At 39.6% G+C, this 57,671-nt stretch carries 58 protein-coding genes and 2 tRNA genes (1 of these 60 cut by a window edge); 34 read left to right on the forward strand and 26 right to left on the reverse strand.

The features are described 5' to 3' along the window. Positions 1-138: 138 nt before the first annotated feature. A complete protein-coding gene (locus ABN099_RS11500; RefSeq protein WP_349463917.1) occupies positions 139-489 on the forward strand; it encodes a DNA-binding protein in 351 nt (116 codons plus the stop codon). Positions 490-566: 77 nt separating this feature from the next. Then, on the forward strand, positions 567-983 hold the full coding sequence (locus ABN099_RS11505) for a DNA-binding protein (RefSeq protein WP_349463918.1): 417 nt from the start codon (positions 567-569) through the stop codon (positions 981-983). A 46-nt stretch (positions 984-1,029) separates the two neighbouring features. On the opposite strand, the gene ispB is transcribed toward ABN099_RS11505, so the two are convergent. Then, a complete protein-coding gene (gene ispB, locus ABN099_RS11510; RefSeq protein WP_349463919.1) occupies positions 1,030-2,001 on the reverse strand; it encodes an octaprenyl diphosphate synthase in 972 nt (323 codons plus the stop codon). Between the two features lie 262 nt (positions 2,002-2,263). On the opposite strand from ispB, the gene rplU reads away from it, so the two are divergent. From rplU to cgtA, 3 genes are all read left to right on the forward strand, one after another. Then, entirely contained in the window at positions 2,264-2,572 is a 309-nt protein-coding gene (gene rplU, locus ABN099_RS11515; protein ID WP_064718622.1) for a 50S ribosomal protein L21, read from the forward strand. 19 nt (positions 2,573-2,591) lie between these two features. Beyond that, on the forward strand, positions 2,592-2,849 hold the full coding sequence (rpmA, locus tag ABN099_RS11520) for a 50S ribosomal protein L27 (RefSeq protein ID WP_064718623.1): 258 nt from the start codon (positions 2,592-2,594) through the stop codon (positions 2,847-2,849). 131 nt (positions 2,850-2,980) lie between these two features. Then, positions 2,981-4,153, forward strand: a complete 1,173-nt coding sequence (cgtA, locus tag ABN099_RS11525; RefSeq protein WP_349463922.1) for an Obg family GTPase CgtA — start codon at positions 2,981-2,983, stop codon at positions 4,151-4,153. A gap of 114 nt (positions 4,154-4,267) precedes the next feature. Here the strand turns inward: cgtA and dacB are convergent, their stop codons facing one another. Beyond that, on the reverse strand, positions 4,268-5,710 hold the full coding sequence (gene dacB / locus ABN099_RS11530) for a serine-type D-Ala-D-Ala carboxypeptidase (protein WP_349464079.1): 1,443 nt from the start codon (positions 5,708-5,710) through the stop codon (positions 4,268-4,270). A 406-nt stretch (positions 5,711-6,116) separates the two neighbouring features. On the opposite strand from dacB, the gene greA reads away from it, so the two are divergent. Next, positions 6,117-6,593, forward strand: a complete 477-nt coding sequence (gene greA, locus ABN099_RS11535; protein WP_064718626.1) for a transcription elongation factor GreA — start codon at positions 6,117-6,119, stop codon at positions 6,591-6,593. Between the two features lie 121 nt (positions 6,594-6,714). Here greA and yhbY read toward each other — a convergent pair whose 3' ends face one another. Continuing rightward, positions 6,715-7,008 carry a ribosome assembly RNA-binding protein YhbY gene (yhbY, locus tag ABN099_RS11540; RefSeq protein WP_064718751.1) on the reverse strand — a complete coding sequence of 98 codons (294 nt, stop codon included), beginning with the start codon at positions 7,006-7,008 and terminating at the stop codon, positions 6,715-6,717. A 144-nt stretch (positions 7,009-7,152) separates the two neighbouring features. On the opposite strand from yhbY, the gene rlmE reads away from it, so the two are divergent. From rlmE to ABN099_RS11620, 16 genes are all read left to right on the forward strand, one after another. Next, positions 7,153-7,782 (forward strand): 23S rRNA (uridine(2552)-2'-O)-methyltransferase RlmE, encoded by a 630-nt coding sequence (rlmE, locus tag ABN099_RS11545; RefSeq protein ID WP_064718627.1) that lies wholly within the window; start codon positions 7,153-7,155, stop codon positions 7,780-7,782. 47 nt (positions 7,783-7,829) lie between these two features. Then, complete coding sequence (ftsH, locus tag ABN099_RS11550) at positions 7,830-9,776, forward strand: ATP-dependent zinc metalloprotease FtsH (RefSeq protein WP_349463924.1); 1,947 nt, start codon at positions 7,830-7,832, stop codon at positions 9,774-9,776. 80 nt (positions 9,777-9,856) lie between these two features. After that, a complete protein-coding gene (gene folP, locus ABN099_RS11555; RefSeq protein WP_349463926.1) occupies positions 9,857-10,699 on the forward strand; it encodes a dihydropteroate synthase in 843 nt (280 codons plus the stop codon). Beyond that, complete coding sequence (gene glmM, locus ABN099_RS11560; RefSeq protein WP_349463927.1) at positions 10,696-12,033, forward strand: phosphoglucosamine mutase; 1,338 nt, start codon at positions 10,696-10,698, stop codon at positions 12,031-12,033. The genes folP and glmM overlap by 4 nt, the downstream gene beginning before the upstream one ends. Before the next feature lie 166 nt (positions 12,034-12,199). Beyond that, positions 12,200-12,544, forward strand: a complete 345-nt coding sequence (secG, locus tag ABN099_RS11565; protein ID WP_349463929.1) for a preprotein translocase subunit SecG — start codon at positions 12,200-12,202, stop codon at positions 12,542-12,544. A gap of 62 nt (positions 12,545-12,606) precedes the next feature. Beyond that, positions 12,607-12,696, forward strand: a tRNA-Leu gene (locus ABN099_RS11570). A 60-nt stretch (positions 12,697-12,756) separates the two neighbouring features. Beyond that, positions 12,757-12,833 (forward strand) — tRNA-Met (locus ABN099_RS11575). Between the two features lie 201 nt (positions 12,834-13,034). Beyond that, the gene (gene rimP, locus ABN099_RS11580) at positions 13,035-13,487 is read left to right on the forward strand and encodes a ribosome maturation factor RimP (RefSeq protein WP_349463930.1); all 453 of its coding nucleotides are present in this window, start codon (positions 13,035-13,037) and stop codon (positions 13,485-13,487) included. 20 nt (positions 13,488-13,507) lie between these two features. Next, positions 13,508-15,016 (forward strand): transcription termination factor NusA, encoded by a 1,509-nt coding sequence (nusA, locus tag ABN099_RS11585; protein WP_349463932.1) that lies wholly within the window; start codon positions 13,508-13,510, stop codon positions 15,014-15,016. Between the two features lie 22 nt (positions 15,017-15,038). Continuing rightward, positions 15,039-17,792 carry a translation initiation factor IF-2 gene (gene infB / locus ABN099_RS11590; RefSeq protein WP_349463933.1) on the forward strand — a complete coding sequence of 918 codons (2,754 nt, stop codon included), beginning with the start codon at positions 15,039-15,041 and terminating at the stop codon, positions 17,790-17,792. A 312-nt stretch (positions 17,793-18,104) separates the two neighbouring features. Then, a complete protein-coding gene (gene rbfA, locus ABN099_RS11595; RefSeq protein WP_349463935.1) occupies positions 18,105-18,506 on the forward strand; it encodes a 30S ribosome-binding factor RbfA in 402 nt (133 codons plus the stop codon). Next, entirely contained in the window at positions 18,506-19,459 is a 954-nt protein-coding gene (gene truB, locus ABN099_RS11600) for a tRNA pseudouridine(55) synthase TruB (protein WP_349463936.1), read from the forward strand. The genes rbfA and truB overlap by 1 nt, the downstream gene beginning before the upstream one ends. Positions 19,460-19,584: 125 nt before the next feature. Then, positions 19,585-19,857, forward strand: coding sequence for a 30S ribosomal protein S15 (gene rpsO, locus ABN099_RS11605; RefSeq protein ID WP_349463937.1), 273 nt, complete (start codon positions 19,585-19,587; stop codon positions 19,855-19,857). A gap of 252 nt (positions 19,858-20,109) precedes the next feature. After that, positions 20,110-22,239 carry a polyribonucleotide nucleotidyltransferase gene (gene pnp, locus ABN099_RS11610; protein WP_349463939.1) on the forward strand — a complete coding sequence of 710 codons (2,130 nt, stop codon included), beginning with the start codon at positions 20,110-20,112 and terminating at the stop codon, positions 22,237-22,239. A 114-nt stretch (positions 22,240-22,353) separates the two neighbouring features. Beyond that, positions 22,354-23,241, forward strand: a complete 888-nt coding sequence (gene nlpI, locus ABN099_RS11615; RefSeq protein WP_349463941.1) for a lipoprotein NlpI — start codon at positions 22,354-22,356, stop codon at positions 23,239-23,241. Positions 23,242-23,412: 171 nt separating this feature from the next. After that, the gene (locus ABN099_RS11620) at positions 23,413-25,356 is read left to right on the forward strand and encodes a DEAD/DEAH family ATP-dependent RNA helicase (protein WP_349463942.1); all 1,944 of its coding nucleotides are present in this window, start codon (positions 23,413-23,415) and stop codon (positions 25,354-25,356) included. Positions 25,357-25,497: 141 nt separating this feature from the next. On the opposite strand, the gene ABN099_RS11625 is transcribed toward ABN099_RS11620, so the two are convergent. The 6 genes from ABN099_RS11625 to ABN099_RS11650 all read right to left on the reverse strand — a co-directional run bounded on the left by ABN099_RS11625 (position 25,498) and on the right by ABN099_RS11650 (position 30,517). After that, positions 25,498-26,061 carry a tetratricopeptide repeat protein gene (locus tag ABN099_RS11625; protein WP_349464081.1) on the reverse strand — a complete coding sequence of 188 codons (564 nt, stop codon included), beginning with the start codon at positions 26,059-26,061 and terminating at the stop codon, positions 25,498-25,500. After that, the gene (locus tag ABN099_RS11630) at positions 26,010-26,195 is read right to left on the reverse strand and encodes a hypothetical protein (protein ID WP_349463943.1); all 186 of its coding nucleotides are present in this window, start codon (positions 26,193-26,195) and stop codon (positions 26,010-26,012) included. Before ABN099_RS11630 ends, ABN099_RS11625 begins: the two co-directional genes overlap by 52 nt. A 3-nt stretch (positions 26,196-26,198) precedes the next feature. Further along, a complete protein-coding gene (locus ABN099_RS11635) occupies positions 26,199-27,440 on the reverse strand; it encodes a hypothetical protein (RefSeq protein WP_349463944.1) in 1,242 nt (413 codons plus the stop codon). A gap of 429 nt (positions 27,441-27,869) precedes the next feature. After that, positions 27,870-28,058 (reverse strand): hypothetical protein, encoded by a 189-nt coding sequence (locus ABN099_RS11640; RefSeq protein ID WP_349463945.1) that lies wholly within the window; start codon positions 28,056-28,058, stop codon positions 27,870-27,872. A gap of 36 nt (positions 28,059-28,094) precedes the next feature. Next, positions 28,095-28,811: a two-component system response regulator BtsR gene (gene btsR, locus ABN099_RS11645; protein WP_349463946.1), complete on the reverse strand. Its 717-nt coding sequence runs from the start codon at positions 28,809-28,811 to the stop codon at positions 28,095-28,097. 2 nt (positions 28,812-28,813) lie between these two features. Then, positions 28,814-30,517, reverse strand: a complete 1,704-nt coding sequence (locus tag ABN099_RS11650; protein WP_349463947.1) for a sensor histidine kinase — start codon at positions 30,515-30,517, stop codon at positions 28,814-28,816. Between the two features lie 214 nt (positions 30,518-30,731). On the opposite strand from ABN099_RS11650, the gene ABN099_RS11655 reads away from it, so the two are divergent. From ABN099_RS11655 to ABN099_RS11675, 5 genes are all read left to right on the forward strand, one after another. Further along, positions 30,732-31,703, forward strand: a complete 972-nt coding sequence (locus tag ABN099_RS11655) for an HlyD family secretion protein (protein ID WP_349463949.1) — start codon at positions 30,732-30,734, stop codon at positions 31,701-31,703. 9 nt (positions 31,704-31,712) lie between these two features. Beyond that, on the forward strand, positions 31,713-32,858 hold the full coding sequence (locus ABN099_RS11660) for an ABC transporter permease (protein ID WP_349463950.1): 1,146 nt from the start codon (positions 31,713-31,715) through the stop codon (positions 32,856-32,858). Next, positions 32,858-34,021, forward strand: coding sequence for an ABC transporter permease (locus tag ABN099_RS11665; RefSeq protein ID WP_349464082.1), 1,164 nt, complete (start codon positions 32,858-32,860; stop codon positions 34,019-34,021). The genes ABN099_RS11660 and ABN099_RS11665 overlap by 1 nt, the downstream gene beginning before the upstream one ends. An 87-nt stretch (positions 34,022-34,108) precedes the next feature. Continuing rightward, positions 34,109-34,390: a DUF1778 domain-containing protein gene (locus tag ABN099_RS11670; protein ID WP_349463951.1), complete on the forward strand. Its 282-nt coding sequence runs from the start codon at positions 34,109-34,111 to the stop codon at positions 34,388-34,390. A 2-nt stretch (positions 34,391-34,392) separates the two neighbouring features. Beyond that, a complete protein-coding gene (locus tag ABN099_RS11675; RefSeq protein ID WP_349463952.1) occupies positions 34,393-34,902 on the forward strand; it encodes a GNAT family N-acetyltransferase in 510 nt (169 codons plus the stop codon). Between the two features lie 70 nt (positions 34,903-34,972). Here the strand turns inward: ABN099_RS11675 and ABN099_RS11680 are convergent, their stop codons facing one another. Both ABN099_RS11680 and ubiU read right to left on the reverse strand, forming a co-directional pair. Next, the gene (locus tag ABN099_RS11680) at positions 34,973-35,851 is read right to left on the reverse strand and encodes a U32 family peptidase (protein ID WP_349463953.1); all 879 of its coding nucleotides are present in this window, start codon (positions 35,849-35,851) and stop codon (positions 34,973-34,975) included. 13 nt (positions 35,852-35,864) lie between these two features. Beyond that, complete coding sequence (ubiU, locus tag ABN099_RS11685) at positions 35,865-36,860, reverse strand: ubiquinone anaerobic biosynthesis protein UbiU (RefSeq protein ID WP_349463954.1); 996 nt, start codon at positions 36,858-36,860, stop codon at positions 35,865-35,867. 215 nt (positions 36,861-37,075) lie between these two features. Here ubiU and ubiT point away from each other — a divergent pair, with 215 nt between their 5' ends. Both ubiT and ABN099_RS11695 read left to right on the forward strand, forming a co-directional pair. Continuing rightward, positions 37,076-37,609 carry a ubiquinone anaerobic biosynthesis accessory factor UbiT gene (gene ubiT / locus ABN099_RS11690; protein WP_349463955.1) on the forward strand — a complete coding sequence of 178 codons (534 nt, stop codon included), beginning with the start codon at positions 37,076-37,078 and terminating at the stop codon, positions 37,607-37,609. Further along, positions 37,603-38,109, forward strand: a complete 507-nt coding sequence (locus tag ABN099_RS11695) for a GNAT family N-acetyltransferase (RefSeq protein ID WP_349463956.1) — start codon at positions 37,603-37,605, stop codon at positions 38,107-38,109. Before ubiT ends, ABN099_RS11695 begins: the two co-directional genes overlap by 7 nt. Before the next feature lie 16 nt (positions 38,110-38,125). Here the strand turns inward: ABN099_RS11695 and ABN099_RS11700 are convergent, their stop codons facing one another. Beyond that, positions 38,126-38,413: a GIY-YIG nuclease family protein gene (locus tag ABN099_RS11700; protein ID WP_349463958.1), complete on the reverse strand. Its 288-nt coding sequence runs from the start codon at positions 38,411-38,413 to the stop codon at positions 38,126-38,128. Between the two features lie 289 nt (positions 38,414-38,702). On the opposite strand from ABN099_RS11700, the gene ABN099_RS11705 reads away from it, so the two are divergent. Both ABN099_RS11705 and ABN099_RS11710 read left to right on the forward strand, forming a co-directional pair. Further along, complete coding sequence (locus tag ABN099_RS11705) at positions 38,703-38,954, forward strand: YdgH/BhsA/McbA-like domain containing protein (RefSeq protein ID WP_349463959.1); 252 nt, start codon at positions 38,703-38,705, stop codon at positions 38,952-38,954. 113 nt (positions 38,955-39,067) lie between these two features. Next, positions 39,068-39,508 carry a YhbP family protein gene (locus ABN099_RS11710; protein WP_349463960.1) on the forward strand — a complete coding sequence of 147 codons (441 nt, stop codon included), beginning with the start codon at positions 39,068-39,070 and terminating at the stop codon, positions 39,506-39,508. 9 nt (positions 39,509-39,517) lie between these two features. On the opposite strand, the gene ABN099_RS11715 is transcribed toward ABN099_RS11710, so the two are convergent. The 8 genes from ABN099_RS11715 to argF all read right to left on the reverse strand — a co-directional run bounded on the left by ABN099_RS11715 (position 39,518) and on the right by argF (position 46,709). Next, positions 39,518-39,880: a hypothetical protein gene (locus ABN099_RS11715; protein WP_432807507.1), complete on the reverse strand. Its 363-nt coding sequence runs from the start codon at positions 39,878-39,880 to the stop codon at positions 39,518-39,520. A gap of 161 nt (positions 39,881-40,041) precedes the next feature. Further along, positions 40,042-40,251, reverse strand: coding sequence for a hypothetical protein (locus tag ABN099_RS11720; RefSeq protein WP_349463964.1), 210 nt, complete (start codon positions 40,249-40,251; stop codon positions 40,042-40,044). Between the two features lie 26 nt (positions 40,252-40,277). After that, positions 40,278-40,742: an anaerobic ribonucleoside-triphosphate reductase-activating protein gene (gene nrdG, locus ABN099_RS11725; RefSeq protein WP_349463965.1), complete on the reverse strand. Its 465-nt coding sequence runs from the start codon at positions 40,740-40,742 to the stop codon at positions 40,278-40,280. Between the two features lie 4 nt (positions 40,743-40,746). Further along, entirely contained in the window at positions 40,747-42,885 is a 2,139-nt protein-coding gene (gene nrdD, locus ABN099_RS11730) for an anaerobic ribonucleoside-triphosphate reductase (protein ID WP_349463966.1), read from the reverse strand. A 344-nt stretch (positions 42,886-43,229) separates the two neighbouring features. Further along, on the reverse strand, positions 43,230-43,616 hold the full coding sequence (locus ABN099_RS11735) for a RidA family protein (RefSeq protein WP_004246200.1): 387 nt from the start codon (positions 43,614-43,616) through the stop codon (positions 43,230-43,232). A 324-nt stretch (positions 43,617-43,940) separates the two neighbouring features. Beyond that, the gene (gene pyrI / locus ABN099_RS11740) at positions 43,941-44,399 is read right to left on the reverse strand and encodes an aspartate carbamoyltransferase regulatory subunit (protein WP_349463967.1); all 459 of its coding nucleotides are present in this window, start codon (positions 44,397-44,399) and stop codon (positions 43,941-43,943) included. Positions 44,400-44,412: 13 nt separating this feature from the next. Further along, on the reverse strand, positions 44,413-45,348 hold the full coding sequence (gene pyrB / locus ABN099_RS11745) for an aspartate carbamoyltransferase (protein WP_349463968.1): 936 nt from the start codon (positions 45,346-45,348) through the stop codon (positions 44,413-44,415). A gap of 356 nt (positions 45,349-45,704) precedes the next feature. Further along, on the reverse strand, positions 45,705-46,709 hold the full coding sequence (gene argF, locus ABN099_RS11750) for an ornithine carbamoyltransferase (protein WP_349463969.1): 1,005 nt from the start codon (positions 46,707-46,709) through the stop codon (positions 45,705-45,707). Between the two features lie 185 nt (positions 46,710-46,894). Between argF and rraB the strand changes: the two genes are divergently transcribed. Continuing rightward, positions 46,895-47,332, forward strand: a complete 438-nt coding sequence (gene rraB / locus ABN099_RS11755; protein ID WP_349463970.1) for a ribonuclease E inhibitor RraB — start codon at positions 46,895-46,897, stop codon at positions 47,330-47,332. 131 nt (positions 47,333-47,463) lie between these two features. Here the strand turns inward: rraB and ABN099_RS11760 are convergent, their stop codons facing one another. The 6 genes from ABN099_RS11760 to pepA all read right to left on the reverse strand — a co-directional run bounded on the left by ABN099_RS11760 (position 47,464) and on the right by pepA (position 55,213). Then, on the reverse strand, positions 47,464-48,327 hold the full coding sequence (locus ABN099_RS11760; protein ID WP_349464085.1) for a pirin family protein: 864 nt from the start codon (positions 48,325-48,327) through the stop codon (positions 47,464-47,466). Between the two features lie 372 nt (positions 48,328-48,699). Further along, positions 48,700-48,867 carry a YhfL family protein gene (locus ABN099_RS11765; RefSeq protein WP_064718668.1) on the reverse strand — a complete coding sequence of 56 codons (168 nt, stop codon included), beginning with the start codon at positions 48,865-48,867 and terminating at the stop codon, positions 48,700-48,702. A 422-nt stretch (positions 48,868-49,289) separates the two neighbouring features. Then, positions 49,290-49,811, reverse strand: coding sequence for a GNAT family N-acetyltransferase (locus ABN099_RS11770; RefSeq protein ID WP_432807511.1), 522 nt, complete (start codon positions 49,809-49,811; stop codon positions 49,290-49,292). Between the two features lie 398 nt (positions 49,812-50,209). After that, the gene (locus tag ABN099_RS11775) at positions 50,210-53,098 is read right to left on the reverse strand and encodes a valine--tRNA ligase (protein ID WP_349463972.1); all 2,889 of its coding nucleotides are present in this window, start codon (positions 53,096-53,098) and stop codon (positions 50,210-50,212) included. A 13-nt stretch (positions 53,099-53,111) separates the two neighbouring features. Then, positions 53,112-53,561, reverse strand: a complete 450-nt coding sequence (locus tag ABN099_RS11780; RefSeq protein ID WP_349463973.1) for a DNA polymerase III subunit chi — start codon at positions 53,559-53,561, stop codon at positions 53,112-53,114. A 143-nt stretch (positions 53,562-53,704) separates the two neighbouring features. After that, complete coding sequence (gene pepA, locus ABN099_RS11785) at positions 53,705-55,213, reverse strand: leucyl aminopeptidase (RefSeq protein ID WP_349463974.1); 1,509 nt, start codon at positions 55,211-55,213, stop codon at positions 53,705-53,707. A 286-nt stretch (positions 55,214-55,499) separates the two neighbouring features. Between pepA and lptF the strand changes: the two genes are divergently transcribed. Next, entirely contained in the window at positions 55,500-56,597 is a 1,098-nt protein-coding gene (lptF, locus tag ABN099_RS11790; RefSeq protein WP_349463976.1) for an LPS export ABC transporter permease LptF, read from the forward strand. Next, positions 56,597-57,671, forward strand: the 5' portion of a protein-coding gene (gene lptG / locus ABN099_RS11795; protein ID WP_349463978.1) for an LPS export ABC transporter permease LptG. 5 nt of this gene lie beyond the right edge of the window; only the first 1,075 of its 1,080 coding nucleotides appear in the window; the start codon lies at positions 56,597-56,599; its stop codon lies beyond the right edge, outside the window. Before lptF ends, lptG begins: the two co-directional genes overlap by 1 nt.

Consider the following 57,671-nt stretch of genomic DNA (forward strand, 5'->3'; position numbering starts at 1 on the left):
AACAGTTTATTAGAAATGCCTAAAAGCATTTAAACTGATTATTTAGAAAATAAAATAACATTATTTTTCTAAAAAGATTTCTGATTTTTTTCTTAATAATTTCTTTTTTGAAGTTGCTAACAATTTTAGAGAAACATAATGAAAAAAGAGTGGTATACGGCAATGGAATTGACGGGTATAGGTGGATTACCTAAATCACCACAGGGTGTTAATGCGAAAGCAAAACGTGAGTCTTGGTTGAAACAAAAGAAAGTGAATAATAAACAAGGTAATGGAGTCGAATATCATTATTCTTGTTTACCAGAAGAAACTTTAATTGCTCTGGAACTTTATGAACCATTAGCACATTACAAACTAAATAAAGAGGAGCCACTCGTTATCTGGGTGAAAGCATTCCAACAACTAAATGATGGTGAACAAAAAACATTAACAGAGCTGATATTGCGAGATGGTATTAGGAGTTTTTTAGAAAAGATCGTAAATGATTGAGCGATTTTAAAGAATGATTATTGCGTTGTCCGCAACAGATATCTGACTAACCTCTTAGTTGAATGTGAGATGAGATCATGAAAAAAGAATGGTATACAGCGAAAGAACTAGTGGGGCTTGCGGGATTACCCAATTCACCGCAAGGGGTTAACTTGATGGCACGCCGGGAAGGATGGGAAAACCGTCGTAAGCGTGGTGTGCAAGGGAAAGCTGTCGAGTATTCAGTTAAAAGTCTACCTGATGAAGTTATTGGTGTCTTAGCGGCTCATGAGCCTCCTGCAGAATATTTATCTAAACGACAGGACGCTTTTCTTATTTGGGTTGAGGCTTATTACCAATTAACCAAATCAGAGCGTGAGAAAATTGTAAAGTTTGTTTTACGCGAAGGGCTTTCAAAATTGATTAGTTATATTGATGCTGATAATCAAGATGCGATAGAGCGTGAAAATGAAGAAGTACTGCGGAAATTAAAAAGTCCTCCAGAATCGACATAGTCGCTCTGGAGGGCTTCTAAGTAACGCTTAATACTCTTTTATACGATTAAGATTGGCGTTGTACCGCAACGTGTGCAAGCCCAATAAGCGCATCTTTATAAGGTGAGTCAGGAACGATAGATAAAGCATCAATGGCTTTGTCAGCTTCTTCCTCTGCTTTTTGGCGGGTATATTCCAAAGAGCCACACTGTTTCATGGTAGTTAAAACAGTATCTAGCAGATGACGACCATTACCTTGTTCAATTGCTTGGCGAATGAGTAGCGCTTCTTCCTCATTACCGTTATGCATTGCATGTAACAGTGGTAATGTAGGTTTTCCTTCATCAAGATCATCACCAGTATTTTTACCTAACTGGTTATTATCTGCATCATAATCAAGCAGATCGTCAATGAGCTGAAAAGCGGTACCAAGATAACGACCGTAATCTTGGAATGCTTTTTCTTGCTCAGGCGTTGCACCTGAAAGTATGGCTGATGCATGAGACGCCGCTTCAAATAAACGTGCTGTTTTACTGTAGATAACCTGCATATAGTCTTCTTCAGTAATATCAGGATCGTTACAATTCATTAATTGTAGAACTTCACCTTCAGCAATCACGTTTGTTGCGCTAGACATCAATCTTAATACACGCATTGAATCAAGATCCGTCATCATTTGAAAAGATCGTGTATAGATAAAATCGCCGACTAATACACTTGCAGCATTACCAAACACCGCATTTGCTGTTTGTTTACCTCGACGCATATCTGATTCATCAACAACATCATCATGTAATAATGTTGCAGTGTGAATAAACTCGATAAGTGCAGCAACCGAGATGTGTTTGTCCCCTTGATAACCTAAAGCTCTGCCAGTAAGTACTGCGATCATTGGGCGGATCCTTTTTCCTCCACCGCTAATGATGTAATAGCCGAGTTGGTTGATCAGAGAAACATCTGAATTAAGTTGGTAAAGAATTGCCTCATTTACCGCCGTCATATCAGTGGATGTCAGTTTTACAATAGATTCTAAATTCATGTTTTTTCGACTTTGGCTCGCCAATGAGCGCGTTATTATTAATAAAAAATTATCATGCCACAGATTTTACTCTCTTATAATTTAGATTGTACTTTAAAAATTGCTGAAATAAATATCGCGTAAAAAACTCTTTTTTTTAACGGTAGTTTGCGATCTGTACTTGTCATCGGCACTAAAGTTGCGTAGAATTCGCGCCCTATGTGAATATTTTAATTGTGCGCTCAGATTATCATATTGAGAGTGCACGGAAAGCGGAGTTTATATGTACGCGGTTTTCCAAAGTGGTGGTAAACAACACCGAGTCAGCGAAGGTCAAACTATTCGTTTAGAGAAGCTCGAAGTAGCAACTGGCGAAACTATCGAGTTTGACACCGTTATGATGGTCGCTGATGGCGACAACATTCAAATTGGCGCTCCAATTATTGCGGGCGTTAAAGTTAAAGCGGAAGTGGTTGCTCACGGTCGCGGCGAGAAAGTTAAGATTGTTAAGTTCCGTCGTCGTAAACACAGCCGTAAACAACAGGGCCACCGTCAGTGGTTCACTGATGTTAAAATCACTGGTATCGCTTAAGGTTTAGGAGAGTAGTTCAATGGCACATAAAAAGGCTGGCGGCTCGACTCGAAACGGTCGTGATTCCGAAGCAAAACGTCTAGGTGTGAAACGTTTCGGTGGTGAAGCTGTATTAGCAGGTAGCATCATCGTTCGTCAACGTGGTACTAAGTTCCATGCAGGTACTAACGTTGGTTGTGGTCGTGACCACACCCTGTTTGCATTAGCTGACGGAAAAGTTAAATTCGAAATTAAAGGTCCAAACAACCGTAAATTTATCAGCATCGACGCTGAATAATTACCGGTCCTTTAAATACCGAGTTAAAAGCCCTGCACAGTCTGTTGCGGGGCTTTTTATATTTAAAAAAGGCCATCTCTGGGTAATTTCGGCCATCCAGCACGTTAATGGCTATCATACGGAGTAAAATCATGAAATTTGTTGATGAGGCCAAGATCCTAATCGTCGCTGGCGATGGTGGTAATGGCTGTGTAAGCTTTCGTCGCGAAAAATATATCCCTAATGGGGGACCTGACGGTGGTGATGGTGGTGATGGTGGTGATGTCTACATGATTGCAGACGAAAACCTAAATACACTTATCGATTACCGTTTTACTAAATCTTATCGTGCCGAACGAGGCGAAAACGGTCATAGCCGTGATTGTACTGGTAAGCGCGGTCAAGATATTACCATTAGTGTACCCGTTGGAACCCGTGTTCGTGATCTGGCAACTAATGAGATAATTGCTGACTTAACGGTCCATGGTCAAAAGCAAATGGTCGCTAAAGGCGGTTTCCATGGCTTAGGTAATACACGTTTTAAATCATCCGTTAACAGAGCGCCACGTCAGCGCACAATGGGAACGCCAGGTGAAGAGCGTGAAGTACTGCTTGAACTTATGTTATTAGCTGATGTTGGTATGTTAGGCATGCCAAATGCAGGCAAATCAACCTTTATTCGTGCGGTATCAGCAGCAAAACCAAAAGTGGCTGACTATCCATTTACCACATTAGTGCCTAGCTTAGGTGTTGTGCGTATGGATAATCATCAGAGCTTTGTGGTGGCAGATATTCCAGGTCTTATTGAAGGCGCTGCTGATGGTGCAGGTCTTGGGATCCAGTTTTTAAAACACTTAGAACGTTGCCGAGTGTTATTACATTTGATCGATATCGATCCTATTGATGGTTCAGATCCTGTAGAGAATGCCAGAATCATTGTTTCTGAATTAGAAAAATACAGCGAAAAATTAGCACAAAAACCACGTTGGTTAGTTTTCAACAAAGTTGATCTTCTTGATCCTGAAGAAGCGAAAGAGAAAGCACAAGCTATCGTTGATGCGCTTGGTTGGGAAGGCGATTACTATATGATAGCCGCGATCAACCAAGAGGGTGTGAAAAAACTTTGCTGGAACATCATGGAATTCCTAAATGTGACACCACGAGAGCAAGATGTGGTTGCCACAGCTGTTGATAGCGATAAAGTTGACTTTATGTGGGATGATTATCATAAAGAGCAACTTGAAAATCCTGATTTTGAAGAAGATGACGATGATGATTGGGATGAAGAAGATGATGAAGGTATCGAGTTTATTTATAAACGTTAATTTATTACTTCTATAGCTATTGAGTTTTCAATATCGAGCTTAAAAAGAAAATGCCTGATTTATCAGGCATTTTTTATTATAACAATTATTTCTAGTATTTATTTAGTCATCAGATTATCGATTGTTGTACATATCTTTATATAGATTCGTTTCAAATCGCACTAAATAGGCACGACCTGCATTACGATTCTGTGTTGGCGGAGAATAAGCAGAAACATATTGCACAAAAGCGACTTTTTGCCCATTTGCCGTTGTCATAAAGCCTGCAAGATTATAAACCCCTTTTAAAGAGCCTGTTTTAGCGGATACTTTGCCATCAACACCTGCTTCATGAAATCCACCACGATATTGTAATGTGCCATCATGACCAGAGAGTGGCAGCATAGTAATAAAATTGAGTTCATTTTCATGCTGCCCAATATATTGCAGTACTTGCATCATGGTGGCTGGTGCAATGAGGTTATGTCGAGAAAGCCCTGATCCATCAACCATAATGGTATTACTTAAATCAATGCCCGCTTTCTGTTTCAAAATAGCCCTAGTTGCATCAGCGCCTGAACGCCAAGTTCCTGCTACACCGTAATATTCGCGTCCAATTGTTCTAAATATAGTGTCTGCAATCATATTGTCAGACTCTTTTAGCATGGTGGTAAGTAAATTATGCAGTGGCTTAGATTGTGTTTGAGCCAGAATTGTTACTGGTGCTTTTGCTTGAGAACGGCGTTTTACATAGCCATCAAGCTCAATATTCGCTTTTTGTAACTCTTCTTTTAAGATAGTTCCTGCCCAATGAGCACCATCTTGAATTGAAAACATAAGAGGGATCGCATCATCACGTTTTGGCATGCAACCTGTAATAACATAGGTGTTTAAATCACGGACAGTGACATCTAGCTCACAAAAGCGGGTTCGGGTTGAGCCTTTTTCATAGGTTTCAACTTCACTTAATACGGTAACAGGGTAAAAAGAGGCTTTACGAACCGTTGCTATATCACCCTCTTTAGTCCCGCTTTGTAGTAAAACGGAGAAACAGTTTTTATCAACAATAGCCGCTCCAGGTGGTGCGCTAAAGCATTGTGTCATGTCGTTCCAAACCCAACCAGGGGCTTGGTCATGACTAGAAAATGCAGAAGTATCAATGAGTAGATTGCCGTGGACTTTTGTCACGCCCGACTGTTTTAAAATAGCAACCATGCCTCTAAGTTGTTGGCGAGTTAAGGTTGGATCACCGCTGAAACGGAAGATCAGGTCACCATTAAGTTGATCTTTATTTATTTGACCTTCTGTTTCCATTGTTGTTGTAAATTGATAGTCCCTACCTAATTGCAGTAGTGCTGCTAGGGCTGTTACCACTTTTTGTGTACTAGCAGGAAGCGCCAACTGGTCTGCATGGTAAGTGAGATTAGGCGATGGGGCACCAACAGTTTGTGTTATCAAGCTAACCTGTGTTCCGTCAGGGAGATATTCTATGTAGTTTTCTACAGGAATAGCCTGCGTTGAAAAGCTAACGACACCTAAAATGTAAAGTATTCGTCGTAAATTAGGGAATAAGCGCATAAGTTTTCTATCCATAACTATAGCGTGATAACGTTATAGTGTTGATTGCCAGTGGGTAATACTAAAGGGCAATGAGGGCAAAAGTAAACGCTAATGAGTGTGATTACTTCATTATCAGAAAATGTCTAGTTATCTATTTATAAATATAGATAAGGCGTGAAGCTATTTGAGTCTTGTGTTAGATTTAGTTTAAATGTGAGGGGCGAATTTTACTTCTCAATAGCACGAATTAGCTGTTAAAAAGGCCGCTAATTCACCAAATATATGAGAGACAGGTCCAGTTTTAGGCTGCCTGTGTCTTTTTTTGTCTTGAGAAGAGGAAAAACACCTTTTTCTCTGTGTTGTTAGTATAAAAAATCAGGATGATACCTATTTTTTATTAGGAATAGTATTGAGGTATTAACACATGAATCAGATCCCTATGACAGTTTTGGGTGCGGAAAGATTACGCGAAGAACTGGAGTTTTTAAAAAGTGTTCGTCGTCCCGAAATTATTGCCGCTATCGCGGAAGCACGGGAACATGGCGACTTAAAAGAGAATGCTGAATATCACGCAGCCCGGGAACAACAGGGTTTCTGCGAAGGTCGTATACAAGAAATCGAAGCTAAGTTATCTAATGCCCAGGTTATTGATGTGACAAAAGTGACCAATAACGGTCGTGTTATTTTTGGTTCAACGGTAACATTGTTAAATGTAGATACCGAAGAAGAGCAAACTTATCGCATCGTTGGTGATGATGAAGCCAATATCAAAGAAAATTTAATTTCAGTAAACTCTCCGATAGCTCGGGGACTTATTGGTAAAGAATTAGATGATGTGGTTGTTATCAACACACCTGGTGGTCAAGTTGAGTATGAAGTTTTAGACGTAAAATACATTTAATTTGTAATTTTACGTTTCTATAGAAAACTCAGCTGTTATCCTGTGGTAATATAAAAAAGGCCTTAAAAGGCCTTTTTTGCCATAGAGTTAGTAATGGCATTTTTATATAAAGGTATAAGTTTTATTTCGGTAGAATAATCTTACGCTCTTGTGAAGGGCGATAAAGAACTAATATTTTTCCGATAACTTGTACATTCTGTGCACCGCTTTCGCGTACAATCGCTGCAACGATCAAGTTTTTAACATCTCGATCTTCGCCTGCGATTTTGACTTTGATAAGCTCATGGTGTGCCAGAGCGAGTTCAATTTCTGCAAGAACGCCTTCAGTCAACCCGTTGTTACCAATCATAACGACTGGATTTAGGTGATGAGCGAGCCCTTTCAGGTGTTGAATTTGTTTTTTGTTAAGAGTCATCATTAATTTTTGCTTAGTTGGGATTGAAAACGATCTATTCTAACGCCATCTCTCACTTATCACCATAAAATGTCGTATGACGAGGTTAAATGAGTGAGATAGTAAAAATTTTGATAGCTAAGTGTATGATAGTTGGAAAACACAATGGCCAATAAGAAACGTTCGGCAAGCTCTAGCCGCTGGTTACAAGAACATTTTAGTGATAAATATGTTCAACAAGCAAAGAAAAAAGGGTTTCGCTCTCGCGCTTGGTTTAAACTGGATGAAATTCAGCAAAGTGACAACATTTTTAAACCGGGTATGACCGTTGTCGATTTAGGAGCAGCCCCAGGTGGGTGGTCTCAATATGTTGTACAGCAGTTAGGGAACAAAGGTCGAATCATCGCATGTGACCTTTTACCTATGGATCCTATTGTTGGAGTCGATTTCCTTCAGGGCGATTTTCGTGATGAACTTGTATTGAAGGCATTGCTTGATAGAGTAGGTGACAACAAAGTACAGGTTGTCATGTCTGACATGGCTCCAAACATGAGCGGAACACCCGCGGTCGATATTCCTCGATCCATGTATTTAGTAGAGTTAGCGCTTGATATGTGTCGTGATGTGCTGGCTCCCGGGGGAAGTTTTATTGTCAAAGTGTTTCAGGGAGAAGGCTTTGATGAATACCTGGGGCAAATACGCTCCCTGTTTACGAAGGTAAAAGTTCGTAAGCCTGACGCTTCGCGGTCTCGTTCTCGTGAGGTATATATTGTAGCCACAGGGCGTAAACTTTAGTACCCTAAAGCTATTTGTTAACACAGTTGTAATATGAGGTTAATCCCTTGAGTGACATGGCGAAAAACCTGATCCTCTGGTTAGTCATTGCAGTCGTTTTGATGTCATTATTCCAGAGCTTCGGACCCAGCGATTCGAATAGTCGTAAGGTGGATTACTCTACCTTTATCAATGAGTTAACTAATAACCAATTACGCGAGGTCAGCATAAGTGGTTATGATATTAATGTAACTAAAACAGATAACTCAAAGTACAGCACGTATATGCCTATGCGTGATGACAACCTGCTGACCACTTTAATGAACCGTAATGTAAAAGTAACGGGTGAACCACTTGAAGGTCAAAGTCTTCTGACTCAGATTTTTGTTTCTTGGTTCCCAATGCTATTACTGATTGGTCTTTGGATCTTCTTTATGCGCCAAATGCAAGGTGGTGGCGGTAAAGGTGCGATGTCTTTCGGTAAAAGTAAGGCTCGTATGCTGACGGAAGACCAAATCAAAACAACGTTTGCAGATGTTGCAGGTTGTGATGAAGCCAAAGAAGAAGTGAGTGAATTAGTTGAATATCTACGTGAACCGGGTCGTTTCCAAAAGTTAGGGGGTAAAATCCCTAAAGGTATCCTGATGGTAGGACCGCCAGGTACAGGTAAAACGTTATTAGCCAAAGCTATTGCTGGTGAAGCTAAAGTTCCATTCTTCACTATTTCTGGTTCTGATTTCGTTGAAATGTTTGTGGGTGTGGGTGCTTCTCGTGTTCGTGATATGTTTGAACAAGCGAAAAAAGCCGCACCTTGTATCATCTTTATTGATGAAATTGATGCTGTAGGTCGCCAACGTGGTGCAGGTTTAGGTGGTGGTCACGATGAACGTGAACAAACACTAAACCAGATGCTAGTTGAAATGGATGGTTTTGAAGGTAATGAAGGTATTATCGTTATTGCGGCAACTAACCGCCCTGACGTTTTAGACCCAGCATTACTGCGTCCAGGTCGTTTTGACCGCCAAGTAGTTGTTGGTTTACCTGACGTTCGTGGTCGTGAACAAATTCTGAAAGTTCATATGCGTCGAGTGCCATTGTCACCAGATGTTGATCCTGCGATTTTAGCGCGTGGTACTCCTGGTTTCTCGGGTGCTGATTTAGCTAACTTGGTTAACGAAGCCGCTCTGTTTGCTGCCCGTGGTAATAAACGTGTTGTTTCTATGGTTGAGTTTGAAAAAGCCAAAGATAAGATCATGATGGGTGCAGAGCGTCGTTCAATGGTTATGACCGAAGAACAAAAAGCATCAACGGCTTATCATGAAGCTGGTCACGCAATTATTGGTCGTTTAGTACCTGAACATGACCCAGTGCATAAAGTAACGATTATTCCTCGTGGACGTGCATTAGGTGTGACATTCTTCTTACCAGAAGGTGACCAAATCAGTGCGAGCCGTCAGAAGTTAGAAAGTCAAATTTCAACTTTATATGGTGGTCGTTTAGCTGAAGAGATTATCTATGGTTCAGAACATGTTTCTACAGGTGCATCTAACGATATCAAAGTAGCAACGAATATTGCGCGTAACATGGTGACACAGTGGGGCTTCTCTGAAAAATTAGGGCCATTACTGTATGCGGAAGAAGAAGGCGAAGTCTTCTTGGGTCGTTCAGTCGCTAAAGCGCAACATATGTCTGATGATACTGCACGTACAATCGATGAAGAAATTAAAGCGATTGTAGATCGTAACTACGTTCGTGCTCGTCAGATCCTGATGGACAATATCGATATTCTTCATTCAATGAAAGATGCACTGATGGTTTATGAAACTATTGATGCACCACAAATTGATGACTTGATGAATCGTCGTGAAGTTCGTCCACCTGCGGGTTGGGATGGTAATGGCAACAGTGGTTCTAACACCACAACAGCACAACCAGCTCAGACGCACGTTACGAATGAACCTAAAGAAAAGCCTGAATCAGAGGGTGATACACCGTCTGATAACAATACTCACTAATCCTATTTAGGAAATAAATGAGTAAGCTATAAAATACAAACCCCAGGCTTCTGGGGTTTTTTTATAAAGGTATTAACATAATGAAATTAATTGCCAATGGTAGAGAGCTTTGTTTATCAACACCTCAAGTTATGGGGATCTTAAATGTCACCCCAGACTCTTTTTCTGATGGTGGTACTCATAACTCACTCAATGATGCACTCAATCATGCGGCAAATATGATTGCACAAGGCGCTACTATTATTGATATTGGTGGCGAATCAACAAGACCTGGTGCAAGCGATGTCAGCATTGAAGAAGAGCTACATCGTGTCGTTCCTGTTGTTGAAGCAATAAGACAACGTTTCGATGTTTGGATTTCTGTTGATACTTCAAAAGCGCAAGTTATTACTGAATCAGCAAAAGCAGGAGCAACAATCATTAATGATATTCGCTCTTTGCAAGAACCTGGGGCACTTGAAGCAGCGGCTAAAACGGGGCTACCTGTTTGCATTATGCATATGCAGGGTGACCCTAAAACAATGCAACAAGCACCTCATTATAAAAATGTGATGATGGATGTTACCCATTTTCTTGAGGAGAATATCCAACGTTGCATTGATGCTGGAATCGAAAAAAATCAAATTATTCTTGATCCAGGATTCGGCTTTGGTAAAAATTTAGCGCATAATTATCAGTTATTAGCACACTTAAGTGAATTTCATCACTTTGGTTTACCCATACTCGCCGGAATGTCACGCAAATCTATGGTTGGACAACTATTAAATGTTCCGCCACAAGAGCGTGTTGCTGGTAGTGTTGCTTGCGCTGTCATTGCTGCAATGCAAGGCGCACAGATTATTCGTGTACACGATGTTAAAGAGACCGTTGATGCGATGAAAGTCGTGCAAGCGACTCTTTCTGCAAAGGAAAATAATGAATGAGCGAACGTAAATACTTTGGAACAGACGGTATCCGTGGAAAAGTAGGAGATAGTCCAATTACTCCTGATTTTGTTTTAAAATTAGGTTGGGCTGCGGGTAAAGTATTAGCTCGTCATGGCTCTCGTAAAATCATTATCGGTAAAGATACACGTATTTCAGGCTATATGTTGGAGTCTGCATTAGAAGCGGGTCTTGCCGCCGCTGGGTTATCTGCATCATTTACAGGACCAATGCCAACACCTGCAGTTGCTTATCTTACAAGAACTTTCCGTGCGGAAGCCGGTATTGTTATTTCTGCTTCTCATAATCCTTATTATGATAATGGGATCAAATTTTTCTCTATTGATGGTACAAAACTACCTGATGAAGTAGAAGAAGCCATTGAAGCAGAAATGGAAAAACCAATTACTTGCGTTGAATCAGCTGAATTGGGTCGAGCAAATCGTATTGTTGATGCGGCTGGTCGTTACATCGAATTCTGTAAAGGGACTTTCCCCAACGAGAATAATCTTAATGGATTAAAAGTCGTTGTCGATTGTGCTCACGGTGCTACATACCACATCGCACCTAATGTTTTTCGTGAGTTAGGTGCTGAAGTTATTACTATTGGTTGTGATCCAACAGGTATTAATATTAATGATGAGTGTGGTGCAACAGATGTACGTATGTTGCAAAAAAGAGTGCTGGAAGAAGGCGCTGATGTTGGTTTAGCATTCGATGGTGATGGTGACCGAATCATTATGGTCGACCACCAAGGATTTAAAGTTGATGGTGACCAAATTCTCTATATTATTGCAAGAGAAGCTTTACGTCAGGGACAATTGCGTGGTGGCGCAGTGGGTACACTGATGAGTAATATAGGGTTAGAAATTGCACTGAAACAATTGGGTATTCCTTTTGTTCGGGCTAAAGTGGGTGACCGCTATGTTCTTGAAAAACTTCAAGAAAAAGGCTGGCGTTTAGGTGCTGAAAACTCAGGTCATATTATTTTGCTAGATAAAACAACAACAGGCGATGGTATTGTTGCTGGGTTACAAGTACTTAGTGCAATGGTACGTAATCATATGACCCTGCATGACTTATGTAGCGGTATGAAGTTATTACCACAAATATTGGTTAATGTTCGCTTTACAGGTAGTCATGATCCATTACAAACTCCTGAAGTTCAAAGTGTCGCTAAGGCAGTTGAAGAAGAGCTTGCAGGTAAAGGACGTGTTCTATTACGTAAATCGGGTACTGAACCATTAATTCGTGTGATGGTTGAAGGCGAAAATGAAGAACAAGTTACAGCGATGGCAAACCGTATTGCGGATGCAGTAAAACACGTTGGGTAATTGCTGTTTTTTTCTTCAATCAATCACTTTATAGAAAAATAACCTTGCTTGTCAGTTCAGCTTTGGTTAGTATTCACACCCGCTTAGTAAGGTCGTTGAGCTATAGCGGGTGAAGCAATCGAAGGTTATCGCTGAGGCGATAAGTTCCATAGAATAGGTAACGCAAATGTATACAGCACTCATTGTTATTCTTATCATTGCAGCAACAGGGCTGGTTGGCCTGATCCTGTTACAGCAGGGTAAAGGTGCTGATATGGGCGCTTCTTTTGGTGCAGGTGCTTCCGGTACAGTATTTGGTTCAAACGGTTCAGCTAATTTCATGACCCGTATGACCGCTGTTTTAGCAACAGTGTTTATTGTACTTTGCCTGATTTTGGGTAATTTAAGTGCCAATAAAACTGTACGTGAAGACAGCAAGTGGATGTCTATCGAGCAGACTGCAGAAGAAGCAAAAAAAGCTGAACAATCAGCCCAGCCTGTAGCGCCAGCAAAAACAGATATTCCGCAGTAATCTAAGTAAAGTTTAAAGTGAGATTGTTAGGTTTTGATTTGTAAATAACAGTCTCATTCAGTGCCGAGGTGGTGAAATTGGTATACACGCTACCTTGAGGTGGTAGTGCCTACAAAACGGGCGTACGGGTTCAAGTCCCGTTCTCGGCACCATTATTCCAGATAACTTGCGTTTTGCTTGTTATCAGCGTAAAATTTGCCACGTTTTTCGAACGCGGGGTGGAGCAGTTTGGTAGCTCGTCGGGCTCATAACCCGAAGGTCGTCGGTTCAAATCCGGCCCCCGCAACCACTTCTAACAATACAGCACTTTTCTCATTAATCATCTTGTAAATCGATTATGATCCTGAGTGGAATGTGCCGTAAGAAGAGGTTATTCTCGAATGGCAATTTACAGGGTCCAGTTGCATAAAGCCCCGAATTTCGGGGTTTTTTGTTATCAGAGAATAGAATACTGGGCTATAGGCCCTTTTTTTATGCCTTGGGGGTGGGTTTGTCCACATTAGAGCAAAAATTAACAGCGATGATTTCAGCACCAGTAGAAGCATTAGGCTTTGAATTTGTTGGTCTTGAGTTTATTCGTGGTCGAGAATCAACATTGCGTATCTATATTGATAGTGAAGATGGTATCACTGTTGATGATTGTGCTGATGTCAGCCACCAGGTCAGTGCTGTGTTGGATGTCGAAGATCCGATTCAAACAGTTTATAACCTTGAGATCTCATCTCCTGGTTTAGAAAGACCTTTATTCACTACAACGCATTATGAGCAATTTATCGGTGAAGAAGTCACCGTTGTATTACGGATTGCAATGCAGAACCGCCGCAAATGGCAGGGCATTATTAAATCTGTCGCCGGCGAAATGATCACGGTTACTGTGGATGGTAAAGACGAAGTGTTCGCACTGAGCAACATCCAGAAAGCTAACCTGGTACCCCACTTTTAAGTTTTGAAGAGGCAACTAGGATGAACAAAGAGATTCTGGCTGTTGTGGAAGCGGTCTCTAACGAAAAATCTCTTCCTCGTGAAAAGATTTTTGAAGCACTGGAAACCGCACTGGCGACAGCAACTAAGAAAAAATACGAACAAGAGATTGATGTACGTGTGTGCATTGATCGTAAAACGGGGGATTTTGATACATTCCGCCGTTGGCTTGTGGTTGAAGAAGTCACTCAACCTACCCGCGAAATCACGTTTGAAGCTGCACAATATGAAGAACCTGAGATTGAATTAGGTGGCTTCATTGAAGATCAAATCGAATCTGTTACTTTCGACCGCATTACAACACAAACCGCCAAACAAGTTATCGTACAAAAAGTACGTGAAGCTGAAAGAGCAATGGTTGTTGATCAATTCCGCGAACACTTAGGCGAAATTATCACTGGTGTTGTGAAGAAAGTGAACCGTGATAACATCACTCTAGATTTAGGAAATAATGCAGAAGCTGTTATTCTACGTGAAGATATGCTTCCGCGCGAAAATTTCCGTCCTGGTGACCGTCTACGTGGTGTACTGTATGATGTACGTACTGAAACACGTGGTGCTCAGCTTTTCGTTACTCGTTCTCGCTCTGAAATGCTGGTTGAGTTATTCCGCATTGAAGTGCCAGAAATTGGCGAAGAAATCATTGAGATTAAGGCTGCTGCTCGTGACCCAGGTTCTCGTGCTAAAATCGCTGTAAAAACCAACGATAAACGTATCGACCCAGTCGGTGCATGTGTTGGTATGCGTGGTGCACGTGTACAAGCTGTTTCCAGTGAACTGGGCGGCGAACGAATTGACATCGTTCTGTGGGATGATAATCCTGCACAATTCGTTATTAACGCAATGGCTCCGGCAGATGTTGCTTCTATTGTTGTCGATGAAGACAAATGCACAATGGATGTGGCAGTTGAAAGTAGTAACCTAGCTCAGGCGATAGGCCGTAATGGTCAAAACGTTCGTCTTGCTGCTCAGTTACTGAAAATACATCGCGGTGATGACAAGTGGGAATTAAATGTCATGACTGCTGATGACCTGAATGCGAAGCATCAGGCAGAAGCAAGCGCAGCCATTGAAATATTTACTAAGCATCTCGACATTGATGAAGACTTCGCAACCGTCTTGGTTGAAGAAGGTTTCTCTACCCTTGAAGAGTTAGTTTATGTGCCAATTGACGAATTACTGGCTATCGATGGTCTAGATGAAGAAACTATCGAAGCTCTGCGTGAAAGAGCAAAAGCTGCATTAACGACAATTGAATTAGCTCAAAAAGAAAGCCTAGGCGATAACCAGCCAGCTGAGGACTTATTAGCCCTTGAAGGCTTGGAACGCTCTTTAGCATTTGATCTAGCTGCCCGTGGTATCTGCACACTGGAAGATCTTGCCGAACAGGGTATCGACGACCTAACTGATATTGATGGTTTAAATAGTGAGCGCGCAGGCGAACTCATTATGGCCGCCCGTAATATCTGCTGGTTTGGGAATGATGCATAATAGCTGAGCAGGAAGGAACAGAATGACAGATGAAACAGTAAAATCACTGGCAGAAGAAATTCAGACACCGGTTGAACGTTTGGTACAGCAGTTTGCTGATGCCGGTATTAAGAAGACCGTCTCTGATTCTGTCTCCCAAAAAGAGAAAGAGACCTTGCTGGCTTGGTTGAACCGTGATAAAGACGTATCAACTGGCCAACCAGGTAAACTGACACTGCAACGTAAAGTTCGTAGTACGTTAAGTGTTCCTGGTACAGGTGGCAAAAGTAAATCTGTAGCCATCGAAGTCCGCAAAAAACGCACTTATGTGAACCGTGATGTAATTGAAAAATCACAAGCGGAAGAGCAGGCGCTGCGTGAAGCGGAAGAAAAGGCGCATCGCGAAGCAGAAGAGAAAGCACAGCGCGAAGCACAAGAAAAAGCACAGCGCGCAGCTGAAGAAAAAGCAAAACGTGAAGCACTAGAGGCCAAGAAACAGGCCGAAGAAAAAGCGAAACGTGAAGCTGAAGAAGCAAAACGTGAAGCAGCGGAATTAGCTAAGCGCGAAGCAGCGGAAAAAAATAAAGTGAAACAAAACGATAAACCAAAAGCTGATGTAGCAGATCAGGAAAAAGCCCGTCGCAATGCTGAACTGGCTGAACTGAAACGTAAAACAGAAGAAGCACAGCGCCTGAAAGTTGAAGAAGAGACGCGCGCTGCAGCAGAAAAAGCACGCCGCTTAGCTGAAGAAAATGCTGAAAAATGGACTGCTGAAACTAAAGCGCCAGAAACAGAAAGCGCTGACTATCATGTAACTACATCTCGTTATGCTCGTGATGCAGAAGATGAAAGTGATGCAGAAGTAGAAGGTGGTCGTGGTCGTGGTCGTACGGCTAAAGCACCGCGCGCTAAGAAAAATAATCGCCATTCTGAAAAAGCTGATCGTGAAGAAGCTCGCGCAGCGGGCCGTTCAAATAAGAAAGGCAAACGTAAGAGCAGCACCTTACAACAAGGTTTCAACAAACCTGCTGTTGCAGTAAACCGTGATGTTATCATCGGTGAAACCATTTCTGTTGCTGAATTAGCAAACAAAATGGCTGTAAAAGGTTCTGAAGTCATTAAAACTATGATGAAAATGGGCGCTATGGCAACCATTAATCAGGTTTTAGACCAAGAAACAGCACAGTTAGTTGCTGAAGAAATGGGTCATAAAGTTATCTTACGTCGTGAAAACGAATTAGAAGAACAAGTAATGAATGACCGTGACACTGGCGAAGAAAGCGCAGTTTCTCGTGCTCCAGTTGTTACTATTATGGGTCACGTTGACCATGGTAAAACATCATTACTTGACTATATTCGTTCAACGAAAGTTGCATCAGGCGAAGCCGGTGGTATTACTCAGCACATTGGTGCTTACCACGTTAAGACTGATAAAGGCGAAATTACTTTCCTTGATACTCCAGGTCACGCCGCGTTTACTTCAATGCGTGCTCGTGGTGCTCAGGTAACAGATATTGTTATTCTTGTTGTTGCGGCTGATGATGGTGTAATGCCTCAAACTATCGAAGCAATCCAGCACGCTAAAGCGGCAAATGTACCTGTCGTTGTTGCTGTGAATAAAATTGATAAACATGAAGCTGATCCAGATCGCGTTAAAACTGAGCTATCTCAATATGGCATCTTGTCAGAAGATTGGGGTGGTGAGACTCAGTTTATGCATGTATCTGCAAAACAAGGTCTTGGTATCGATGAATTACTTGATGCTATCTTATTACAAGCTGAAGTTCTTGAACTGAAAGCAGTAAAAGAAGGCATGGCAAGCGGTGTTGTTATTGAATCTTACCTTGATAAAGGTCGTGGTCCAGTTGCAACTATCCTTGTTCGTGAAGGTACACTGAATAAAGGTGATATCGTTCTGTGTGGTTTCGAATACGGTCGTATTCGTGCAATGCGTAACGAATTAGGTCAAGAAGTTCAGTCTGCTGGTCCTTCAATGCCAGTTGAGATTTTAGGTCTGTCTAACGTTCCTTCTGCGGGTGATGAAGCTACCGTTGTTCGTGATGAGAAGAAAGCACGTGAAGTGGCATTGTATCGTCAAGGTAAATTCCGCGAAGTGAAACTTGCTCGTCAACAGAAATCTAAACTGGAAAACATGTTTGCTAACATGGAAGAAGGTAAAGTTTCTGAACTGAACATCGTACTGAAAACTGACGTTCAAGGTACTTGTGAAGCGATTACTGATGCATTAGTTAAACTGTCTACAGATGAAGTTAAACTAAGAATTATCGGTTCTGGTGTAGGTGGTATCACTGAAACAGATGCAACTTTAGCAGCCGCTTCTGAAGCAATCATTCTTGGCTTTAACGTTCGTGCAGATGCATCAGCACGCCGTATCATCGAACAAGAAAGTGTTGATTTACGTTACTACTCCGTGATCTATAGCCTGATTGATGAAATCAAACTGGCAATGAGCGGTATGTTAGCACCTGAATACAAACAAGAGATCATGGGTCTTGCAGAAGTCCGTGACGTGTTTAAATCACCTAAATTCGGCGCAGTTGCAGGCTGTATGGTGGTTGAAGGTAACATTAAACGTAATAACCCAATTCGTGTTCTACGTGATAACGTGGTTATCTACGAAGGCGAGCTTGAGTCACTGCGTCGCTTTAAAGATGACGTCAACGAAGTTCGTAACGGCATGGAATGTGGTATCGGTGTGAAAAACTACAACGATGTCCGCGTTGGCGACATGATTGAAGTCTTCCAAATTATCGAAATCAAACGTTCTATTGTTTAATTTAGTACGTCTTGTTTTAAAAGGGAGCTTAACGGCTCCCTTCTTATTCCCTTCTTTGCTCTATTTATCCTCGCTTATTTTTCTCCTTTATTTTTCAACATAACCGAAATAGATTGGCTTTCAGTCATTTGTGAAAGCAAGAGAACAGGGTAAAATAGCAATGAAGAAAAATTTTTATTTCCAAATTGTATAGATAGGCAGAAAGCAGTCGTGAGACGCTACATCATGTATACTCTTTAGAAGTTATCTATTTTTGAATCAGAATCAATAGTGGCAATCAGAGAAAATGCTGTATTGCCAGGGAGAGATATAATGGCAAGAGATTTTAGCCGTGCTCAACGCGTTTCTCAGGAAATGCAAAAAGAAATCGCAATCATCTTACAACGTGAAGTCAAAGATCCTCGTATTGGAATGGCGACCGTGTCTGGTGTTGAAATTTCACGTGATTTAGCTTATGCCAAAGTTTTTGTTACTTTCTTCAACCTATCTGGTAGTGATGAAAGTGAAGAAGAAATGGTCGCTAATGGTTTAGCAGCGCTTAATGAAGCTGCTGGTTTTATTCGTTCATTATTGGGTAAAGCGATGCGTTTACGTATCGTCCCTGAGCTAACATTTGCTTATGACAACTCATTAGTTGAAGGTATGCGTATGTCTAACCTTGTTACTAATGTGGTTAAGGATGATGAAAAACGTCGTCATAAAGAGGAAGAGTAATGGGGCGTCGTCGTAAGGGGCGTGAGATTAACGGTGTCTTGCTACTCGATAAACCCCAAGATATTTCCTCTAACGATGCACTCCAAAAAGTCCGCCGTATGTTCAATGCCAGTAAAGCAGGACATACGGGGGCACTGGATCCTTTAGCAACAGGAATGCTGCCTATTTGTTTAGGTGAAGCAACTAAGTTTTCTCAATTTTTGTTGGATTCAGATAAGTGTTATCGCGTGATTGCACGTTTAGGGCAACGAACTGATACGTCTGATGCGCATGGTGAAGTTATCCAACAGCGCCCAGTTGGCTTTACGCAACAAGAGTTGGATACAGCATTAGATAGTTTCCGTGGTGAGACATTACAAGTGCCTTCTATGTACTCTGCATTAAAGCATCAAGGTAGACCCTTGTATGAATATGCAAGGCAAGGTATTGAAATTGAACGCGAAGCACGACCTATCACTGTTTATGAATTACAATTTATTCGTTGGGAAAATGATGAATTAGAGCTTGAAATCCATTGCTCTAAAGGAACCTATATTCGTACTATAATTGATGATCTTGGCGAAAAGCTACAATGCGGCGCTCATGTCATCTTTTTACGTCGATTAGAAGTCGCTGATTATCCTAAAGAGCGTATGGTAACACTTGAGCAATTGAGAACATTGATTGAGAAAGCACAATCTCTCGAAGAAGAACCGTTCTCTTGTCTTGATGCGTTATTATTGCCTATGGATACTGCAGTAGCCCATTTTCCTGTGGTTAATTTATCTACGGTTATTGCTGGATACTTAAAGTTAGGTCAACCTGTTAGAGTTAATCATGATATCGCTGAAGGTGAATTATTAAGAGTCACCGAAGGTGATGAAGAAAAATTCATTGGTTTGGCAATCATCAGAGATGGACTTGTTGCTCCTAAACGCGTGGTTGTTGAATACAACACAATCGATAACACTTAATAGCAATTCTTGCGCTAACTGTGTTTGCAGCGTAGAATAATGCGGCTATCTGTTTAGGTGGCTGAGTTGGATAGCTGAATTAGAGATTGGCTATCTGAAAATTTTATATCATTTTGGAGTTTATTATGTCATCTCTAAGTACTGAAGCGAAAGCAAAAATCGTTGTTGAATTTGGTCGTGATGCTAACGATACTGGCTCAAGCGAAGTTCAAATTGCACTGCTGACTGCAGAAATCAACCACCTGCAAGGTCACTTTTCAGAGCATAAAAAAGATCACCACAGCCGTCGTGGTCTGCTGCGTAAAGTTTCCAGCCGTCGTAATCTGCTGGACTACCTGAAACGTAAAGATGTTGCTCGTTATTCTGCACTGATCGAACGTTTAGGTCTGCGCCGCTAATTAAGCGAGTTTCAGTGGAAAGGGGCCTGTTGGCCCCTTTTCTACTAGAACGTGCTATTTTTAATATTAGTCGTTATGTTTTAATGTGGTGATTGTTATTTGGATTCTCTAGTTACGACAATTCGCGCGGCTAATGAAAATATTTTAATATCATGTTGAAAAGTATTTTCATTAGTCGCGAGGGGACGTAGCGGAGAAAAGAAAATTCATCGTCGCTAAGCATCTGGCGACAATAAGATAAAGGATATTATTTTGCTGAATCCTACAGTTCGTAAATTTCAATACGGTCAACACACCGTAACGCTAGAAACGGGCATGATGGCTCGTCAAGCTACAGCAGCCGTAATGGTAGACATGGATGGCACTGCTGTTTTTGTTACTGTTGTTGCCAAGAAAAAAGTTAAAACGGGTCAAGATTTCTTCCCATTAACAGTTAACTACCAAGAGCGTTCATATGCTGCTGGTCGTATCCCAGGTAGTTTCTTCCGTCGTGAAGGTCGCCCTGGTGAAGGCGAAACATTAATTGCACGTTTAATTGACCGCCCTTTACGTCCATTATTCCCAGAAGGCTTCTTAAACGAAGTTCAAATCGTTGCTACTGTTGTTTCTGTTAACCCACAAGTTAACCCAGATATCGTTGCAATGATTGGTGCTTCAGCTGTATTAGCGCTATCTGGTGTTCCATTTAATGGTCCTATCGGTGGTGCACGTGTTGGTTTTATCGATGGCCAATATGTTCTGAACCCAACCGTTGATGAGCTGAAAATCAGTAAATTAGACTTAGTGGTTGCTGGTACTGCTGGTGCGGTACTGATGGTTGAATCAGAAGCTGATTTATTATCAGAAGAAGAGATGTTAGGTGCAGTGGTATTTGGTCATGACCAGCAACAAGTTGTGATTGAAAATATCAATGCATTAGTTGCACAAGTTGGTAAAGAGAAATGGGACTGGACACCAGAAACCGTTAATCAACCTTTACATGACCGTATTGCACAAATCGCTCAAGCACGTATCGGTGATGCTTATCGTATTACTGAGAAACAAGAACGTTATGAGCAAATCGATGCTATCCGCGAAGAAGTCATCACGACTTTATTAGCTGAAGATGAAACATTAGATGAAGGCGAAATCAATGATATTTTCTCTGGCTTAGAGAAAAACATTGTTCGTGCTCGTGTGTTAGCTGGTGAACCACGTATTGATGGTCGCGAAAAAGACATGGTGCGTGCGTTAGATATCCGCACTGGTTTATTACCTCGTACTCATGGTTCAGCACTGTTTACTCGTGGTGAAACACAAGCACTGGTAACTGCAACATTAGGTACAACACGTGATGCTCAAAATATCGATGATATTATGGGTGAACATACTGATGCTTTCTTACTGCACTATAACTTCCCTCCATACTCAGTAGGTGAAACGGGTATGATGGGCTCACCAAAACGTCGTGAAATCGGTCATGGCCGTTTAGCGAAGCGTGGTGTGTTAGCAGTAATGCCAACGCTTGATGAATTCCCGTATACTGTTCGTGTGGTTTCAGAAATCACCGAATCAAATGGTTCATCTTCAATGGCTTCTGTTTGTGGTGCTTCTTTAGCACTGATGGACGCTGGTGTACCAATTAAAGAATCTGTTGCAGGTATTGCGATGGGTCTTGTGAAAGAAGGCGAAAACTTCGTTGTTCTTTCAGATATTCTTGGTGATGAAGACCATTTAGGCGATATGGACTTTAAAGTTGCGGGTAGCCGTAACGGCGTCAGCGCATTACAAATGGATATCAAAATCGAAGGTATCACTCGTGAAATTATGCAAGTTGCGTTAAACCAAGCGAAAAGCGCTCGTCTGCATATTTTAGGTGTTATGGAAGAAGCAATTAGCCAACCTCGTGCTGATATCTCTGAATTTGCACCACGCATTCACACTATCAAGATCAATTCAGACAAAATCAAAGACGTCATCGGTAAAGGTGGTTCAGTTATCCGTGCATTAACGGAAGAGACTGGTACGACTATCGAAATCGAAGATGATGGTACGGTGAAGATTGCTGCAACAAGCAATGAGCAAGCTAAAATGGCAATTGCTCGTATCGAAGAAATTACCGCTGAAGTTGAAGTGAACCGTATCTATAATGGTAAAGTAACCCGTATTGTTGACTTCGGTGCATTCGTTGCTATCGGTGGCGGCAAAGAAGGTTTGGTTCATATTTCTCAAATCGCAGACAAGCGTGTTGAGAAAGTCAGTGATTATTTAACTATGGGACAAGAAGTTCCTGTTAAAGTACTGGAAATTGATCGTCAAGGCCGCATTCGCTTGAGCATGAAAGAAGCACAAGCAAATCAGCAGGAAGCAACAGAAACTTCATCTGAAGAATCTGCTAATTAATGATATTCTACTACCGGTATCTAGAGATAGGTATCGGTAGGGACTTATTATTATTGACAAATAGGACGTCATTGAATGCTTTTTGTTGAAAGAGTCTGACTTTGGGAGTTGGAAATGAAAACATTTCTGCGCGGTTGTTCTATTGCTGTTTTCATCTTTATTTCCGGATGCAGCACTAGCCCAGAATGGCGTCAGAATGCAGTTTTTGCTACTCCATTACAGCCTTCTTTACAACAAGAAGTCATATTGGCTCGTATAGAACAGATCCTTGCGAGCCGCTCATTAACCGAAGATGAATACGCGCAGCTTTTATATGAGCGTGGTGTGCTGTATGATAGTCTAGGTTTAAGAGCATTAGCGCGTAATGATTTTTCAATGGCGCTATCAATGAGACCCGATATGCTAGAAATATTTAATTTTCTAGGTATCTATTTTACGCAAGCAGCAAATTATGATGCTGCATATGAAGCGTTTGATTCTGTTTTAGAGCTTGATCCAACTTACAATAATGCGCGTTTTAATCGTGGTATCGCTTTATACTACGGTGGCCGATTGAAATTGGCGCAGGATGATCTGCAGGCGTTTTATCAGGTCGATCCAAATGACCCCATTCGTTCGCTTTGGTTATATCTTGTTGAAAAAGAGATAAACACTGATTCAGCTAAACAACAGTTGAAACAGCGATACCAGCAGGCGGATAAAACGGGGCAATGGGGATGGAATATAGTTGAATTTTACTTAGGTGATATCAATGAAAAAACATTGATGGCAAAACTAAGTGAAGTTTCAACCGATAACACTTCGCTCGCTGAGCATCTCAGTGAAACTAACTTCTATTTAGGTAAGTATTACCTAAGTCTGGGGGACATGGATAGCGCACAAGCGTTATTCAAGCTGACGGTTGCCAACAACGCACATAACTTTGTTGAGCACCGCTATGCATTGTTGGAATTAGCGCTGTTAGGCCAACAAGAAGACCTAGCGGAATCGGACCAGCAATAGCTGACGAACATTTCTCTGATCAGTTTGAAAGCCATCATCTATAAAGGATGAGGGCTTGTTTGTTCGTTTAATAATATAATTTGAGCCAGTTCACATTTTAGATGATAAAGACCGACAAACCATGCGGTATGTTATGTCAACTGGCTGCCATAATGAATGAGGCACAGTGACATGACTACTGAAACCGATATGACTTTTGCTGATCTAGGTTTATCAGCACCTATTTTGACTGCACTGAATGACTTAGGCTATGAAAAGCCTTCTCCAATTCAGCAACAATGTATTCCTTCTCTTTTAAACGGCAACGATGTTTTGGGCATGGCACAGACCGGTAGTGGTAAAACCGCTGCATTTAGCCTGCCGTTATTACACAATCTTGATGAATCATTAAAAGCTCCACAAATTTTAGTATTAGCACCTACTCGTGAACTCGCGGTACAGGTCGCTGAAGCTATTGAAGATTTCGCTAAACATTTACCAAAAGTGAATGTTGTTGCACTGTATGGTGGTCAACGTTATGACGTTCAATTACGTGCATTACGTCAAGGACCACAAGTTGTTGTTGGTACTCCAGGTCGTCTGTTAGACCACTTGAACCGTGGTACTTTAGACTTATCTAAACTGAAAGGTTTAGTACTGGATGAAGCTGATGAAATGTTACGTATGGGCTTTATTGAAGATGTTGAAAATATCTTAAGTAAAATTCCAGCAGAACACCAAACAGCACTGTTCTCTGCAACAATGCCAGAAGCAATTCGTCGTATTACACGTCGCTTTATGAATGATCCAAAAGAAGTTCGCATTCAAAGCAGCGTAACAACTCGTCCTGATATCAGCCAAAGTTACTGGATGACATTTGGCGCACGTAAAAATGAAGCGCTGATCCGTTTCCTTGAAGCTGAAGATTTTGATGCAGCAATTATTTTCGTTCGTACTAAAAACGCAACATTAGAAGTTGCTGAAGCTTTAGAACGCAATGGTTATAACAGTGCAGCATTAAATGGCGACATGAACCAATCATTACGTGAACAAACGTTAGAGCGTTTGAAAAATGGTCGTTTAGATATCCTGATCGCAACTGACGTTGCTGCTCGTGGTCTTGACGTTGACCGTATTAGCCTTGTTGTGAACTATGATATCCCTATGGATTCAGAATCTTATGTTCACCGTATTGGTCGTACTGGTCGTGCAGGTCGTGCGGGTCGTGCAATTCTATTCGTAGATAACCGCGAACGTCGTTTACTGCGCAATATCGAACGTACTATGAAGATGACTATTCCTGAAGTAGAACTGCCAAACGCAGAACTTATCAGCCAACGTCGTCAAGAAAAATTTGCACAGCAAATTGCTCAACAGTTAGAGACAAGCAATCTGGATCAATACCGTGCTCTGTTACCAAAATTAGCGCCAGCAGGTGAAGAAGCGTTAGATATGGAAACATTAGCAGCAGTATTACTGAAAATGGCACAAGGTGAGCGCGCGCTTATTCTTCCACCAGATCCAGTTCGTCGTCCACGTCGCGAATTTAATGATCGTGATGATCGTCGCGGAGATGATCGCCGTCGTGGTGAAAACGACCGTGAACGTGCTCCTCGTCGTGAGCGTCGCGAAGCGGGTGAAATGGATTTATACCGTATTGAAGTTGGCCGTGATGATGGTGTTGAAGTTCGTCATATCGTTGGTGCAATTGCTAACGAAGGTGATATCAGCAGCCGTTATATTGGTAATATCAAATTATTTGGTTCTCACTCAACTATCGAGTTACCAAAAGGTATGCCAACAGACTTATTAAGTCACTTTACTCGCACTCGTATCATGAACAAACCACTGAATATGCAATTAGTGGGTGATGCACAACCTTACCGTGAACGTCGTCCTGGTGGTGGTAGCAGCAGCAACAGCAGCAGCCGTCGTGATGGTCAACCACAAGGTGGTCGTCGTTTTAGCAATAATGGTGATCAACCACAACGTCGTGGTAATGGTGACCGTGCTAACAGCGGTGAGCGTAACAGCGGTGAGCGTAGCAGCAATGAACGTAGTGGTGAGCGTGGAAACTTCCGTAGCCGTAACAACGAAGGTACTCCACGTCGTCGTAGCAGCTCTCATAACCAATAAGAGCCTACAATCCACTCAATATTAAATTGAGTGGATGGCGAAAAATTAAAACCAGTCAATGAAAATTGGCTGGTTTTTTTATGGTTTAAAATTTTCGGGATACATTTTTTCAGCAAACTCAATATGTGCTTTATTACTTATTTAGGTACAAATATGTACAGACTTTCCACTTTCTATGCACTTCTCCAGATTTTTGCTCTCATTGAGAGTGAATAGAATTTGATCCCATCGTTTAATATGGTATTTGTACTCTCTACTTCCATTATCAGCAATCCATTGTGCATATTCCTTTGCTTTATTGAGATCTTGAGGTATTCCCTTTTCTCCACGTAAATAAATTGAGAACAGTTCCTCACAAGCTGCAATAACTCTATTTCCTTTTATTTGACAGGCTTTATCAAAAAGCTCAATAGCTTGATGTATATTTTTCTGTACACCATAACCATTTTCAAAAATAAGTGCTTGGTGGTATAACGCAGCACCGTGATTAGCATTTAATCTTAAGATTTCACTTAAGTAATGATGAGATAAACTGCATTGCTCTTTATCATTATTATCTACATTATCAGATGCTAGTTTTGAACATCCGGTAAAGAAAATGGATGCAATAAGGTAATTGTCATTCTCATCTTCACTTATTTTCGCTTTTCTAATTAAAGAAGGTACATCTTCACTCTTTTTGGATAAGGTGCGGTAAGGAGTAATATTTGGTCATAACGTAGTTCTAAGCGGTTATATCCAGGAACTAACATCTGATCTGTCACTATTGGATAGTCTTTTCCAAAAGTAGGATTGCTGATAAAAAATAAGAAGAATATTAATTTATTAAGTGTTTTCATTTTTTATCCTAATAAGTTTGGTGTGATGACAGGATTGTTTAATGAAGTAATAGCAGATGAGATTTGTGGGAGATGATCATATAAATTATCTGAAGTAAAAGAAGCCATATCATGAATAATATTATTTACTTTATTATTGTATTCCGATATATCCGCTATATCCGCTATTTTATTTTTTTGATGAAATAATACATCAGTAATCTGTGTCTTATTTCCATTGCTCCAATTAACTGAGGAGCCCAATTTATGAAAGTTACTATTTTTATCATAATAATTTATCTGACTAGTATTGAGTTCAATTGAATTAATACCCATGTCATTCAAAGTAAATAATTCATTTTTTTGACTTATCCCATCAGAATTTTTATCTTGCCAAATTTTTAATTCAGACCATAGAACATCATATGTATCTATTAATCCATTTGTATTACTATCTAAGATAGAGAGGGCAGAAAAACCATCTTCTGCTTTAGTGTTATCTGGCAATAAACTATTATCACCAAATAATTCTTTCCCATTGTTTATAGCATCGTCGTTATTTCTATCCCAAACTAATAATCCATCATCAGAATGGATCCAACCAGTTTGAATAGGTGTATTACTTCCATCAAAATCAAATGCTATTCCTAAATTGCTAGGAAGTGTCTGTATACCATTACCATTTAAATCTATAGCTAATGGGGTCTGATAATTATCTGCTAAATGTTTTAAATTTTTATAAAGGTCATCAGGTTCAAATGAAATATTAATATTTCTAAATCCTGATTGTTCTAAAACATATTGAACAAAGTGACCACAGTTATTGAATAAAATATTATATTTAGGAGGAGGTTTTTCACCCGTTTTATATGTATGTAATAGAGTGAATAACTTTTTAAAATTTTCTAAAAATGGCCAATTATGTGACATAATTGATAAGGTAGATGCATCAGGATAACGAAGGTGATCATCAAATGAAAAATTATCTCTGCTTGTCGTCATATCATCACCAGGGCTAAAGCCGACTGTAATCGCTTCTTTTTCTTTAGTCACTGGGTTCCAACCTTTAATACCAATAAAAATATGTCCATAAGTTGATTTGTTATCTGTCTCATTACCATCATCATAGATTTTACTACCTGATGGTGCTACGAATATTGTTATTTCAGGGTGACCGTGCTTCACATAATTAAAATTTCCATTATATTCACCGTGAAAATTCATATCCTCAACTTTTTTAACAATGTAATGTTTTTTTTCTTTCATAATTAGTCCTCTTTCTTTTTTTAATAATCTATGTTTAAGCTAATTTAAAATAAAGAATATGTCTATAATAATTTTGATTGTTTATTTGGTATATTTAAGTTTATTTTGAAATTGTTTTTAAGTTGATTTATTTTAATTTAAATAAATAAGATGTAATCATTTTCACTATGAATTATTTTTATATTTAAAGTTGTTTTTAGATATCTTAAATATAATATTTAAATTTAATGGCTGTTTTTTATAGTTAAAGTATTTTTAATTTCATTGATAATATAAATGTCATTGAATGGTGTTTGCTTTTTTACATATAAAAAACTTTTTAATTTTTCATTAAAAATTATATAAATAAATTTATTAAATAAATGAATTTCTAAATTTGTTAATGCGCCCTCTATTTGTTTAAAAGCATAAATAACGATATCTCTTTTTCTAAAAAAATGAAGTTGGTTTAATGTTAATTCTTTCAATCCCAATAATAATTGCGTCAACTGCAGGGGGAAAATCACCAATTAGCATTCTACTATGAGAAAAATCACGTTGTGCGGATGCTTCTTTTTTTGTGTGAAGATCACGAATTTCAATACGATTTGTATAAGCTTTAATATAAATCGGTTCCATCCTATTATTATCCTTTTATTTTTTATCATTACTCAATTAGCTTAAGCCTATCGCCTCTTTTAACGGTTTTAAATAACGTCGGCTGACAGGGATTTTACTACTATTATGCAAGATTAATTCGGCTTGCCCATTATCACCAAAAATAATCTCGTTGACGTAATCCATATTGACTAAATATTGACGATGGCAGCGTACTAACTGTGTACGAGTTTCTAATGTACGCAATGTCAGTTCAGTAAAACCTTCTTGCCCTTGGCTATTAGTCACATAAACACCACTGAGTCTTGATGTAGCAAATACCGCTTCATCAATCGGCATTAACCAAATACGGCTATGACCCGTGCAGGGGATGCACTTTAAACGCTCTTCTGGTGGTGTTAATAAATCGATATTTTGCTTATTACCTTGGCGTAAACGATTTAGCGTTTTGCTTAAGCGCTCTTGCTCTAGTGGTTTGAGTAAATAATCAAAGGCATGTTCTTCAAATGCTTGAATGGCATACTCTTCAAAAGCAGTAAGAAAAACAATATAAGGTCGATGCTCAGGATCAAGCATCGTTACCATTTCAAGTCCTGTAATGCGAGGCATCTGGATATCAACAAAAACCACATCGGGTTTCTTGCGATGTATTTCGCCAATGGCTTCAATGGCATTGCTGCATTCACCAACGATATGAATATCTTTTTCTACTTCGAGTAAGCAGCGTAAATTTTCACGCGCTAATGGTTCATCATCAATAATTAATATATTCATTATTATGCAGTGTTACCCATACTTTTTTCTAAAGGTAAGCAGATTTTTACCTTAGTAAATTTATCAGTTTGATAATCAACAACAACGCCATAAAGATCACCGTAGCGTAGCTTTAATCTCTTATCTACCAGTCTCATTCCTAGCCCTAATTCATGAGAAGGGCTCTGAGGGCGATAAAGACCCGCATTATCGCAAATTTCGATAATGATTAAATGGCACTCTTGATAGGCACGGATTGTAACCTTTCCTGTTTCTAATAACTGTGATGTCCCATGTTTAATTGCATTTTCAACCATTGGTTGAAGTGAAAATGCTGGGAGTCGTGCATTTTGTAGGTTTTCTGGAATATGAATATCTATTTGTAACCGTTCTTGAAAACGCGCTTTTTCAATTTGCAAATAGGCAGTTACATGCTCGATTTCGTCACTTAGCGTAACTATAGCTTCAGGGCGCTTTAAGTTTTTACGAAAGAATGCGGATAAAAATTGGACTAATTGTTTTGCTTGTTCACTATCACGCCTAATAACAGCTTGTAATGTATTTAATGCATTAAAAAGAAAATGTGGGTTAACTTGGGCGTGTAATAATTTAATTTCAGATTCTAATAGAGATTGTTTATTACGCTCATATTGTCCGGCAAGAATTTGTGCAGACAATAAGCTTGCAATACCTTCACCTAATGTTCGATTGATTGAACTAAATAAACGATTTTTAGCCTCATAAAGCTTAATTGTACCAATAACCTGATTATTTTCGCCTCTAAGTGGGATAACTAACGTAGAGCCTAATTTACAATTAGGAGAAAGCGTACAGTGGTAAGGTGTTTCATTACCATCAGCATAAACAACTTCATTATTATGAATTGCTTGTTTAGATTGTTCTGATGAAATAGGTGTACCAGGTAAATGATGGTCAGCACCAATACCAATAAATGCGAGTAGTTTTTCTCTGTCAGTAATAGCAACAGCGCTAACTCTTAGCTCTTGGTAAATCACTTTTGCGACACGAGTACTATTATCTTGGTTGAATCCTTTACGCAAAATACCTTCAGTGCATACCGCAATTTTTAAAGCTTGAGTAGAGAAAGCACTGGTATATTTCTCAAAAATAGCACGTCTATCTTGCAATATTCGAATAAACATCGCAGCACCAACGGTATTTGCTACAATCATAGGAGCTGCAATATCTTTAACTAGAGCGAGTGCTTCATTGAAAGGGCGAGCAAGTAATAAAATAATACTCATTTGTATGATTTCAGCGACAAAGGTAACTGATGCTGCTGTCCACGGGTTAAAAATGCGATGCATCTGTCCCCGTTTAACGTAATGGCGGTGTACTAATCCCCCAATAAGCCCCTCTGCAACTGTTGATACCATGCAGCTAAACGCAGTCATTCCACCAAGAGAATAGCGGTGTAATCCACCTGTGAAACCAACAAGGACGCCTACATAAGGGCCGCCTAATAGACCGCCTAATACAGAACCTATTGCCCGAGTATTGGCAATAGAGTCATTAATATGCAGTCCAAAATAGGTTCCCATAATGCAGAAAATAGAGAATATGACATAACACATCAACTTATGAGGAAGTTTTATCGTAACCTGTAAAAGCGGCGTAAAGAGTGGTGTTTTACTTAAAAACCACGCAATTATCAGATAAACGCACATTTGCTGTAATAACAGCAAAACAAGGTTAAATTCGTACATTAGTGTTGTGCACCATTCTCTTTTTATTTGATAAAACAGGATTGTTAGTAGAGTGATAAATTTTGATATAAGAATAACTTAATCGCACTATCAAAGAAAATATTCCTCTGCGTCAGTGATCTAGCGCACAAAATTCTTAAAAGGATCTGGCGTTATTGTGTAATATAACTCTGTCAGTGAGTGTTCTACTTCACTATTAAGGTCTAATCGTTATATGAAAAAAAGTGCTATTTATCTTATTTTACTAATGCTGATATTAATCGCATTAGCCATACTTTTCCGCGCGCATAATCAATATTTATTACTGCAAGGAGAAGTAGACGCACCTGAAGTTATTGTTGCTTCTAAAGCAAAAGGTCGCGTTATCGAACGCCATATTGAGCGCGGTGATGATGTAAAAGCAGGGCAACTCATGATCACATTAGAAAGCCCAGAGCTTAATGCACAGGTTGCGGCACTTGAAGCTGCCAAAGCACAAGCTCAAGCCCAATTAGATTTATCACTTCACGGGACAAGAGAAGAGAGCATTCGTAATTTAGCAGCTGTTTTATCTCAATCTCGCGTTGAAGCAGCTAATGCGGCAAGAGACTTTCAACGTATAAGTGCGGTTGCTAATAAAGGCTATGTGTCTGCTACTGAGCTAGATAATGCTCGGCGTAGTCGAGATGTTGCTACTCAACGCGTTCGTGCGGCACAAGCAGATCTTGATGAAGCTAAAAATGGTGATCGTATTGAATTACGCCATAAATATACAGCGGCGTTAGAGCAAGCTGAACAGCAATTAATTGAACTGAAAATTCAGCAAGAAGATCTGCAAGTTAAAGCCCCTGTTGATGGTGAGGTTGGTCCTATTCCAGCTGAAATTGGCGAACTTTTTAATGCTAATAGCCCATTAGCAACGCTAATTCGTATTCCAGAAGCTTATTTTGTTTATAACCTAAGAGAAGATATCTTGGCTGATATTCGTAAAGGTGATCGCATTACGGTGGTGGTTCCTGCATTAGGTAATAAAGAAATTGAGGCGCAAGTACGATATATCGCTCCAATGGGAGACTACGCAACCAAAAGGGCAACACGTGCAACGGGTGATTTTGATCTTAAAACTTTTGAGGTTCGACTTTATCCTACAACACAGATTGAAGGGTTACGTCCGGGTATGAGCGCATTATGGCGCTGGGATAAATAAGGACGAATAATGAGAGTAAAGGCAGCTTGGCGAGGCTTTAATAGCGCATTTTCGCGAGAAACCCATATGGCAGTACGTAGCCCCGTATTTCACTGGCTTAGTTGGCTGTTTCCATTGATGTTGTTTACGTTGATAAGCGCTAACTTTTCTGAAGGCACACTGCTAAATTTACCTGTATCTGTAATTAATAACGATAATAGCCCGTTATCAAGAACACTTATCCGTGACTTAAATGCAGGCTCTCACGCGCAATTAAATACCTTAGATGGTAATCCGCGTACAGCAATGGAGCGATTAGGTAGCGCGCAAGATTACGCTATCCTCACCATTCCTCGCCATTTTGAAAGTTGGGTACTTGCAGGAAAACAACCCACGGTACGTATGTATTACAATGGTCTCTATTATGCAGCTGGCAGCTATGCCATACAGGATTTTAGTGGGTTACTGGCAGAATTAAATGCACAATATCGCACTGTATTAGCGCAAGAGATGCATAAGCCTGTGCCGCCTTTAGCAAAAGTGACGCTCTCTTATGACAGTCTCTTTAATGCGAGTGGTAGCTATATCTATTACCAGCAATTTGCCGCTACTATTCATATGCTTCAGCTATTTGTCGTGACATGCACTATCTACTCTTTGTCACGAGGCAATATGCTGTTGAATATCAAACCATTCACTTTTGCTTTAATTGGTAAATTAGCGCCTTATACGCTGTTTTTCCTAACGTTGTTGATTGTTGAATTAGCTGCATTGGTACATTTTTCAGGTGCGAAAGTAAATGGTAATCCATTGTATATGGTGCTGGTGGGATTCTTTTATATTATCGCTGCTCAAAGTGTGGGGTTATTGCTCTTCGCGTTTACCAGCAGTGCCATTACAGCTTACAGTATGATAGGGATGTTAGTGAGTATCGCTTTAGCGTTCTCAGGTATGGCTGTACCTGAACTCTCAATGATTTTACCCGCGCGGATCATCTCTAATTTAGAGCCTTTAACGCACGCCTTAAATGCCATGTTTGATATCTTCTTAAGAGAAGTATCGCTACAAGGTATTCTCTATGTGTGTTTGTTATTACTGCTCTATCCTTTAGCTATTGCACTACTTATTCGTAAACGTATTTTTAAACGATTGGAATTACAGGTAGGTGTCGCATGATGCAGATGTATTTCCAAACATTTAAACGCGTTTTATTGGGTATGTTAGAAAAGCCAATGTGGATGCTGTTGATTGTATCCCTTTGTGTTATGAGTTTAGTTTATGCTAAACCGGTGTTGTGGGATCTTCCTGTTGCTGTGATTAATCAAGATCATAGCCCTGCAAGTTATTCGCTTATTCGTTCGTTAAATGCCACACCTAAACTGAGTGTAAAAAGCTACGATAATCTTGAAGAAGCTCGTCATGATATGATTATGCGTGAGCTTTTTGCCATTATTATTGTGCCCACAAATTTTGAAAAAAAATTGCTTAACGGAAAAGATGTCACTGTCCCTGTATTTGGTGATGCTACTAACCGTTTAGCGAGTGGACAAATTCAGCAAGAGTTAATGCTTGCTTATCAGCAGTTATTAGATTCTTACAATGGACGCATTTTACAAAATGCAGGTTTTAGTGCAGAACAATCGAAAATATTATTAAAGCCGATTCAAGGCGAAACGATCACGATGTATAACCCTGGTGTTAGTTTCGCGGCAATTATATTCCCTGGCTTATTAGTGATGTTATTGCAGCACTCCTTATTAATTGCCTGTGTACGAGTCAGTATTGCGGTGAGAAGTACACCAAAAGGTAAACCACCGTTAGCTGTTTATCTTGGTGCATTATCTGCACTTATTCCTATTTGGTTATTTTTATCTGCGGTTTTCTTTGCATTATGGCCTTGGGTATTGGGTTATCGCCAAGAAGCCCCTCTTTATCAGATCTGGATGCTGACTTTCCCATTCTTATTAGCGGTGTTGGGATTAGGCAAATTGATTACAGAATGCTTACGTAGTGTTGAAATGATTTATTTAACACTGGCATTTGTTACCACGCCTGTTTTTTACATTTCAGGCACCATTTGGCCTCTGCAAGCAATGCCTGATTGGGTATTAGCAGTTTCATCTGCACTTCCTTCAACATGGGCTGTAAACGCCATGGCGGGGATTAATCAAATGGGACTATCATTCCAAAGTATATTGGGTGATATCGTGATGATGCTGATCCTAGGTGTAGTTTATACCGTATTAGGCGTGCTGGTGGGTATGCTACGTAATGGTGAACTAAGGCATATCACACATCAGTTTAAGCATTGGTTACATCATCGTGGTGAGTCGAAATAGTTAGTTTTTTAAAGTTAAAAATGTAGTGACAACGACACTACATTGATGTAGGTTGTCACTGTAGCGATAGATTTATTGAGGTTAATTATGCAAAACGAAACACCAATAAAGCGCTCTACATTAAATCTACGCATTAAGCCTGAAGAAAAGCAGTTAATAGATAGAGCAGCTGAAGTTTTAGGTAAAAACAGAACGGATTTTGTTATTGATGCAGCACGTAGAGTCGCGGAAGAGACATTATCTGATTTAAGAGTTATTAATGTTGATGCACAAGCTTATGAGAAATTTCTCGCTTTACTTGATATGCCCGCTGAAACTAATGAGTCTTTAATGAAGACGATGCAATCTAAGGCTCCTTGGGAGAAATAATTTTGAATTTTTCAGCACCAGAGCCTTTAACTGCTAATCATGATTTAAGTGAGTTCGATTCTGGAGAGAATTCACTTAATATTTGGTTGAAAAATAAAGCATTACAAAATCAATTATCAGGAGCATCTCGAGTTTTTGTGACTTGTACTGATAACAATAAAGTGATGGCATATTATGCGCTTTCGACGGGGATTGTTCACTCTTATGATGCTGTCGGTCGTTTTAAAAGAAATATGCCAATAGATATTCCTGTTGTTTTATTGGGTAGATTAGCCGTTGATAATCAAGCCAGAGGAATTGGGTTAGGAAGAGCATTGATTAGAGATGCTGCAATTAGAGTTATTCAAGCTGCTGATTTAGTGGGTATCAGAGGGATCATTGTTCATGCTTTATCTCAAGAAGCGAAACAATTTTATCAGCACGTAGGTTTCTACTGTTCATCAATACATCCAATGCTTTTAATGATTACAGTACAAGATATAAAGAAAGCTTTGGGCTTAAATACAAATTAATAATATTTTTAATATTTATTATTTTATCCACTTCACAAATAAATATGAAGTGGACTCATCTTTAAAATCGCTACTCCACTAATTCTAATCCTGCCAATTTACGCCAATAGCCATTACAATCATGGTGCTCAATTGTAGTAATTGGTTGTTTACCTTGCTCATTTTGGCGAAATTGCTGCAAGGTATCGAAAATAGTGTCTGATTCTGGTGAAAGACGAACAATATCAACTAATCCTGCCATTGAAGTTTGCTCGTTACCCAAGTTATAGCAATAACCACTTTGCGTTTGTATGCCATTAAGCACAAAAACTTGCTGATTTTCTTGAGAAAGTACGTTGCGACCTTGTGGATATTTCACACAACAGGTTTCACAATCATCTTTCGACCTATCTTCTGAACGAGCGGTAAAACAACGTGCTGAATAGGCTAAAGGTAAATGCCCATAAGCAAATACTTCAACTTCAAATTTATCTCTAATACCTAGTGTTTCACACTGTATTAAAAGGTTATTTAGCCAATCACGAGAAAGTTCGACTGGCATACACCAACGGATCATTCCTTGCTTATGTAATAAACGCAGTGCATAAGCGTTGTAGCAATTAAGCCCATGACCAGCAATAAAAGGAAGGTGGCGTTCAGAAAGCATATTGATTACGCCAAAATCGTGGGCTTCGATTAAAAATTCACCATTATCAATAAGCTTTGTTATCTCTTTAAGTTCAGAGGGAGCTTGTAAAAGTGCCAAGGTGGAAATAACCACTTGTTTGCCACTTTTAGCGACTTCTTTGGCGATATTTAGCCAATCTTGCGGCTTTGTTTCACGACGTTTACTGCATACTGTTTCGCCTAAATAGATAATATCCGCATCTGACGTTTTGGCTTTTTCATAGAACGATTCAAGGGTTGCCTTTTGCCAATAATAAAGTACCGAGCCGAGAGCATATTTCATTTTCTAATCCTTATTACTGCCATTTTCGGTGATAGGCACCCAATGTGGTTTGTGTTCCTTCTGATAAGTTTCCTAGTGCATTCATCCAACGTGGATGAGAGCTAAATCCTTGAGGATCTTTTTTACATTGATCGATTGCAGCTCGCCAAACTCTTGCAACTTCAGTGACATAAGCTGGGCTACGTTGACGACCTTCAATTTTAACGGAGGCAATATTCATTGCCATAAGCTCAGGTAATAAGGATAACGTGTTTAAGCTAGTAGGCTCTTCTAATGCGTGATAACACTGATTATCGACAAGATAACGACCTTTACATAAAGTCGGGTAACCTGCATTTTCATCAGGGGAGTAGCGATCAATCAGAACATCATTCAAACGAGATTCCATACCTTGTGGCGTTTGTTGCCAACGCACAAAGCGAGCCGGTGAACACGCTCCCACCGTATTAGGAGATTCGCCTGTTAAATAAGAAGAAAGATAACATCTACCCTCAGCCATAATGCATAAGCTACCAAATGCAAATACCTCTAAAGGCACAGGGCTACTTTGGGCTAGTTGTTTTACTTGATGAATAGAAAGCACGCGTGGTAGCACAATGCGAGCAACATCAAAATGGCGCTGATAGAACTCAATGGCTTGTGTATTCGTTGCTGAAGCTTGTACTGATACATGTCGTTCAATATGAGGATAGCGCTCTGCGGCATACTCAAGCATGGCGATATCAGCCAAAATTAATGCATCAGCACCTAAAGATGCCGCCATATCTACCGCTCTTTGCCAGCGTTCAAAGCCATCTGGGTGAGCAAAAGTATTAATAGCAATGTGTAGTTTTCGCTGGTGGCGATGAACGTAATTAACCGCCTCTTGTAATTTTTTTTCCGTAAAATTGAGTCCTGCGAAGTGTCTGGCATTGGTATCATCTTTTAAGCCGATATAAACAGCGTCAGCACCATTATCAATGGCTGCTTTAAGTGCGGGTAAGTTACCTGCTGGGCACAACAATTCCATCTTCACTTCCCTTTAGAGATTAAAAATGATCAGAAATTGTAATTAGCAAGATAAAAAAAGGTTTTGATTTAGGGCAGAGAACAGTGCTTTTAACTTAAGTAAAATAAAATAACTCAAAATATGACCAACGGATTAACGGAATATTGATATAGGATCGCAGAATATCTGTCGATATCTGGCACAATAGCCCCAATTTAATTTAAAGGAGTCCGAAAGTGTTTAGTAAAATTCGTACCCGCCTAGTAAAAGATGGCCCTCGTTTCTTACGTTATCCTTTGCAAATAACTCCATTTGCATTGCAACGCGATATCTTAGAACAGTTTTTAAGTTGGCAGTTTCGTGAATCCCTGGCTGAAGGTGATTTGCATTTCTTGGAAGATAAATGGCTAAAAATCGAAATTAAGGATTTACAATTACAGTGGTTTATCAGTGTTCGTGATGATAAATTAATTGTTAGCCGTTTGGAAAAAGAAGATGTTAGTTTTAGCGGAAATGCCAATGATCTTATTTTAATTGCTGCTCGCAAAGAAGATCCAGATACACTCTTTTTCCAGCGTCGCCTACAAATAGAGGGTGATACAGAACTCGGGTTATATGTAAAAAACCTGATGGATGCAATTGAACTAGATTCAATGCCATCTGTGTTGCGTTTTGGTTTATTGCAACTGGCTGATTTTGTGAAAAGTGGGCTTCAAGAAGCAACTGAAGACACAACACACAGCCATGAACTGAGCTCAACTTCATGCTAATACGTGTTGAAATTCCTGTTGATATCCCCGCTATTGATACGCTTTTGCGCCATAGTTTTCCGACTGATGCTGAAGCTGATTTAGTGGGACATTTACGAGAAGAAGGGCTGCTGACATTAGGTATGGTCGCAGTTGATGATGAAGGCCAAGTGATGGGCTATATTGGTTTTACGCCCGTTGATATTGATGGAAAAGATTGCCAGTGGGTTGGACTTGCTCCTCTCGCTGTTGCCAAAGCGTTCCAAGGTCAAGGTATTGGTCGCCAGCTTATCAATGAGGGGCTCGATAGCCTAAATGAGTTTGGTTATGGCGCTGTTGTTGTATTAGGCTCGCCTGATTACTATCAAAAATCAGGCTTTGTTGCAGCAAAAGCGCAAGGGCTTCACTGTAAATGGCCTGATACTGAAGACGCATTTCAAATTTATGCGCTGGATAATGGCAGTATTGAAGATATTCACGGTTTAGTTAATTACTCACCGTTGTTTGATCAATTTAGCTAATATCCCTGTATCGAGTCTACTTCTGAGCTAAATAGCACGCAATGTCTGAAGGCTGGTCTGTGATCAGCTTTTCTTTTTGCTTTTTTTTCAGCTGTTTTAGTTGATATTCTAATTGTAGAGCACGTTGTTTACTGCCTATTTTGCATTGAAATTCTAAAGATAAGGGACCTTTACCTTTTAACGCTTTTGCACCCACACCTTTCTCATGCTGAGTAAAACGTCGCTCTACATCAATAGAGATCCCCGTATAAAGATGCCCTAAACGGTTTCTAACGATATAAAGTGACCACTCTTCACTTGGCATCGTATTTTTCCTTTCTGTGCTAAAAATTTAATTAATAAATTATATTTCTTAATTATTACAATAAATAATTTATAGCTTTATTAATATGAAATCTAGTAATCATATCAATGAGTTGTGATTTTTTTGTGACATTAATCACTCATTTCCATAAATTGATAATCAATTTTTTTGAAAAAGAACAGCAATTATTGCTAATTTTAAAGTCAAATGAAAGTGCATACTATGAATCACATCACAGAGACATGCTCCGCGATAAATAACAAATCTTAGAATTTAATTGGAGTTTATTATGAAAAAATCTACATTAATCGCTGCAACATTAGCTTTAAGTGCTATTTCATTCGGTTCAATTGCCGCTGATAGCGTATCAACAAGTCATACTTCAACTGGTGAGTATATCACTATTTCAGGTAGCGATACTTTAGATGGTTTAACTACAAAAATTGCACAAATCGCGAAAGAGCAGGGTGCAACAAGCTATAAAGTTATCGGTGCAACGGGTGATGAGTATCTGACTGTTAGCGCTCAAGTTTATCGTTAATATCGTAGTTGTAACGGATAAACACCTGTAATAAGAGACACGCGCAAGACGCTTGTTCCGATGATATAATTATCTGATGAACAGCGTCTCTTTTTATTTTATACAGGTGAATAATGTCCTCTGAAAACTCGATCAAAATAATTAAACAATTTATAAACGAGCACCATGTATTTACGTTGTGTACGACAAATTCAGCGCATGATATTTGGTGTGCAAATTGTTTTTATTGGTTTGATGAGCACCAAATGCAGTTGATCTTTCTAACGGAAGAAAAAACGCGCCATGCTCAAATGATGCAGGAAAATTTATCGGTTGCAGGAAGTATTAGCACACAAGAAATTACCATTTCAAATCTACAAGGTATTCAATTTACAGGCACTGTTTCTTTGCTAACAGGTATTGAAGAACTTAACGCAAGGAAGCACTATTGTTCCCGTTTTCCAGTAGCATTAGCGGCAATTCATATCCCTATATGGCAATTACAATTGCAAGAAATCAAAATGGTGAATAATTGTTTAGGTTTTGGTACTAAACTTCACTGGCAACGTGATTAATATTTTGGTTTATTCCCAAAAGTAATGGTTCTTTTGCTCCCATCCCTTTAAAGACATACATGAGGTATAGAATATTTTTCTATCTTCTTGGTTAATGTCTTCTACATAACTTTCTGTCATAGGTACTCGTTCGGTATAGGTCTTTTTATCACCACAGTGGTCTTTATCATCTTTGCGACATGTCTTTTGTACATCATGGTAAACAGTACGTTGTAGCACTTCTTTGCGTATTGGATAACGAGTGTTAGCGTTGAGATCACAAAGTAATTTTGCTTCTTGTAATGTGTAGTCTGATGCTCCTTTAGGCTCCCATGAACTGCTACAACCTGAAAGTAAAACAATCGAAAATAAAGATAAAAAAAGAGACTTCATAAAATAAATCATCATAAAAAGAGTGGTTAGTAGTAATAATAATAAAACAGAATTAATAGATTTGGCTATTATTTTTGAAAATGATTCGCATTTGATAACGAGCGTGATTAAGTCAGAGTAGTAAGAGGAAAAAGCCCATTATAAAAATGGGCTTTTAGGAATTACTCAAATAATGAAAGATTTTTTTCTATCTCTGCATCTATTTCAGTGTGTTGAAGATGTTTAGCACCGAGTTTCTTTTTCAATTCGGTACCTAGCTTCACGAGTTGTTCTCGATTCACTTTTGATTGTTTCTTACCCCATTTTTTTAAATGGTAGTTCAGTTCATGATCTTCAGAAAAGCTTACATATTTATTATCACTTAAAGGCATACATCCTCCAGTTAATTCAATGTGTATTATTTCAATTTATGGATCACCTGATTACTACTACCTCGCCACAGTAATGCGGGATCATAAAGTTCTTGTACGAACTTGCCATCAATCAGTACGTTAATATGGTTAACGACTTCTTGCTGCTCTGGGGTTAAATCAGCCAGTAGGTAGCCAGTCCAAACCCAAATGTCTTTCTCTGGGCATTGCGTTTTAATACGTAGTACCAATTTTAATATAGCAGAAAGATTTTGAGGGTGTAGAGGATCGCCACCTGAAAGTGATAATCCTTGACGATTAATACGACTGTCTTGAAGATCAGCAATGATCTGATCTTCCACTTCTTGAGTAAATGGTTTGCCTGAACTTAATGACCAAGTTGATTTGTTATAACAACCTCGGCATTGATGTATGCACCCCGAAACAAACAGGGTGCAACGAGTACCGGGACCATTAACAACATCAACAGAATAATATTGATGGTAATTCAAAATCTTAACCTAACTGACCATTTGCCAGATGTTTTACACGACGTTTAACTTCTTCTTGTTTGCCTGCATTAAATGGACGTGAATCAGGGCTACCTAAATAACCACAGACACGGCGAATAACAGAGACTCTTGCCGGGTTATGATTACCACAACGAGGACAAGTAAAGCCTTTACTGGTACAAGAAAATTCACCTGTGAAGCCACAATCATAACACTCATCAATTGGCGTGTTAGTACCATAGTAAGGGACTCGGGTATAGCTATAATCCCAGACATCTTCTAATGCTTTGAGGTTATGTTGCAGGTTAGGATATTCGCCATAACAGATAAAACCACCATTAGCTAAAGGAGGATAAGGCGCTTCGAAATCCAGCTTATCGTATGGGTTTACTTTCTTTTCAACATCTAAGTGGAAGCTGTTGGTGTAATAACCTTTATCAGTTACACCAGGAAGAATACCAAACTCTGCGGCATCTAAACGACAGAAGCGGTCACACAGATTTTCACTTGGCGTGCTATAAAGGCTAAAACCATAACCTGTTTCAGCTTTCCATTGATCGGTGGCTTCTCTTAACCGATTGATAATCGCAACGGCTTTTTCTCTTAATATTTGGTCATCAAAAACGTGTTTTTGCGTACCAAATAACGCGTTAATGGTTTCATGAACACCAATGTAACCGAGTGAAATTGATGCTCTACCGTTTTTAAAGATCTCAGCAATATTATCATCTGCTTTTAAGCGAACACCACAAGCACCTTCCATATAAAGGATAGGGGCAACACGTGCTTTTACGTTTTCTAACCGAGCAATACGTGTCATTAATGCTTTTTTCGCGAGTTCAAGACGATCGTCAAGCAGTGACCAGAATGCGGCTTCATCGCCTTTAGCTTCAATTGCGATACGTGGTAAGTTGAGGCTGATAACACCAAGGTTATTACGACCTTCATGGATCATTTCACCGTTTTCTTTGTAAACACCTAAGAAGCTACGGCAACCCATTGGGGTTTTAAATGAACCCGTGACTTTAACCACTTGATCATAATTAAGAATATCGGGATACATACGTTTACTTGCGCACTCAAGAGCAAGCTGTTTGATATCATAATTAGGATCACCAAACTTATGATTTAGCCCATCTTTAATCGCAAAAACTAATTTAGGAAATACTGCGGTTTTACGATTTTTACCTAAACCCGCCATGCGGTTTTCTAAAATAGAGCGCTGGATCAGACGTGCTTCTTTTGATGTCCCAAGACCAAAACCAAAGGTAACAAAAGGTGTTTGTCCATTAGCAGTATGTAGTGTATTGACTTCATACTCTAATGACTGAAAAGCGTCATAACACTCTTTTTCAGTACGAGCATTGGCATAGGCTTCTTTATCTGCAATTTGCCACTCTTGTGCAACTTGGTAATTTTTTTCATAGCTGGCTTTCACAAATGGCGCCAGTACTTCGTCAATACGGTTTATCGTTGTGCCGCCATAAATATGGCTAGCAACTTGGGCGATAATTTGTGCTGTTACTGCGGTTGCTGTTGAAATTGATTTAGGGGGTTCAATTTCAGCATTACCCATTTTAAATCCATTGGTTAACATGCCTTTAAGGTCGATAAGCATACAGTTAAACATGGGGAAAAATGGCGAATAATCAAGATCATGATAATGAATTTCACCGCGTTCATGAGCTAGTACCACATCTCTTGGCAGGATATGTAATTTTGCGTAATGTTTAGCCACAATACCCGCGAGTAAATCGCGTTGAGTTGGGATAACCTTACTGTCTTTATTCGCATTTTCATGAAGAATAGAGACATCACTTTGTTCGATAAGACCACGGATTTCCTGAGTTAACCTGCCACGTTGTTCACGGGCAACATCTCGGTCATGACGGTATTCGATATAGGCTCTGGCGACATCTTTATGCTCGCCAGCCATCAGCTGATTTTCTACGGCGTCTTGGATCTCACGGATATCGACATTTGAACGTCCTGCGAGAGATTGTGAAACAGATTGAGCGACAGATTCGCAATAATCATCATCAGTGATCTCACAAGCTACGGCTGCTCTTTTGATAGCATCGCTGATGCGGGTTTGGTCAAAAGGGACTTTGCATCCGTCTCGTTTTATCACTATGGTTTTCACAATCCTACTCCTTAACTATTTATCCACAGGCTTAAATCCCATAAAAACAGGCGATGGCACTGCATTTAGGCTTATTGTGGATAAGATGTGTATAATTACTATATGTTGTATGTCGCCAAGTATTAAAGCACAATATATAGTAATTGGAAGGGAAATAATCTTCATAAATACTGATCTGAATCAAGGTATTTTTGCTACATCAGGTGAGTAGAGGGGTTGGTGTGATTGTAAATATGTGCCAAAAAGTAAAGTGATAAATTATCCATCAATAAGTGAGAACATAAAAAAAGCAAAGTGCTCAGAAAGAGACCTTTGCTTTTTTAATATAAATAATTGAGACGAAATTAACGAATAGCGATAACTTCGATTTCTACTTTTGCATCTTTTGGTAAACGTGCCACTTCAACACAAGAACGTGCTGGGAAAGCGGCATTGTGTTCTTTAAAGAAGGCTTCATAAGCTGCATTAATTGTACCGAAATCGTTTAAATCTTTAACGAAGACCGTTGTTTTGATGATATTAGCAACAGTTAAACCTGCTTTTTCAATAATTGCTTTCACGTTTTCTAAAGATTGACGTGCTTGCTCAGCAGCGTTGTCTGAAACAAACTCACCTGTAGCCGGATCAACAGGTAATTGACCTGATGTAATGACTAAATTACCTAAATCAACACCTTGTACATAAGGGCCGATAGCTGCAGGGGCTTTTTCGGTATTAATCTCGTAAGACATGTATAACTCCTGTTTTTATAAGATTGACGCTAACGTTGGGTTAGCACGCTGCCATTATAGCCAGCGGATAGTATTAGCAATATGATAGATATCAGGCTTTATCATAAAGTCTATACAGATAAAAAGAAAATGAACATAGAGCTTTTTTGCGTTTTGACGCTATTTTTAATCCACCAAAATGGTGAAATCATAGAAATATTTTTTATAAAAAAGAGGGAATAGACTATTTCTATTTTTAGTAAAAATAGTCTTGGGGCTTTTAAGAGGTAATTATTCTATTTTTATAAAAAACTATCTGCCCTTGCGAGCAGATAGTGAAAAGAATTAGCGAATAACAGCGTGGCGCTCAAACTCTTTTTCGCAATATTTGCAGGTTAATACAACGTCAGCCGCGAGTTTTTTTACGCGAAAACTACTTTGAACTGGTTCGTTATGGCTAATGCAGTTGCTATTAGGACATGGAACCACATCTTCTAGTAATTCAGGCAAGCTTAATGCCATTTTATCAACGACTTGATACTCATCGATAATATTTACCGTGGCTTGTGGTGCATACATTGCTAAACGGTTTGCTTGTTCCGAAGTTAAGAATACGTTCTCTATTTTAATTAAATCTTTTTTACCTAAATTCTCCGAAGGTAAGTTAAAGCCAACGGTAATTCTTTGGTCTGTTTCAGTTAAGCGAAAAAGTGACAGGATCTTAAAGCCCACCTGCGCTGGAATATGATCAATCACAGTGCCACGTTTGATTGCTTCAACTTTTAGTTTGTGATCATGTGTCATGGTGCGCTCCTTATTAAAGAACCAGTGTTTTATTCAGAACTAAGGCAAGTAATGCCTGACGTGCGTAGATACCGTTACCTGCTTGTTGGAAATAGTAAGCGTAAGGGGTTTTATCTACATCAGTTGTAATTTCATCAATGCGAGGCAGTGGGTGAAGAATTTTTAAATTCTCTTTTACGTTAGTTAAATCAGCGGTGGTTAAAACAAACTGCGCTTTTACATTGGCATATTCAGATGGGTCTAAACGCTCTTTTTGTACACGAGTCATATAAAGAATATCCAGCTCGGATATCACTTCATCAAGGGTTTCATGCTGGCTATATTGAACACCATTTTCTTCTAGTAAATGCAGAATATGTTCTGGCATCGCCAACACTTTAGGGGCGATAAAGTAGAGATGATTACCAGTGAACTTAGCTAACGCTTGAGCTAATGAGTGAACAGTTCGACCATATTTTAAGTCACCAACCATGGCGATATTTAAGTTATCTAATCTGCCTTGTGTCTCTTTAATGGTAAACAAATCCAGTAAAGTCTGGGTTGGATGCTGATTTGCACCGTCGCCTGCGTTAAGTACTGGAATATCTCCAGCAAATTCAGCGGCTAATCGAGCTGCACCTTCTTGAGGATGACGAATAACTATCGCATCAGCATAAGTGCGTAAAACTGAAATTGTATCTGCCAGCGTTTCACCTTTTTTACCTAGCGAGGTGTTGCTACCGTCAGAAAAACCAACTACTGATGCACCAAGGCGGTGGATTGCAGTTTCAAAAGAGAGGCGGGTACGTGTTGAGGCTTCAAAAAAACAGCTCGCAATGACTTTCTCTTTTAATAATTCATTATTTGGTTGCTGTTTTAATTTATCAGCAACTCGGAGAACACACTCCAAATCTTCCCTGTCCAGATCATTAATGGAAATAATATGTTTTTGATAGAGCGGATTAGTCATTTGAGTTCTCCTCATGCGATGAGATGGAATAGTGCGGTGAATGGTTTTTTACAGGCAAAAAAAACCCCTCAAAAAGAGGGGTTTTAAAAAATAGGATTGTTGGGAAAAAGAGAATGCGCTTGCGACCCGATGGTAGGGTGCTTTTTATTGAGACAAACTGGAATAGGCGCTGTTTCATCTTTCCTCCTGACAAATTGTGGCGCATTATACGCATCTTAAATCCGCACGCAAGCGTTTGCTTTTATTTTTTGCAAAATAATTTTTTTTAATTTTAAAATCAATGAGATCGAAAGTGAATGCATAAAACGTCCCTCTTTTTAGGATAAAAAAGGGGCGTTTTTGCATGAATATGTATTTTAAAAAGGGTCTGCAAGAGTTGCCACCATCACCGCTTTGATGGTGTGAAGACGGTTTTCTGCTTCATCGAATACAATACTGTGTTTTGATTCGAACACTTCATCCGTTACTTCAAAACCACCAAATAGATTAAATTCTTGCGCTAATGTTTTACCCATAGTGGTTTCTTCATCATGAAATGCAGGTAAACAGTGTAGAAATTTAACCTCTGGATTATCAGTTAATTTAATCACATCCATATTCACTTGATAAGGCTTGAGTAGGGCAATACGTTCTTTCCATACTTCCTTTGGTTCACCCATAGAAACCCAAACATCAGTATAGAGAAAATCAGCATTTTTAACGCCTTCAGCGACATTTTCAGTGAGTGTTATTTTTCCGCCATTTTTACTCGCAATTTCTTGGCATTGTTTAACCAGTTCTGCGTTAGGCCAGCACGCTTTTGGTGCCACTAAACGTAAGTCCATACCTGTCAATGCAGCGGCTTCTAGCATAGTGTTACCCATGTTATTACGAGCATCGCCTAGATAAGCAAACACGGTTTCAGACAGCGGCTTGGTTTGGTGTTCAGTGATAGTTAACAAATCAGCTAGCAATTGTGTTGGATGAAATTCATTCGTTAAGCCATTCCACACCGGCACTCCTGCGTGTTGTGCTAGTGCATCAACTGTTTTTTGTCCGTAACCACGATATTGAATACCGTCATACATACGACCTAATACACGAGCCGTATCTTTAATGGATTCTTTATGACCAATTTGGCTACCACCACCAAGATAAGTCACTCTAGCGCCTTGATCAAACGCAGCTACTTCAAAAGCACAACGAGTACGTGTTGAGTCTTTCTCAAAAATTAAGGCAACATTCTTGCCAGTAAGGTATTGAATTTCATTACCTGATTTTTTTGCTTTTTTGAGTTTTGCCGACAATGTAAGTAATTGTTGGATTTCTATGGGAGAGAAATCTAACAACCGCAAAAATGATTTTTGGTAAAATGGGTTCATAAAGAAACTATCCTTTCGTTGAATTTATATTCAATTTATATCAATAAATATTCACAAACAACCCCAGAAAGAAAACTTTTAACAAAAAGTGAGAACATAAGTAGAAAGCGATTAGGTATGGTGTGTTGATTCTGGCTGTGGGAGAATGAGCTGGATACCTTTTCAGACTATTGCGGAGCATGATTATGGCGGACAGCAAAGAGTTAGCAGAACAACGTGAAGAAACACGTCTGATTATTGAAGAATTACTCGAAGATGGCAGTGATCCCGATGCGCTTTATGCTATCGAACATCACATCTCTTGTGAAGATTTTGAAACACTAGAAAAAGCAGCCGTTGAAGTATTCAAACTGGGCTATGAAGTAACAGAGCCAGAAGAAATTGAAGTTGAATCAGGGCAAATTTTAGTCTGCTTTGATGCAGTAAGCGAAAGCGGTCTTAATGCAGAACTTATTGATGCGCAAGTTGAACAGCTAATGAATTTAGCTGAAAAAATGGGTGTCTATTACGATGGTTGGGGCACTTACTTTGAAGATCCCGATGCTGAGTATGACGATGAAGATGGCGACGATGAAGCAGAAGAAGACGAAGACGATTCTGATAAATCATCACGCTTGCATTAATTTTTCGCTAAATGTTGTCCCTTTGTACTAAATTTGCCAGTACAAAAATAATAACACCAGCCACAAAATTGATTATCTGTGACTGGTGTTGTCTGTTTTTAGTGCTTAAGCTAAGCATTAGCAGTTAATCATTATTCTAATAGACCAAATTTCCCATTATCATAATCATCAAATGCTTGTGCTAACTCTTCTTGTGTATTCATCACAAAAGGGCCTTGACCTACAACAGGCTCATTAATCGCTTCACCACTTAACACCAGTACAATAGTATCCCCCATTGATTCTAATGTTAGTGTGTCGCCTTGATTATCAAAAATCACCATTTCGTTTTGGCGAGCAATTTGATTTTCATTAATATGCACAGCGCCTTTTACTACAAATAGCATCGCATTATAGCCATTTGGAATAGTGTGATGAGAAACACCTGCGTTATTTAGGTGCATATCCCACACATTCACGGGCGAAAATGTTTTCGCTGCACCTTGAGTACCTAAATAATCACCCGCGATAACTCTGACATAACCTTGAGCATTGGGTAATTCAACATGCGGGATCGCTGCGGCTTTTAGCGCTTGATAACGAGGCTGCGTCATTTTATGTGCTGCAGGCAAGTTCACCCAAAGCTGAACCATTTCTAGCGTACCGCCTTCTTTGGTCATTTTTTCAGAGTGATACTCTTTGTGCAAAATACCCGATGCTGCGGTCATCCATTGCACATCGCCAGTGCCAATAGTTCCAGCATGACCTTTAGAGTCATGATGAGAAACTTCACCTTGATAAGCAATAGTCACTGTTTCAAATCCGCGATGTGGATGCGCTCCAACACCACGCGCATTGGTTACAGGTTTAAAAAGCGTTGGCTCGGCATAATCCATCAGCAGAAACGGGCTATATTGCTCAGGATTTTCACGATAGGAAAACATTGAGCTCACTGGAAAACCGTTACCTACCCAGTGTGAATTTGGCGCGTCATAAATATGATTAACCTGTCTGATAGTCATGATAATTCTCCGAGTTAAGGAAAGAAACCGCAATAACCCAGACACAGAAGGAGGCAAAACAGGTTATTACGATCTCTTAATAACAGCCATAGTAAAGTGTTCTGGTGATAAACAAAATAAGGTGAATTTGTTGATGGAGTTCAAAAAATATGAACAACTTTTATATACTAGAAGTAAAATAAAGAAGAGACTCAATAAAGAGAATAAGAATAATAAATAGAGTATATTTAAAGAATTGAAATAATGATTTTTAGATTAATGGAGTACTTGTTAAATACTGTTTTTATATAATGATAAAAATAGGAAAAAACTACACTCTTTCTTAGCAACAATAAGCAGAATGTAGTTTGCTAATGATTTTATTTCTTACTTACTGGTATCGCCACAGCCACCAATGATTTTAGAAATAGAAACTGCTGGGTGCAGTAAGTAATCGTAGTTACAGTCTTTTTCTTTATTGTATACGCTACCAGTACAACCCGTCATAACGGTGATAACAGAAGCAAGAAGCGCAATTTTAACAAAGTTTTTCATGAAAGAAATTCCCTTTAGATTTTAGAGTGATAAAAACCAATGCATGGTTTTATCTGTATAAAGATATTAAAATAGATAAAAATAGCAATATAAAAAAATAAGGTTTTTAAAATATAAAATAAGATAGAAAATATTTAATTTAAGAAATTAAATGTGATTATTTATAGTGAAATGAAAGGCGATTTAAACTTTGTTGTTTTAATAGTATTTAATTTAAGGATTGATTGAATGATATATTGCTAATAATTAAAAATAATTTAATTAAAGAAATAGAGAGTGAAAACCACATCTTTATATCATTTTGATAAATAAATTTTGTGTTGATAGATGCTATTTAGATATGAAAAACCCACATTTTATAATGTGGGTAAAATAGATTGTGCTAATTTTTTAGTCTAGGGTGTAGAGGTAACTTCAAATAATTATAGGTACTTCAACATGCGGATTTCACAGTCACCATGACCTGTGTTACCCAATGCTTCATCAATAAATTCAAAGCCGAGTTTTTCATATAAACCAATGGCTGCTTTCAGAATATCAGTGGTTTCTAAGTAGCAGCGGCTATAGCCCTGTTCTTTGCCAAAGGCTAAGGATTGCTGAACAATTTTTTTTGCAATACCTTTACCGCGTAATACTGATGATAGATACATTTTCTGTAGTTCACAGGTATCGCCATCACCACCAGCAAGTGGTGCAACACCACCGCCACCGACGATTTCGCCATCCATTTCAACAACCCAGTAAGCACTACGAGGCTGGTGATAAACGTCATATAGGGTATCTAAAATAGGATCGGCAACAGCAAAACCTTTATCAGCAGTTAAGCCATGTTCAGCGGAGACTTCACGGATAACACGAGCAATGCCCGCATTGTCTTTTGCTTCAATCGCTCTGATTACAATGTGTTGTGTTGCAGTTTGGGTTGTTATTGGGGTTGCAGTCATAGTTGCACTCATCGTTTTCACTTTTTAGTAGAATATTTTTTGATAACTTATTGAGAGAGCACCGGAAAGGAACTTCTTCATTGAAAGTAGCATTGATAGCTACAAAACTTATCTTAATTGATTTGATATGATTGTAAACTGCTAAACTCACTCATTGATAAAGTTAACCTAGTTACTCATAGTTTTATATTTTATCTATTAATTAAATCAAAGAGGATATAGAGAAATTAAAGTGTATTTATAAAGAAATGGACTAGAAAAATCACAATAATTGAGTAGAAAATAGTTTTCTTTTTTTACTGACTCTCATTTAAGAAAAAACAAGTAAAAACCCGCGATAAACGCGGGCTTTAGTGCCAGTTATCAAGCCTCTTAAAAGAGGCTTGCTGATTGTTCACTTACAGTGAAGCGATAGAAATCTTCTGGGCAATCAGTTTTTCTTTCGAACTTAAGCAAGTTGCTAAGCGTTCACGCTCTTTGGCAACAACAGCTTCTGGTGCGCGGCTAACAAAGCCTTCGTTAGATAATTTACTGTCTAAAGTCGTAATCTCTTTTTCAACTTTTTCCAGTTCTTTATCTAAACGAGCTAACTCAACGTCTTTGTCGATAAAACCCGCCATTGGGATCAGTAATTCTGCGCCGTTAACCAGTTTAGTTACTGATAATGGTGCTTCTTCACCTTCTGCTAATGGGCGAATATCTTCTAGACGACCCATCGCTTTTAAGAAGCCAATATTATCACTGACACGACGCTTAGCGGTATCATCAGCACCACGTAAGATAACTTCAAGTGGTTTACCTGGAGAGATATTCATTTCAGCACGAATATTACGTACTGCAACGATAACTTCTTTGATCCACTCAAGATCGTTAAGCGCTTGTTCATCTACTTGTGCTGCATCAAAAGATGGGAAAGGTTGTAACATGATAGTTTCACCTTCAAGTCCTTTCACTTCTTTCACACGCTGCCAGATAGTTTCTGTAATAAATGGAATAATTGGGTGTGCCAGACGCAGTAAACCTTCTAATACTTCAATCAGAGTATGGCGAGCTGCACGTTTTTGCGCATCATTACCTTTATGTACCGCAGGTTTTGATAGCTCAAGATACCAGTCACAGAATTGATTCCATGTGAATTCATATAAAATTCCCGCCGCAATATCGAAACGGTAGTTATCTAACGCTTCGCGATAAGCTTTAACGGTATTATTAAATTCAGCTAAGATCCAACGGTCTGCTAGCGAGAATGTCATTTCCCCACCTTGGTAACCACAATCTTGCTCTTCAGTATTCATCAGAACAAAGCGGCTAGCATTCCATAGCTTATTACAGAAGTTACGGTAACCTGATAGACGTTTCATATCCCAGTTGATATCACGACCTGTAGAGGCTAATGCCGCTAAAGTGAAACGCAGGGCATCTGTACCGTGTGCTTCAATTCCTTCTGGGAACTCTTTGTTAGTACGTTTAGCAATTTTCTCAGCCATTTGTGGCTGCATCATGTTGCCAGTACGTTTTTCTAACAGTGCTTCTAATGAAATACCGTCAATCATATCTAAAGGATCGAGTACGTTACCTTTAGATTTAGACATCTTCTGACCTTCTTCATCACGAATAAGACCAGTCATATACACAGTATTAAATGGGACTTGTGGTTTGCCATCTTCGTCTTTGATGAAATGCATGGTCATCATGATCATGCGCGCAATCCAGAAGAAAATAATATCGAAGCCACTGACTAATACATTCGTTGGGTGGAATGTTTTCAGAGCTTCGGTATTTTCAGGCCAACCTAAGGTTGAGAATGTCCATAGCGCAGAAGAGAACCATGTATCTAATACATCTTCGTCTTGGCGTAATGCAACATCAGCAGCGATGTTATTTTCACGACGAACTTCTTCTTCGTCACGACCAACATAGACATTGCCTTGGTTATCATACCAAGCTGGAATGCGATGACCCCACCACAGTTGACGAGAAATACACCAGTCTTGAATATCATTCATCCAAGAGAAGTACATATTTTCGTACTGTTTTGGTACAAACTGAATATCACCATTTTTAACCGCTTCAACAGCGGGTTTTGCTAAAGGCGCAGCACGAACATACCATTGGTCGGTTAGTAAAGGCTCAATAACAACGCCACCACGGTCGCCGTAAGGTACGGTGAGATCGTGTGGTTTAATCTCTTCTAATAGACCTAATTGCTCAAATTCAGCGACCATCGCTTTACGTGCAGCAAAGCGTTCCATGCCTTGATAGGCTTGTGGAATTTCAGTGCTGTAAACGTCAGACTCAACACCGTTGGTATCTAAAACTTCAGCGCTAACACGAATGTTGCCATCAAAATCCATGATATTAATCATTGGTAACTGATGACGACGTCCCACTTCATAGTCATTAAAGTCGTGAGCAGGCGTGATTTTTACGCAACCCGTGCCTTTTTCCATATCAGCGTGTTCATCCGCTAAAATTGGAATACGACGGTTCACGATAGGCAGAATAATTTCTTTGCCAATTAAATCTTTATAACGTGGATCTTCAGGGTTAACCGCAACACCAGTATCACCTAACATGGTTTCAGGACGTGTTGTTGCTACAATCAGGTAATCTTTACCTTCAGCGGTTTTTGCGCCATCGGCCAATGGATAACGCAGATGCCACATGAAACCTTTTACTTCGCGGTTTTCAACTTCCAGATCAGAAATTGCCGTGTGTAATTTAGGATCCCAGTTAACGAGGCGTTTACCGCGATAGATAAGGTCTTCTTTATGTAAGCGAACAAACGCTTCTTTAACCGCTTTTGATAGACCTTCATCCATGGTAAAGCGCTCGCGCTCCCAATCCACGGAGTTCCCTAAACGACGCATTTGGTTAGAAATATTACCGCCTGATTCAGCTTTCCATTCCCAAATTTTGTCGATAAATGCATCACGACCATAGTCATGACGATTTTTACCTTCTTCAGCAGCGATTTTACGCTCAACCACCATTTGTGTGGCGATACCTGCGTGGTCAGTACCTGATTGCCATAAGGTATTTTTACCTTGCATACGCTGGTAACGGATCATGGTGTCCATAATGGTCTGCTGGAAAGCATGACCCATATGTAGACTACCAGTAACGTTTGGCGGTGGGATAACGATACAGAAGCTTTCCTGAGTCGTATCACCATTAGCTTTAAAATAACCGTTTTTTTCCCAGTGCTGATACAGAGGCTGTTCAATCTCTGCAGGATTATAAGTTGTGTCGAGCGATGGCTCTTTAGGTGCGGATTTATTTTCCATATTCTTTACATATTCAATAGGTTGGCGGCGTAGCCATGGTCAAAGTAAAGCCGACGCTACGATAGATTTTATATCGTTCACGCGCCAACTGTTTCAATTGTTCATCGATAGGTACAAAGTCTATCACTTCATGGAAAGCTGTGGCAAAGTCTGCAAATTGAGATTGCAAATTAATCAAGAGATCACGAGGGGCATTTCCACGTTTACCAGGCCAACATAATTCAACGGGTGCGCCATAACGAGGCCCTTCACCGGCTAAATTATGAGGAACAAATTGATGAGGCTCTCTTGCCCATAGTGCTTCATCAAGTAACTCAGCTTGTGCCTGTGATCCGCAAACGAGCAAAATACGTTTACCTAATCGCCAATGTGTAGCGATAAGTTGACAGGCAAGCCACTCATGAGCCTGTAGATCTTCATGTATTGATGGATGTTCCATTAAATAAAACGTGGCGTTTTTCATGATATCCCGATAACAGAAGGGTATTGCAACGCAATACCCTTCTTTGAGTCTGCTCTATTAACCGTAATAATTAGCTAGCTATTAACTATTAATAAGTCGCTAGCCTATTAGGATAATACCTTTACCCTAATAATTATGCGGTATTAATCGTCGCTATTCAAACCCGCGCGATTAAGTAAGAACTGAGACAGTAAAGAAACCGGACGACCTGTTGCGCCTTTGGCTTTACCAGAACGCCATGCAGTACCTGCGATATCTAAGTGTGCCCAGTTATATTTGGTTGCAAAACGCGCTAAGAAACATCCCGCGGTAATAGCGCCACCTAAGCGACCACCTGTATTTGCTAAATCAGCAAAATTAGATTCGATTTGTTCATAGAACTCCTCGCCTAATGGTAAACGCCATGCACGATCACCCGCTTGTTCTGATGCATTCATTAACTCATGCGCTAATGGATTATGATTTGACATTAATCCACTGTAATGATGCCCAAGAGCAACCATACATGCACCAGTCAATGTTGCGATATCGATAACTAATTCAGGCTCAAAACGTTCTACATACGTTAATGTATCACATAATACTAAACGACCTTCAGCATCGGTATTGAGCACTTCAACGGTCTGACCTGACATTGTAGTGAGGATATCACCAGGACGATAGGCTTTTCCACCTGGCATATTTTCGCAGCCAGCAAGAACACCAATAACGTTAATCGGTAATTGCAACTCAGCAACTACACGCATAACACCATAAACAGTGGCTGCACCGCACATATCATATTTCATCTCATCCATGCCATCAGCAGGTTTGATTGAAATACCACCGGAATCAAAGGTGAGTCCTTTACCTACCAGCACAATAGGGCGAGCTTCAGGATCTTTATTGCCTTTGTATTCGATAATCGACATTAAAGATTCGTTCTGAGAGCCTTGACCTACGGCAAGATAAGCGTTCATGCTCAGCTCTTTCATTTGCTCTTCGCCAATAACACGCGTTGCAACGTTAGGAGCGGTATCTGCTAATTGGCGCGCTTGCGATGCTAAATAAGCGGCATTACAGATATTTGGTGGCATGTTTGCTAAATCTTTACAGGCTTTAATACCTGATGCGATAGCTAAACCGTGAGCAATTGCGCGTTCACCGCTTGGTAACTCGCGACGAGTTGGCACATTAAAGACCATTTTACGCAGTGGTCGGCGTAATTCGGTTTTATTACTTTTCAGTTGATCAAAGGTATAGAGGCAATCTTTTGCAGTCTCGACAGCTTGACGTACTTTCCAGTAATTATTACGGCCTTTAACATGTAACTCAGTCAGAAAGCAGACTGCTTCCATTGAGCCCGTCTCATTGAGCGTATTAATTGTTTTCTGAATGATCTGTTTATACTGACGTTCATCCAGCTCACGCTCTTTACCACAACCAATGAGTAAAACGCGCTCAGAGAGAACATTTGGTACATGGTGAAGCAGCAATGACTGGCCGACTTTACCTTCCAGTTCACCTCGGCGTAATAAGGCGCTGATGTAGCCATCGCTGATTTTATCTAGTTGCTCCGCTATCGGAGATAAACGACGAGGCTCAAACACCCCCACGATAATACAAGCGCTGCGTTGTTTCTCTGGGCTGCCGCTTTTTACATTAAACTCCATGCGTTCTCCTGAATATTAAAGACAAAGACGGAAAGTATCGTTTAGAATAACGATCCGCATTAATCTACCCCATAGAAAGTTTACTTTTTATGTTAAGCTAAATGCATTAATTGAACACAACTAATTTAGCTAACTTATAAGCTTGTTCTTATTGGGAACCTGTTTATAGCATGTTTTGATATCATTTGGGCTGCAAGAATGTCTAACTGAGATGCGCAAATGATAGATAGACAACGAAGTTAGCGATTTTCCTGCAAAAAGACAAGTTTTCACAGGCATAACTAGCGTGATTATAATTCGATATTTAGCTCGGGAAACCCTTAAAAGTCAGATAGCCATCTTATTTATTTTGATGCTGATTTTTTTTAGCCAAAAGCTGGTTGAAATTTTAGGGGCAGCAGTAGAAGGGAATATCCCTACTAATCTTGTGATTTCTCTGCTGTGGCTGGGAATACCAGAGATGGCACAGCTTATTCTTCCATTAAGCCTTTTTCTTGGGCTCTTGATGACTTACAGCAAACTTTATGTTGAAAGTGAGATAACCGTCATGAATGCGTGTGGAATAGGTAAAAAGGCATTAGTGCAAGCTGCACTTCTGCTCTCATTACTGACAACCGCATTAGCCGCAGGGAATGTTATTTGGCTTATTCCTTGGTCATCGGTACACCAAGAGACGGTACTCGAAGATGCGAAAGCAAATCCAAGTTTAGCGGCGTTGATGGAAGGGCAATTTAAAATGTCCAGTGATCGCAATATGGTGCTTTATCTTGGTAGTGTAAAAGGAAATCAGTTCCAAGATATTTTCCTTGCACAAGTGCGACCAACACAAGATCAACGTCCATCTGTGGTGGTTGCAGATAAGGGCTATACCAAAGAATTACCAAACGGTAATCAAATTGTGGTCTTAAGTGAAGGTACTCGCTACGAAGGTACAGCGGTATTGCGTGATTTTCGTGTGACTGATTTTACTGATTATCAAGCAGTAATTGGGCATCATGAATCAACTATCAACAGTAACCGTGTTGAACAAAAAACCATGTCTGAGCTTTGGCACTCAACTGAAACGGAATCCATTGCAGAATTCCATTGGCGATTAACACTGATTTTCTCGGTGGTCATAATGGCAGTAATGGTGGTGCCTTTAAGTGAGGTAAACCCTCGCCAAGGACGCGTGTTAAGCATGTTGCCAGCAATGTTGCTCTATTTGGTCTTTTTCTTATTACAAAGTTCACTGCGTTCAAGTGGTGAGAAAGGAAAAGTAGACCCTTTAATTGCAATGTGGGCAGTAAATGGCGCTTACATGGCATTGGCTATCTTATTTAATATTTGGGATACCTTGCCAATGCGTAAACTACGCGCTCGCTTTAAGAAAGGAGTTGCCTGATGTTTGGTGTATTAGATAGATATATCGGGCGTACCATATTGCAGTCTATTTTAATGACGCTTTTTTTACTGGTATCACTCTCCGGCATTATTAAGTTTGTCGATCAACTGCGTAAAGTTGGGCAAGGCGATTTTACTACTTTAGATGCGGGTGTTTATGCCATTTTAAACATCCTAAAAGATGTACAAATTTTCTTCCCTATGGCGGCATTACTCGGTGCACTATTGGGATTAGGCGCTCTTGCAACACGTAGTGAGCTGGTGGTCATGCAAGCTTCAGGCTTTACTCGTTTGCAAATTGCAGGCTCAGTAATGAAAACGGCAATACCGTTAGTGTTACTTACTGTGTTAATTGGCGAATGGGGTGCACCACAAGGCGAACAGTATGCACGTAACTATCGTGCAGAGAAAATCATGGGTAACTCTTTGGTTTCAACTAATCGTGGTATGTGGGCGAAAGACGGTAATCAGTTTATTTATATCAACCGAATTAAAAGTCAAAATGAGATGCAAGGTGTGTCACTGTACGACTTTAATGATAATAGAAAGCTGATATCTGTTCGATATGCCGCGAGTGCAACTTATGATAGCGCGAAAAAAACGTGGGTATTAAAACAAGTTGAAGAGTCAAATTTAAGTAATGAGCAACAAATCACGGGTAAAAAGCAGGTTTCACTAGAGTGGAATACACGATTGACGCCTGAAAAACTCAGCGTTGTGGCGTTAGATCCTGATGCTCTATCCATTAGTGGTTTATATCAGTACGTTAAATATTTAAAACAGAGTGGGCAAGAGTCTGGTAACTATGAACTGAACTTTTGGAAAAAAATCTTCGCACCTATCTCTGTTGCAGTGATGATGTTGATGGCATTGTCATTTATTTTTGGACCATTACGTACTGTACCGATGGGATTAAGGGTTGTAACAGGCATCGCCTTCGGCTTCTTGTTCTATATCGTTAATGAAGTTTCTGGTCGATTAAGTTTGGTCTACGGCATTCCGGCAGTTGTCGCAGCTTTAGTACCAGGAATATTATTCCTCACTCTCAGTCTTTGGTTATTGATGAGACGTAATC

Origin of the sequence: Proteus hauseri (genome assembly GCF_040139125.1) — a bacterium.
In the GTDB taxonomy this organism is placed as follows: domain Bacteria; phylum Pseudomonadota; class Gammaproteobacteria; order Enterobacterales; family Enterobacteriaceae; genus Proteus; species Proteus hauseri_B.

Bases quoted from the DNA above. Each gene is read 5' to 3' on its own strand.
- secG (WP_349463929.1), top strand. From the start codon at position 12,200: ATGTATACAGCACTCATTGTTATTCTTATCATTGCAGCAACAGGGCTG.
- ABN099_RS11700 (WP_349463958.1), bottom strand. From the start codon at position 38,413: ATGCCAAGTGAAGAGTGGTCACTTTATATCGTTAGAAACCGTTTAGGG.
- ABN099_RS11505 (WP_349463918.1), top strand. From the start codon at position 567: ATGAAAAAAGAATGGTATACAGCGAAAGAACTAGTGGGGCTTGCGGGA.
- ABN099_RS11705 (WP_349463959.1), top strand. From the start codon at position 38,703: ATGAAAAAATCTACATTAATCGCTGCAACATTAGCTTTAAGTGCTATT.
- ABN099_RS11650 (WP_349463947.1), bottom strand. From the start codon at position 30,517: ATGTACGAATTTAACCTTGTTTTGCTGTTATTACAGCAAATGTGCGTT.
- pepA (WP_349463974.1), bottom strand. From the start codon at position 55,213: ATGGAGTTTAATGTAAAAAGCGGCAGCCCAGAGAAACAACGCAGCGCT.
- ABN099_RS11665 (WP_349464082.1), top strand. From the start codon at position 32,858: ATGCAGATGTATTTCCAAACATTTAAACGCGTTTTATTGGGTATGTTA.
- rplU (WP_064718622.1), top strand. From the start codon at position 2,264: ATGTACGCGGTTTTCCAAAGTGGTGGTAAACAACACCGAGTCAGCGAA.
- ABN099_RS11630 (WP_349463943.1), bottom strand. From the start codon at position 26,195: ATGAAAACACTTAATAAATTAATATTCTTCTTATTTTTTATCAGCAAT.
- truB (WP_349463936.1), top strand. From the start codon at position 18,506: ATGGGGCGTCGTCGTAAGGGGCGTGAGATTAACGGTGTCTTGCTACTC.
- btsR (WP_349463946.1), bottom strand. From the start codon at position 28,811: ATGAATATATTAATTATTGATGATGAACCATTAGCGCGTGAAAATTTA.
- ABN099_RS11720 (WP_349463964.1), bottom strand. From the start codon at position 40,251: ATGCCTTTAAGTGATAATAAATATGTAAGCTTTTCTGAAGATCATGAA.
- nusA (WP_349463932.1), top strand. From the start codon at position 13,508: ATGAACAAAGAGATTCTGGCTGTTGTGGAAGCGGTCTCTAACGAAAAA.
- glmM (WP_349463927.1), top strand. From the start codon at position 10,696: ATGAGCGAACGTAAATACTTTGGAACAGACGGTATCCGTGGAAAAGTA.
- ABN099_RS11770 (WP_432807511.1), bottom strand. From the start codon at position 49,811: ATGACTGCAACCCCAATAACAACCCAAACTGCAACACAACACATTGTA.
- ABN099_RS11640 (WP_349463945.1), bottom strand. From the start codon at position 28,058: ATGGAACCGATTTATATTAAAGCTTATACAAATCGTATTGAAATTCGT.
- rraB (WP_349463970.1), top strand. From the start codon at position 46,895: ATGGCGGACAGCAAAGAGTTAGCAGAACAACGTGAAGAAACACGTCTG.
- rpsO (WP_349463937.1), top strand. From the start codon at position 19,585: ATGTCATCTCTAAGTACTGAAGCGAAAGCAAAAATCGTTGTTGAATTT.
- rbfA (WP_349463935.1), top strand. From the start codon at position 18,105: ATGGCAAGAGATTTTAGCCGTGCTCAACGCGTTTCTCAGGAAATGCAA.
- ABN099_RS11780 (WP_349463973.1), bottom strand. From the start codon at position 53,561: ATGAAAAACGCCACGTTTTATTTAATGGAACATCCATCAATACATGAA.
- ABN099_RS11660 (WP_349463950.1), top strand. From the start codon at position 31,713: ATGAGAGTAAAGGCAGCTTGGCGAGGCTTTAATAGCGCATTTTCGCGA.
- rlmE (WP_064718627.1), top strand. From the start codon at position 7,153: ATGGCCAATAAGAAACGTTCGGCAAGCTCTAGCCGCTGGTTACAAGAA.
- pyrB (WP_349463968.1), bottom strand. From the start codon at position 45,348: ATGACTAATCCGCTCTATCAAAAACATATTATTTCCATTAATGATCTG.
- ABN099_RS11670 (WP_349463951.1), top strand. From the start codon at position 34,109: ATGCAAAACGAAACACCAATAAAGCGCTCTACATTAAATCTACGCATT.
- ABN099_RS11680 (WP_349463953.1), bottom strand. From the start codon at position 35,851: ATGAAATATGCTCTCGGCTCGGTACTTTATTATTGGCAAAAGGCAACC.
- ubiU (WP_349463954.1), bottom strand. From the start codon at position 36,860: ATGGAATTGTTGTGCCCAGCAGGTAACTTACCCGCACTTAAAGCAGCC.
- dacB (WP_349464079.1), bottom strand. From the start codon at position 5,710: ATGCGCTTATTCCCTAATTTACGACGAATACTTTACATTTTAGGTGTC.
- rpmA (WP_064718623.1), top strand. From the start codon at position 2,592: ATGGCACATAAAAAGGCTGGCGGCTCGACTCGAAACGGTCGTGATTCC.
- ABN099_RS11715 (WP_432807507.1), bottom strand. From the start codon at position 39,880: ATGAAGTCTCTTTTTTTATCTTTATTTTCGATTGTTTTACTTTCAGGT.
- yhbY (WP_064718751.1), bottom strand. From the start codon at position 7,008: ATGACTCTTAACAAAAAACAAATTCAACACCTGAAAGGGCTCGCTCAT.
- ABN099_RS11620 (WP_349463942.1), top strand. From the start codon at position 23,413: ATGACTACTGAAACCGATATGACTTTTGCTGATCTAGGTTTATCAGCA.
- ABN099_RS11635 (WP_349463944.1), bottom strand. From the start codon at position 27,440: ATGAAAGAAAAAAAACATTACATTGTTAAAAAAGTTGAGGATATGAAT.
- ABN099_RS11500 (WP_349463917.1), top strand. From the start codon at position 139: ATGAAAAAAGAGTGGTATACGGCAATGGAATTGACGGGTATAGGTGGA.
- ABN099_RS11735 (WP_004246200.1), bottom strand. From the start codon at position 43,616: ATGTCTTACGAGATTAATACCGAAAAAGCCCCTGCAGCTATCGGCCCT.
- ispB (WP_349463919.1), bottom strand. From the start codon at position 2,001: ATGAATTTAGAATCTATTGTAAAACTGACATCCACTGATATGACGGCG.
- nlpI (WP_349463941.1), top strand. From the start codon at position 22,354: ATGAAAACATTTCTGCGCGGTTGTTCTATTGCTGTTTTCATCTTTATT.
- argF (WP_349463969.1), bottom strand. From the start codon at position 46,709: ATGAACCCATTTTACCAAAAATCATTTTTGCGGTTGTTAGATTTCTCT.
- infB (WP_349463933.1), top strand. From the start codon at position 15,039: ATGACAGATGAAACAGTAAAATCACTGGCAGAAGAAATTCAGACACCG.
- folP (WP_349463926.1), top strand. From the start codon at position 9,857: ATGAAATTAATTGCCAATGGTAGAGAGCTTTGTTTATCAACACCTCAA.
- ABN099_RS11765 (WP_064718668.1), bottom strand. From the start codon at position 48,867: ATGAAAAACTTTGTTAAAATTGCGCTTCTTGCTTCTGTTATCACCGTT.
- ABN099_RS11655 (WP_349463949.1), top strand. From the start codon at position 30,732: ATGAAAAAAAGTGCTATTTATCTTATTTTACTAATGCTGATATTAATC.
- ABN099_RS11695 (WP_349463956.1), top strand. From the start codon at position 37,603: ATGCTAATACGTGTTGAAATTCCTGTTGATATCCCCGCTATTGATACG.
- greA (WP_064718626.1), top strand. From the start codon at position 6,117: ATGAATCAGATCCCTATGACAGTTTTGGGTGCGGAAAGATTACGCGAA.
- ABN099_RS11775 (WP_349463972.1), bottom strand. From the start codon at position 53,098: ATGGAAAATAAATCCGCACCTAAAGAGCCATCGCTCGACACAACTTAT.
- ABN099_RS11710 (WP_349463960.1), top strand. From the start codon at position 39,068: ATGTCCTCTGAAAACTCGATCAAAATAATTAAACAATTTATAAACGAG.
- cgtA (WP_349463922.1), top strand. From the start codon at position 2,981: ATGAAATTTGTTGATGAGGCCAAGATCCTAATCGTCGCTGGCGATGGT.
- pyrI (WP_349463967.1), bottom strand. From the start codon at position 44,399: ATGACACATGATCACAAACTAAAAGTTGAAGCAATCAAACGTGGCACT.